At 72.6% G+C, this 56,233-nt stretch carries 51 protein-coding genes and 1 riboswitch (1 of these 52 cut by a window edge); of the genes, 20 read left to right on the plus strand and 31 right to left on the minus strand.

The features are described 5' to 3' along the window. Positions 1–183 precede the first annotated feature (183 nt). The 8 genes from ACF09J_RS02555 to ACF09J_RS02590 form a co-directional block, all read right to left on the minus strand. Positions 184–768: a TerD family protein gene (locus ACF09J_RS02555; protein WP_392303519.1), complete on the minus strand. Its 585-nt coding sequence runs from the start codon at positions 766–768 to the stop codon at positions 184–186. A 48-nt stretch (positions 769–816) separates the two neighbouring features. Then, a complete protein-coding gene (locus ACF09J_RS02560; protein WP_392303642.1) occupies positions 817–2,031 on the minus strand; it encodes a TerD family protein in 1,215 nt (404 codons plus the stop codon). 105 nt (positions 2,032–2,136) lie between these two features. Further along, complete coding sequence (locus ACF09J_RS02565) at positions 2,137–3,126, minus strand: zinc-dependent alcohol dehydrogenase family protein (RefSeq protein ID WP_392303520.1); 990 nt, start codon at positions 3,124–3,126, stop codon at positions 2,137–2,139. Further along, a complete protein-coding gene (locus tag ACF09J_RS02570; protein WP_392303521.1) occupies positions 3,123–3,989 on the minus strand; it encodes a carbohydrate ABC transporter permease in 867 nt (288 codons plus the stop codon). Before ACF09J_RS02570 ends, ACF09J_RS02565 begins: the two co-directional genes overlap by 4 nt. Next, a complete protein-coding gene (locus ACF09J_RS02575; RefSeq protein ID WP_392303522.1) occupies positions 3,989–4,933 on the minus strand; it encodes a carbohydrate ABC transporter permease in 945 nt (314 codons plus the stop codon). Before ACF09J_RS02575 ends, ACF09J_RS02570 begins: the two co-directional genes overlap by 1 nt. Then, positions 4,930–6,297, minus strand: a complete 1,368-nt coding sequence (locus tag ACF09J_RS02580; RefSeq protein ID WP_392303523.1) for an ABC transporter substrate-binding protein — start codon at positions 6,295–6,297, stop codon at positions 4,930–4,932. The genes ACF09J_RS02575 and ACF09J_RS02580 overlap by 4 nt, the downstream gene beginning before the upstream one ends. A 105-nt stretch (positions 6,298–6,402) precedes the next feature. Further along, on the minus strand, positions 6,403–7,173 hold the full coding sequence (locus tag ACF09J_RS02585) for a DeoR/GlpR family DNA-binding transcription regulator (RefSeq protein WP_392303524.1): 771 nt from the start codon (positions 7,171–7,173) through the stop codon (positions 6,403–6,405). Between the two features lie 269 nt (positions 7,174–7,442). Next, positions 7,443–8,252 (minus strand): NAD-dependent epimerase/dehydratase family protein, encoded by an 810-nt coding sequence (locus ACF09J_RS02590; RefSeq protein ID WP_392303525.1) that lies wholly within the window; start codon positions 8,250–8,252, stop codon positions 7,443–7,445. Positions 8,253–8,508: 256 nt separating this feature from the next. Between ACF09J_RS02590 and ACF09J_RS02595 the strand changes: the two genes are divergently transcribed. Further along, positions 8,509–9,672, plus strand: coding sequence for a hypothetical protein (locus ACF09J_RS02595; protein ID WP_392303526.1), 1,164 nt, complete (start codon positions 8,509–8,511; stop codon positions 9,670–9,672). Here the strand turns inward: ACF09J_RS02595 and ACF09J_RS02600 are convergent. Then, complete coding sequence (locus tag ACF09J_RS02600) at positions 9,609–10,841, minus strand: MFS transporter (RefSeq protein WP_392303527.1); 1,233 nt, start codon at positions 10,839–10,841, stop codon at positions 9,609–9,611. The genes ACF09J_RS02595 and ACF09J_RS02600 overlap by 64 nt on opposite strands. Positions 10,842–11,375: 534 nt before the next feature. Between ACF09J_RS02600 and ACF09J_RS02605 the strand changes: the two genes are divergently transcribed. The 12 genes from ACF09J_RS02605 to ACF09J_RS02660 all read left to right on the plus strand — a co-directional run bounded on the left by ACF09J_RS02605 (position 11,376) and on the right by ACF09J_RS02660 (position 24,612). Continuing rightward, complete coding sequence (locus tag ACF09J_RS02605; RefSeq protein ID WP_392303528.1) at positions 11,376–11,963, plus strand: TIGR03086 family metal-binding protein; 588 nt, start codon at positions 11,376–11,378, stop codon at positions 11,961–11,963. A gap of 239 nt (positions 11,964–12,202) precedes the next feature. Further along, complete coding sequence (locus ACF09J_RS02610) at positions 12,203–12,871, plus strand: GntR family transcriptional regulator (protein ID WP_392303529.1); 669 nt, start codon at positions 12,203–12,205, stop codon at positions 12,869–12,871. After that, positions 12,868–13,776, plus strand: coding sequence for a dihydrodipicolinate synthase family protein (locus ACF09J_RS02615; RefSeq protein WP_392303530.1), 909 nt, complete (start codon positions 12,868–12,870; stop codon positions 13,774–13,776). Before ACF09J_RS02610 ends, ACF09J_RS02615 begins: the two co-directional genes overlap by 4 nt. Further along, the gene (gene araD / locus ACF09J_RS02620) at positions 13,773–15,512 is read left to right on the plus strand and encodes an L-arabinonate dehydratase (RefSeq protein WP_392303531.1); all 1,740 of its coding nucleotides are present in this window, start codon (positions 13,773–13,775) and stop codon (positions 15,510–15,512) included. Before ACF09J_RS02615 ends, araD begins: the two co-directional genes overlap by 4 nt. A 131-nt stretch (positions 15,513–15,643) precedes the next feature. Further along, positions 15,644–16,576 (plus strand): carbohydrate ABC transporter permease, encoded by a 933-nt coding sequence (locus ACF09J_RS02625; protein ID WP_392303532.1) that lies wholly within the window; start codon positions 15,644–15,646, stop codon positions 16,574–16,576. Further along, a complete protein-coding gene (locus ACF09J_RS02630; protein WP_392303533.1) occupies positions 16,573–17,457 on the plus strand; it encodes a carbohydrate ABC transporter permease in 885 nt (294 codons plus the stop codon). The genes ACF09J_RS02625 and ACF09J_RS02630 overlap by 4 nt, the downstream gene beginning before the upstream one ends. Then, a complete protein-coding gene (locus ACF09J_RS02635) occupies positions 17,454–18,611 on the plus strand; it encodes a Gfo/Idh/MocA family protein (protein WP_392303534.1) in 1,158 nt (385 codons plus the stop codon). The genes ACF09J_RS02630 and ACF09J_RS02635 overlap by 4 nt, the downstream gene beginning before the upstream one ends. Continuing rightward, positions 18,608–19,447, plus strand: a complete 840-nt coding sequence (locus ACF09J_RS02640; protein WP_392303535.1) for a PmoA family protein — start codon at positions 18,608–18,610, stop codon at positions 19,445–19,447. The genes ACF09J_RS02635 and ACF09J_RS02640 overlap by 4 nt, the downstream gene beginning before the upstream one ends. 212 nt (positions 19,448–19,659) lie before the next feature. Continuing rightward, positions 19,660–21,000 carry an ABC transporter substrate-binding protein gene (locus tag ACF09J_RS02645; RefSeq protein WP_392303536.1) on the plus strand — a complete coding sequence of 447 codons (1,341 nt, stop codon included), beginning with the start codon at positions 19,660–19,662 and terminating at the stop codon, positions 20,998–21,000. A gap of 133 nt (positions 21,001–21,133) precedes the next feature. Further along, positions 21,134–22,450, plus strand: a complete 1,317-nt coding sequence (locus ACF09J_RS02650) for a polysaccharide lyase family 1 protein (RefSeq protein WP_392303537.1) — start codon at positions 21,134–21,136, stop codon at positions 22,448–22,450. A gap of 82 nt (positions 22,451–22,532) precedes the next feature. Then, on the plus strand, positions 22,533–23,684 hold the full coding sequence (locus ACF09J_RS02655) for a pectinesterase family protein (protein WP_392303538.1): 1,152 nt from the start codon (positions 22,533–22,535) through the stop codon (positions 23,682–23,684). 130 nt (positions 23,685–23,814) lie between these two features. Next, positions 23,815–24,612: an HAD family acid phosphatase gene (locus ACF09J_RS02660; protein WP_392303539.1), complete on the plus strand. Its 798-nt coding sequence runs from the start codon at positions 23,815–23,817 to the stop codon at positions 24,610–24,612. Positions 24,613–24,675: 63 nt separating this feature from the next. Here the strand turns inward: ACF09J_RS02660 and ACF09J_RS02665 are convergent, their stop codons facing one another. Beyond that, entirely contained in the window at positions 24,676–25,155 is a 480-nt protein-coding gene (locus tag ACF09J_RS02665) for a GNAT family N-acetyltransferase (RefSeq protein ID WP_392303540.1), read from the minus strand. Positions 25,156–25,158: 3 nt separating this feature from the next. After that, on the minus strand, positions 25,159–25,932 hold the full coding sequence (locus ACF09J_RS02670) for an IclR family transcriptional regulator (RefSeq protein ID WP_392303541.1): 774 nt from the start codon (positions 25,930–25,932) through the stop codon (positions 25,159–25,161). A 166-nt stretch (positions 25,933–26,098) separates the two neighbouring features. Between ACF09J_RS02670 and ACF09J_RS02675 the strand changes: the two genes are divergently transcribed. The 4 genes from ACF09J_RS02675 (at position 26,099) to ACF09J_RS02690 (ending at position 30,142) form a co-directional block, all read left to right on the plus strand. Beyond that, on the plus strand, positions 26,099–27,625 hold the full coding sequence (locus ACF09J_RS02675; protein WP_392303542.1) for an aldehyde dehydrogenase (NADP(+)): 1,527 nt from the start codon (positions 26,099–26,101) through the stop codon (positions 27,623–27,625). Positions 27,626–27,679: 54 nt separating this feature from the next. Next, complete coding sequence (locus ACF09J_RS02680) at positions 27,680–28,183, plus strand: GNAT family N-acetyltransferase (protein ID WP_392303543.1); 504 nt, start codon at positions 27,680–27,682, stop codon at positions 28,181–28,183. Positions 28,184–28,262: 79 nt separating this feature from the next. Then, on the plus strand, positions 28,263–28,985 hold the full coding sequence (locus tag ACF09J_RS02685; protein WP_392303544.1) for a DsbA family oxidoreductase: 723 nt from the start codon (positions 28,263–28,265) through the stop codon (positions 28,983–28,985). Between the two features lie 107 nt (positions 28,986–29,092). Continuing rightward, complete coding sequence (locus ACF09J_RS02690; RefSeq protein ID WP_392303545.1) at positions 29,093–30,142, plus strand: aminotransferase class V-fold PLP-dependent enzyme; 1,050 nt, start codon at positions 29,093–29,095, stop codon at positions 30,140–30,142. Between the two features lie 90 nt (positions 30,143–30,232). Here ACF09J_RS02690 and thpD read toward each other — a convergent pair whose 3' ends face one another. The 5 genes from thpD to ACF09J_RS02715 form a co-directional block, all read right to left on the minus strand. Further along, the gene (gene thpD / locus ACF09J_RS02695) at positions 30,233–31,120 is read right to left on the minus strand and encodes an ectoine hydroxylase (protein ID WP_392303643.1); all 888 of its coding nucleotides are present in this window, start codon (positions 31,118–31,120) and stop codon (positions 30,233–30,235) included. 8 nt (positions 31,121–31,128) lie between these two features. Next, positions 31,129–31,533: an ectoine synthase gene (locus ACF09J_RS02700; RefSeq protein WP_392303546.1), complete on the minus strand. Its 405-nt coding sequence runs from the start codon at positions 31,531–31,533 to the stop codon at positions 31,129–31,131. Positions 31,534–31,601: 68 nt separating this feature from the next. After that, positions 31,602–32,873: a diaminobutyrate--2-oxoglutarate transaminase gene (gene ectB, locus ACF09J_RS02705; protein WP_392303547.1), complete on the minus strand. Its 1,272-nt coding sequence runs from the start codon at positions 32,871–32,873 to the stop codon at positions 31,602–31,604. Positions 32,874–32,952: 79 nt separating this feature from the next. Beyond that, entirely contained in the window at positions 32,953–33,492 is a 540-nt protein-coding gene (ectA, locus tag ACF09J_RS02710; RefSeq protein WP_392303548.1) for a diaminobutyrate acetyltransferase, read from the minus strand. Between the two features lie 393 nt (positions 33,493–33,885). Further along, positions 33,886–34,989: a pyridoxal-phosphate-dependent aminotransferase family protein gene (locus ACF09J_RS02715; protein ID WP_392303549.1), complete on the minus strand. Its 1,104-nt coding sequence runs from the start codon at positions 34,987–34,989 to the stop codon at positions 33,886–33,888. 127 nt (positions 34,990–35,116) lie between these two features. Between ACF09J_RS02715 and ACF09J_RS02720 the strand changes: the two genes are divergently transcribed. After that, entirely contained in the window at positions 35,117–36,214 is a 1,098-nt protein-coding gene (locus ACF09J_RS02720; RefSeq protein ID WP_392303550.1) for an amidohydrolase family protein, read from the plus strand. Positions 36,215–36,462: 248 nt separating this feature from the next. After that, the gene (locus tag ACF09J_RS02725; protein ID WP_392303551.1) at positions 36,463–37,443 is read left to right on the plus strand and encodes an SCO1860 family LAETG-anchored protein; all 981 of its coding nucleotides are present in this window, start codon (positions 36,463–36,465) and stop codon (positions 37,441–37,443) included. A 63-nt stretch (positions 37,444–37,506) separates the two neighbouring features. Here ACF09J_RS02725 and cobC read toward each other — a convergent pair whose 3' ends face one another. The 6 genes from cobC to cobM are packed head-to-tail and all read right to left on the minus strand — an operon-like array spanning position 37,507 to position 43,809. After that, positions 37,507–38,580 carry an Rv2231c family pyridoxal phosphate-dependent protein CobC gene (cobC, locus tag ACF09J_RS02730; RefSeq protein ID WP_392303552.1) on the minus strand — a complete coding sequence of 358 codons (1,074 nt, stop codon included), beginning with the start codon at positions 38,578–38,580 and terminating at the stop codon, positions 37,507–37,509. Further along, positions 38,570–39,484 carry a sirohydrochlorin chelatase gene (locus tag ACF09J_RS02735; protein WP_392303644.1) on the minus strand — a complete coding sequence of 305 codons (915 nt, stop codon included), beginning with the start codon at positions 39,482–39,484 and terminating at the stop codon, positions 38,570–38,572. Before ACF09J_RS02735 ends, cobC begins: the two co-directional genes overlap by 11 nt. Beyond that, on the minus strand, positions 39,484–40,071 hold the full coding sequence (locus ACF09J_RS02740; RefSeq protein ID WP_392303553.1) for a precorrin-8X methylmutase: 588 nt from the start codon (positions 40,069–40,071) through the stop codon (positions 39,484–39,486). The genes ACF09J_RS02735 and ACF09J_RS02740 overlap by 1 nt, the downstream gene beginning before the upstream one ends. Then, positions 40,068–41,759 (minus strand): precorrin-3B C(17)-methyltransferase, encoded by a 1,692-nt coding sequence (gene cobJ / locus ACF09J_RS02745; protein WP_392303554.1) that lies wholly within the window; start codon positions 41,757–41,759, stop codon positions 40,068–40,070. The genes ACF09J_RS02740 and cobJ overlap by 4 nt, the downstream gene beginning before the upstream one ends. Continuing rightward, a complete protein-coding gene (cbiE, locus tag ACF09J_RS02750; RefSeq protein ID WP_392303555.1) occupies positions 41,756–42,994 on the minus strand; it encodes a precorrin-6y C5,15-methyltransferase (decarboxylating) subunit CbiE in 1,239 nt (412 codons plus the stop codon). The genes cobJ and cbiE overlap by 4 nt, the downstream gene beginning before the upstream one ends. After that, positions 42,991–43,809 (minus strand): precorrin-4 C(11)-methyltransferase, encoded by an 819-nt coding sequence (gene cobM / locus ACF09J_RS02755; RefSeq protein ID WP_392303556.1) that lies wholly within the window; start codon positions 43,807–43,809, stop codon positions 42,991–42,993. The genes cbiE and cobM overlap by 4 nt, the downstream gene beginning before the upstream one ends. A 95-nt stretch (positions 43,810–43,904) precedes the next feature. Between cobM and ACF09J_RS02760 the strand changes: the two genes are divergently transcribed. Next, positions 43,905–44,636: a ZIP family metal transporter gene (locus tag ACF09J_RS02760; RefSeq protein ID WP_392303557.1), complete on the plus strand. Its 732-nt coding sequence runs from the start codon at positions 43,905–43,907 to the stop codon at positions 44,634–44,636. Between the two features lie 26 nt (positions 44,637–44,662). Here ACF09J_RS02760 and cobI read toward each other — a convergent pair whose 3' ends face one another. The 9 genes from cobI to ACF09J_RS02805 all read right to left on the minus strand — a co-directional run. Then, on the minus strand, positions 44,663–45,412 hold the full coding sequence (gene cobI, locus ACF09J_RS02765) for a precorrin-2 C(20)-methyltransferase (protein WP_392303558.1): 750 nt from the start codon (positions 45,410–45,412) through the stop codon (positions 44,663–44,665). Next, positions 45,409–46,794, minus strand: a complete 1,386-nt coding sequence (locus ACF09J_RS02770; RefSeq protein WP_392303559.1) for a cobyrinate a,c-diamide synthase — start codon at positions 46,792–46,794, stop codon at positions 45,409–45,411. The genes cobI and ACF09J_RS02770 overlap by 4 nt, the downstream gene beginning before the upstream one ends. Next, positions 46,788–47,396, minus strand: a complete 609-nt coding sequence (gene cobO, locus ACF09J_RS02775; RefSeq protein ID WP_392303560.1) for a cob(I)yrinic acid a,c-diamide adenosyltransferase — start codon at positions 47,394–47,396, stop codon at positions 46,788–46,790. The genes ACF09J_RS02770 and cobO overlap by 7 nt, the downstream gene beginning before the upstream one ends. Continuing rightward, positions 47,396–49,402: a putative cobaltochelatase gene (locus tag ACF09J_RS02780; RefSeq protein WP_392303561.1), complete on the minus strand. Its 2,007-nt coding sequence runs from the start codon at positions 49,400–49,402 to the stop codon at positions 47,396–47,398. The genes cobO and ACF09J_RS02780 overlap by 1 nt, the downstream gene beginning before the upstream one ends. Then, entirely contained in the window at positions 49,399–53,052 is a 3,654-nt protein-coding gene (gene cobN, locus ACF09J_RS02785; RefSeq protein WP_392303562.1) for a cobaltochelatase subunit CobN, read from the minus strand. The genes ACF09J_RS02780 and cobN overlap by 4 nt, the downstream gene beginning before the upstream one ends. Next, positions 53,049–54,557 carry a cobyric acid synthase gene (locus ACF09J_RS02790; RefSeq protein ID WP_392303563.1) on the minus strand — a complete coding sequence of 503 codons (1,509 nt, stop codon included), beginning with the start codon at positions 54,555–54,557 and terminating at the stop codon, positions 53,049–53,051. Before ACF09J_RS02790 ends, cobN begins: the two co-directional genes overlap by 4 nt. Next, positions 54,554–55,495 carry a cobalamin biosynthesis protein gene (locus ACF09J_RS02795; RefSeq protein ID WP_392303564.1) on the minus strand — a complete coding sequence of 314 codons (942 nt, stop codon included), beginning with the start codon at positions 55,493–55,495 and terminating at the stop codon, positions 54,554–54,556. Before ACF09J_RS02795 ends, ACF09J_RS02790 begins: the two co-directional genes overlap by 4 nt. A 99-nt stretch (positions 55,496–55,594) precedes the next feature. Next, a riboswitch (cobalamin riboswitch) is annotated at positions 55,595–55,739 on the minus strand. 174 nt (positions 55,740–55,913) lie between these two features. Continuing rightward, positions 55,914–56,138, minus strand: a complete 225-nt coding sequence (locus tag ACF09J_RS02800) for a hypothetical protein (RefSeq protein WP_392303565.1) — start codon at positions 56,136–56,138, stop codon at positions 55,914–55,916. 32 nt (positions 56,139–56,170) lie between these two features. Then, positions 56,171–56,233 carry the 3' end of an anion permease gene (locus ACF09J_RS02805; RefSeq protein ID WP_392303566.1) on the minus strand. The gene runs 1,200 nt beyond the window's last position, so the window shows 63 of its 1,263 coding nt (coding positions 1,201–1,263); its start codon lies beyond the right edge, outside the window; its stop codon occupies positions 56,171–56,173.

Genomic DNA, 56,233 nt, shown 5'->3' on the forward strand with positions numbered 1-56,233 from the left:
CGCGCGGCCGAGTGGTACGTCAGCGCGGTTGCGGTCCCAGGCCGGGGCGGTGACCGTCCTCCGGGCGCGGGCGCGGGCGCGGGCGCGGGCGCGGGCGCGGGCGCGGTGGGTGCGGGGTGCTGGCCGGCCGTGGCCCGCGCTCGTGGTGCGGGGCCCGGCCGGTCGGTCACGTGGCGGGGTGCGTCATTTGCTGACGGCGAAGCGCATCAGGGCGTGCTCGTCGCCCTGCTTGATCTTGCCCGTCTCGTTGATCACCTCGAGCTTCCAGGAGCCGCCGACCCTCATGGCCTTGGCCACGGCGCAGCCGTTGTCCTGGGTGAGCAGGCTCGGCCAGATGTCGGCGACCTGCTGGGAGGTGCCCCCGGTCGCGTCGTAGACCTTGAAGCTGATGTTGCGCGCCTTCTGGAAGGAGCTGCCCTTCTTGAACGCGGCGGCGATGAACACGATCGAGGTGATGTTCTGCGGTATCCGCGCGAACTCCACCGTCACCGTCTCGTCGTCGCCGTCCCCGCGGCCGGTCTGGTTGTCGCCGCTGTGCTGCAGCGAGCCGTTGCCCATGGGGTCCAGCGAGTCCAGGCCCGCCAGGCGCACCGGGTCCGCGCCCTGCATCGCCACGGCGATCAGGTCGAGGTCCGTGCCCATCTTGCGGCGGAGCATGCCCATCACTCCGCCCGAGGTGCCCCCGGTGGGGTCCCAGGACACGCCGATGGACATGTGGGTCACCCCGTCCAGGTCCGCCGGGCCGTCTTCTTTCGTCAGCGTGATCATGTGTGGTTCATCCTCTGGTGAAGGTGACTGCGACAGGCGAATTCTGTCCTACAGCGCCTGGGCCGCGGGCTTCACCATGTTCCGTACGGTGCGCGCCTTGATGAAGTCGCCCATGGCCGTCATGTCCCACTCGCCGGTGAACTGACGGACGAGCTTGGCCATCATCACCCCGGTCTGCGGCTCGGCGTGGGTGAGATCGAAGCGGACCAGCTCCTCCTCGGTGGTGGCGTCCACCAGACGGCAGTAGGCCTTGGCGACCTCGGTGAACTTCTGGCCCGAGAAGGAGTTCACGGTGAACACCAGGCCGGTCACCTCCTGCGGCAGACGCCCGAGGTCGACCACGATCACCTCGTCGTCGCCCGCGCCCTCGCCGGTGAGGTTGTCGCCGGAGTGCTTCACGGCGCCGTTCAGGATGGTGAGCTTGCCGAAGTAGCAGCTGTCGATGTGGTTGCGCTGCGGGCCGTAGGCGATGACCGAGGCGTCCAGGTCGATGTCGGCGCCGCGGTACGCCGGCTCCCAGCCGAGGCCCATCTTGACCCGGGTGAGCAGCGGGCGGCCGCCCTTCACCAGGGACACGGTCTGGTTCTTCTGGAGGCTGACCCGGCCCTTGTCCAGGTTGACCTTCCCGGCGCCGGGGGCGGGGGCGGCGGCCGGCGGGGCCGGGGGAACCGGAGGGGCGACGGGGGACTGCGCGGCCGGCGCCGGGGGCGGCGGAGTGAGCGGCCGGGGCGGGACGGCCGGCTGCGGCGGGGCCACCGGGGCGGGGGCCGGTTCCTCCACCGTCACGCCGAAGTCGGTGGCGATGCCCGCGAGTCCGTCCGCGTACCCCTGGCCGACGGCCCGCGCCTTCCACTGGCCACCCCGCAGATAGATCTCCACGACCACCAGCGCCGTCTCGGCGCCGAGTTGCGGCGGGGTGAACGTGGCCAGCACCGAACCGCTGTCCGCGTCGCGGACGGTGGCCGTGGGCTCGATGCCCTGGAAGGTCTGCCCGGCGGCGTCCGGGCTGGCGGTGACCACGATCTTCTCGATGCCCGGCGGTACCGCGGCGGTGTCCACGGTGATCGCGTCGGGCGCGCTGCCGCCGCCCGAACGGTAGGTCACGCCCGGCCCGGACGGCTGGTTGTAGAAGATGAAGTCGTCGTCCGAGCGCACCTTGCCGTCGGCGGTGAGCAGCAGGCCCGATACGTCCAGCCGCACTGGAGCGGCGACGTCGACCGTCACACGCGCTGCGGCCAGAGGGATGTTCGAGCCGGGGGTCATAGCTGTCATGTCGGAGGTAACGAGCGAGGACGCTTTGCCGTTCCCTTACCCGGCGAACGGGTGAGGCGGTGCGGCGCCCTCGCCGGCCGATCCGAACGAAAGGCCCTAAGGGACCACCACGATCTTCCGGCCCACCCCGGAGGCGAACTGGTCCAGCGCCTCCGGGTACCGCTCCAGCGGGATCCGGTCACTGATGAAGACCTCCGGGTCCAGCACGCCGGCCGCGAACAGCTCGGCGGCGCGCTCGAAGCTGTGCAGCACCGCCATGGAGCCGGTGATGGTGATCTCCTGGTTGTAGATCCGGTACGGGTCGATCATCACCCGGGTCGCGTAGTCGGCCACGCCGAACTGGAGGAACGTGCCCGCCTTCGCCACCCGGTCCAGACCGTCCTGGATCGCCGCGGCGTTGCCGGTCGCGTCGATCACCACGTCCCAGCCCTGCGGCCGGTCGAGTTCGTCGGCGTTCGCCGCGGACGCCGACACGCCCAGCCGCCGGGCCGTCTCGAGGCGGGCCGGGTTGACGTCGACCACGTCCACACTGGCCGCGCCGGTTCGCTTGGCCAGTTCCAGCATCATCAGGCCCATGGTCCCGGAACCGTAGATCAGCACGTGCGAGCCCAGCCGCGTGCGCAGCACGTCGTAGCCGCGCACCGCGCACGACAGCGGCTCGATCAGGGCCGCGTCCTCGGTGCGGATGTGCTCGGGCAGCTTGACGCAGTTGGCGACCGGGGCCACGGCGTACCGGGCGGCGCCGCCCGCGGTGGTCACGCCGATCGCGGCCCACCGCTCGCACATGTTGTTGTGCCCGTCGCGGCAGTAGCGGCACTCGTAGCAGTACAGCGACGGGTCGACCGCCACCCGGTCGCCGACCGACACCTCCGTGACCTGCGTGCCGACCGCGGCCACTTCGCCGGCGAACTCGTGCCCGGGCACGATCGGCAGCTTGGGCGCGAACTCGCCCTGGAGGATGTGCAGATCGGTGCCGCACAGCCCGCAGGCCGCCACCTCGACGACGACCTCGCGGGGCCCCGGCGTCGGGTCGGGGACCTCGGTGACGACGGCGCGGCCCACGGACTCGATGACGGCGGCCTTCATTTGACGGCTCCCAACGACAGGCCCTGGACCAGTTTGTCCTGGGCGGCGAACCCCGCGGCGAGCACCGGCAGGGAGATGACGAGCGACGCGGCGCACACCTTCGCCAGGAACAGGCCCTGGCTGGTGATGAAGGTGGTGAGGAAGACGGGGGCGGTCTCGGCGACCACACCCGTCAGGACCCGCGCGAACATCAGCTCGTTCCAGCTGAAGATGAAGCAGATCAGGGCCGTCGCCGCGATGCCGGGCAGGGCGATCGGGGCGACCACGCGGCCCAGCACGGTCGGTAGCCGGGCGCCGTCGATCTGGGCGGCCTCGATGATCGCGACCGGGACCTCGGACAGGAAGGACTGCATCATCCAGACCGCGATCGGCAGGTTCATGGCCGTGTAGAGGATGACCAGCGCCCAGATGTTGTCGAGCAGGCCGGTGTTCTTCGCGAACAGGTAGATCGGCAGCAGGCCGGCCACCAGGGGCAGCATCTTGGTGGACAGGAAGAAGAACAGGACGTCGGTCCACTTCTTCACCCGCCGGATGGACAGCGCGTACGCGGCGGGCAGCGCGAGGAGGAGGGTCAGCAGGGTGGAGACCAGCGAGGCGGTCATGGAGTTGATCAGCGCGGGCCAGGGACTGGCCCCGCCGGTCAGCCCGAAGAACTGCCGGTAGCCGTCCAGCGTCAGCGCGGCGGCCACCGACGGCGGGTTGGTCGCCGCGTCGGCCTCGGAGTGGAAGGACGTCAGGACCATCCACAGCAGGGGCAGCACGAACACGAGTCCGGCCAGCCAGGCGAGGACGCCCAGGGCTGCCCCCCGCAACCGGCTGCGCGGTTTGCCGAGCCGCGGGGCGGTGGTGGCGACGGTGGCCATCAGCGGGACACCTCCTCACGGAACAGCGACGACACCACGCGCAGAGCGAAGGTCGCCAGGATGATCGAGCCGATCACGACGACGACGCCGGCCGCGGAGGCCAGGCCGTTCTCGTGCGCCTGGTAGAAGGTCTGGTAGATCGTGTACGGCAGGTTCGCGGTGCCCAGGCCGCCGGAGGTGATGGTGAACACCGCGTCGAAGTTCTGCACGATGTAGATCGAACCGAGCAGCACGCCGAGTTCGAGGTAGCGGCGCAGATGCGGCAGGGTGATGTGCACGAAGATCTGCCAGTTGCTCGCCCCGTCCATCCTGGCCGCCTCGAGCAGTTGTGCATCGCGGCTCTGCAGTCCGGCCAGCAGGATCAGCATCATGAACGGGGTCCACTGCCAGATCAGCGCGGCCTCGACCGCCATCAGCGGCATCTCGGAGATCCAGTCCGGCTGGACCGCCCCGTCCCCGCCGATGGCGTGCAGGATGCCGTTGAACAGCCCGTACTCCGGGTTGAACAGCAGGTGCTTCCACATCAGCGCGGCGGCGACCGGCACCAGCAGGAACGGCGCGATGAGCATGGTGCGCACGGCGGCCCGGCCGCGGAAGCGGCGGTCGAGGAGCAGCGCGAGGAGCAGGCCGAGCAGCAGGCTGACCAGCACCACGGTGACGGTCAGCAGGATGGTCGTCCACACCGAACCGCGCAGTTCGGCATCGCTCAGCACCTCGCCGTAGTTGGCGAATCCGGCGAAGTGGCGCCGGTCGGGGTACAGCGCGTTCCAGTCGAAGAACGAGATCACCAGCGTGGCCACGAAGGGCAGCTGGGTGACGACGATCATGAAGATCAGCGCCGGCAGCAGGGGCGCCCGGGTGGCCCAGGCGTGCAGGCGGTTGGGGCGCCCGGCCGCCGGCCGTCCGGAGACGGCGGCGGCGGGGGCCGGTGACGTCAACGTCATGATCCCTCGTACTTCGCGGCGACGGCCTCGGCGAGCTTCTGGCCCTTCTTCAGAGCGCTGTCCACCGACTGGCGTCCGGCGATGGCGGAGCTGATCTCCTGGGAGACCTTGGTGCCCAGGTCGGTGAACTCGGGGATGCCGACGAACTGGATGCCGGGCGCGGGCCGGGGCTGCACTCCCGGGTCCTCGGGCTTGGCGTTCGCGATGGCGTCCCGGGTGACGTCCGCGAACGCGGCGGCCTCCTTGCGGTACTGCGGGATGTCGTAGGTCGAGGCGCGCTTGCCGGCCGGGACGTTGGACCAGCCGGCCTTCTCGCCGGCGAGCTTCTCGTAGTCCTTGCCGGAGGCCCAGGAGATGAACTTCCAGGCGTTCTCGGAGTTCTTGGACGCCTTCTGGATGCCCCACGCCCAGGTGTAGAGCCAGCCCGAGCCGTCGGTCTTCTCGACCGGGGCCGGGGCGTAGCCGATCTTGCCCTTGACCGGGGAGCCGTCGGCCTCCAGGGAGCCGGCTCCGGCGGTGGCGTCGTACCACATGGCCGTCTTGCCCTGGGTCATGTTGTTCAGGCACTCCGCGTAGCCGGACTGGGCGGCACCGGCCTCACCGTGCTTGCGGACCAGGTCGACGTAGAACTGGGTGGCCTCCTTGAACTCCTTGGAGTCCAGGCGTGCCGTCCAGTCCTTGTCGAACCAGGTGCCGCCGAAGGTGTTCACCACCGTGGTCAGCGGCGCCATGACCTCGCCCCAGCCCGGCAGTCCGCGCAGGCAGATGCCCTTCATGCCGGGCCGGGAGCCGTCGATCTTGGCGGCCAGGTCGGCGACCTGCTTCCAGGTGGGCTTGTCCGGCATGGTCAGGCCCTCCTTCTCCAGGACGTCCTTGCGGTACATCAGGAAGGAGGACTCGCCGTAGAACGGCTCGCCGTACAGCTTGCCGTCCTGCGCGGTGAGCGCCCGGGTCATCGGGGGGAGGATGTCGGCCTGGTCGAAGGCGGTGTCCTTCTTGACGTAGGCGTCCAGGGCGTGCAGCCACCCGTTCTTGGCGTAGATCGGGATCTCGTAGTTGCTCAGGGTGGCGACGTCGTACTGACCGGCCTGGTTGGCGAAGTCCTGGCTGATCTTGTCACGGACGTCGTTCTCCGGCAGGACGGTGAAGTTCACCTTGATGCCGGTGTCCTTGGTGAAGTGGGCGGCGGTCAGCTTCTGCAGCTCCACCATCTGCGGGTTGTTCACCATCAGGACGTTGACGGAGTCGCCGCCGGCGGATCCGGACCCGCCGGCGCCCGAGCAGGCGGCGAGCGGAGCGATCAGCGCCCCTGCTGCCGCCACGGCGAAGAGGGTCCGTGGTGAGCGTCGGCTCTGGGTTGGCATGGGTACTCCAGGAGAGGTTGACAGCAATGGGGACTTGCGGGGAACGAGGGCGCCTCGCGGCGCGGGTGAAGGGCGAGGTTCTGGGGGTGCCGGGCGGCTCGGCGGTCAGACCCGGATGACCTGCGGCCCGAGCAGGGAGTAGCGGTGCGCCTCGGTCGCCGGGAGCAGAGTGCTCGTCACGATCGCCTCCAGCGCGCCGACTTCGGCGAACCGGCAGAAGCTGACCGCACCGAACTTGGTGTGGACGCCCGCGAGCACCACCCGGCGCGCGGCTCTGACCGCCTGCGCCTTCACCTCGCTGACCGCCGGGTCGGGCGTGGTCAGACCGTGTTCGCGGGAGATGCCGTTGGCGCCGATGAACGCCAGGTCGATGACGAAACCGGACAGCATCCTCGTCGTCCAGTGGTCCACGGTGGCGAGGGTGCCGGAGCGGACCCGGCCGCCGAGCAGCAGCACGGACATGGTGCCGGTCTCGGCGAGCGCGCCCGCGACCGGCAGGGAGGCGGTGACCACGGTCAGCGGCCGGTCCCGGGGCAGGGCCTCGGCGATGAGCTGCGGGGTGAAGCCCTCGTCGACGAAGACCGTTTCGGCGTCCCCGAGCAGTTCGGCGGCGGCGGTCGCCACCCGGCGCTTCTCGGGTACGTGGCTGGTGGCGCGGAAGGCCAGGGTGGTCTCGAAGCCGGCGCTCTCCACGGGGTAGGCGCCTCCGTGGGTGCGGCGCACCAGACCGTGGTCCTCCAGGGCGCGCAGGTCCCGTCGTACGGTCTCCTTGGCCACACCCAGGCCGGCGGCGAGCGCGGTGACGTCGACCGATCCGGTGGCGCGCGCCAACCGCACGATCTCGCGTTGCCGTTCCTCGGCCGTCCCGTGGCTCATGGGTCGACCACCCGCTTCCTGGTTTCGATGCCCGTTCGGGCCCGGTGCGGCCCTTGCCGGATGTTCTACAGCGGGTGCGCGGTTCTGACCAGGCTTGCTTTGGTTCTACTCCTGCCCGTTTACGCCCGTTCGGCTCGGGTGGTGCCCGCCTCGGACCTGCGCGGGGGCGACCCGGGGCGTGGGAACGGGCAGCGTGGATGCCCGAATACGAGGGCGGGCGGACCCGTTCGGTGCCCGCCCGCCCTCGACTGCGTCGATTTTCCGCCGCTTCAGTATGGCCAGATGGGCGGGTCCGTCACGAAGGGGCCGCCGATGTGGACATGGGCCTTGTTGTCCGGGTCGAGCTCGCCCTGCTCGGCGATCAGTTTCCCGGCGTACCGCTCTGAGTCGTCCTGCGGTTCGTAGCCGAGCGCCCGCGCGCTGGTCAGGTCCAGCCACAGGCGGGTGTTGGCGGAAGCGCCGTGGACGACGGTGTGGCCCACGTCCTCGGCGGTCAGGGCCGCGTGGAAGAGGCGGGCGCCGTCGGCGGGGCTCATCCACAGGGAGAGCATCCGCACATTGGTCGGTTCGGGGAAGCAGGAGCCGATGCGCACCGAGACGGTCTCCAGGCCGTGCCTGTCCCAGTAGAGCTGGGCGAGGTCCTCGCCGAAGGACTTGGACAGGCCGTAGAAGGTGTCCGGGCGGCGGGGGGTCCCGATCGGCAGGGGCGGCTCGCCGGGGCCGGGGGGCGGGGTGTAACCCACCACGTGGTTGGAGGAGGCGAAGACGATCCGCCGCACGCCCTCTTCGCGGGCCGCCTCGTACAGGTGGTACGTGCCCTCGATGTTGGCCTTGAGGACCTTCTCGAAAGGGGCTTCCAGGGAGATGCCCGCGAGGTGGATGATCGCGTCGACGCCCCGGACGGCCTCGCGCAGGGCGTCCTGGTCGGAGAGGTCCGCGACGATCGCGTCCGGCTCGTCCTCGATGGGCCGCATGTCCAGCAGGCGCAGCGTGTAGCCGTAGTCGGGCAGCAGGCCCCGCATCAGGGTGCCGAGCCCGCCGGCGGCGCCGGTGAGCAGAACGGTGCGGGGAGCGGGCATCCTCGGTCTCCTTGGGTGGGACGTTCCTGTGCCTGGACACGATTCACATGGATGGACACGCTATGAACAGTGTCCGTACCCCGTCAAGTGTGTCGTGCGTGCGTGAAATCCGCTCCCGTGTTGCCGGTTTGCGCGCTTGACCTGCCCGAATGGGGGCTCCTAACGTGATCGCGTTCATGAACATGGACATTGCTCAGAAACATGCACTCGCCCGGCTGATCGAGCGCGGCCGCGCGCTGCTCGACGAGGAGGAAGCGTGAAGACCTCGGCCTTCGTCTACCCCTGGGACGTCAACGGCGACCCCGAGGCGCCCGGCCGTCTGGCCGCCCTCGGAGTGGAGCAGGTGACGCTCGCCGCCGCCTACCACTCCACGCGCGCGCTGACCCCCCGCCATCCGCGCCACCGCGTGGTCACCGCCGAGCACGCCGCCGTGCTGTATCCGGTGGGCGACCGCTGGGAGGGCCGCTCGCCGCGCCCGTACCCGGCAGGCGACTGGGCGGCCGGCGACGCGTACGGCGAGGCCGCGGCGGCCCTGGCCGGGACCGGTCTCGAGGTGCACACCTGGGTCGTCCTCGCGCACAACTCCCGCCTGGGCGCGGAGCATCCGGACACCTCCGTCGTCAACGCCTACGGCGACCGCTACCCGTGGGCGCCGTGCATCGCCCAGCCCGCCACGCGCGCGTACCTGACCGAACTGGCCGCCGAGGCGGCCGTCCGCCCCGGCGCGCACGGTACCGAGCTGGAGTCCCTCGGCTGGTACGGGCTCGCCCATCTGCACGCCCACGACAAGACCGCAGGGGTGGGCCTCGGGGACGCCGGACAGTACCTGATGTCCTTGTGCTTCTGCCCGGCCTGCCGCACCGGTTACGGCGAACAGGGCCTGGATCCCGACGAGTTGGCGCAGGCCGTACGCTCCGCTCTGGAACCGGTGTGGCAGGGGGCGCCGTCCGGCGGCGGCTGGGCCGGTGTGGCCGGACTGCTCGGTGAGAGCAGGGCGGACGCCACCCGCGCATGGCGCGACCGGACCGCGCGCACCCTCCAGGAGGCGGCGGTCGCGGCGGTCCGCGCGGCGGCCCCCGACGGCTTCCAGGTCCTTCTGCACGCCGACCCCGTCTCCTACCACTGCGGCGCCAACGCCGGTGTCGACCCCGCCCACATCCTGTCCGTGGCGGACGGCGTGGTGGTCCCCTGCACGGGCGGCTCCGGGCTGCTGGCCCCGTTCGCCGAACAGGGCCGTCCGGACGCCGTCCTGGCCGCCAACTTCACGATCGTCTCCGGCATGGGCGGCAGCCCGGGCACCCTCGCCGAGGACGCGGGCCGTGCGCGGGACCTCGGGGCGTGCGAACTTCGGCTGTATCACGCCGGGTTGGCCTCGGACGGCGACCTGGCGGCGGTGCGGTCGGCGTTGCGGGGCCTGTGAAGCAGCATCAGTGAGGTGGCCAGCAGTCCCAGGGCCATGAGGGTCAGGAGCACCGGGAGGGAGGCGGCGCCGACCAGGGCGGCGCCCGCGGCCAGGCCGACCACGTTGGGCACGAAGAGCAGCGTGTTCGCGGTGGCGGACGTCCGGCCGAGCAGTTCCGCCGGAGTCTCGCGCTGTACGGCGGTGAACGCGGCGATCAGCACGCACGGCAGTCCGGCGCCGCTCGCCAGGCTGCTGACCAGGGCCAGTGGGTCGGACGGGATCGTGCGCAGGGCCACGCCGGCCGCCGTCAGGGCGATGCCGAAGGCCGCGAAGCGGCGGCTGCCCAGGCGGCGCAGGGCGGTGCCCGAGGCGAGGCCGATCGTCACCGAGCCGGCGCCCTGGACGGCGTACAGCACCCCGGTGTACGCGGGCGCGTGGCCGAGTCTGCCGACGACGGCGTAGATCAGCGCGCCGGTCACGCCGGTGAACAGCATCGTGGCGCCGCCGGCCAGCACCAGGAGCCGCAGCCGCGGGTGGGACCACAGATGGCGGGCGCCCTCGGCGGTCTGCGCGCGCCAGGAGCCCGCGGGCCGGCGGGGCTTGTCCTCGGGGACCCGCAGCATCGCGTACAGACCCGCGGCGAGCAGGAACGTGACCGCGTCCAGCAGGGCCACGCACCGGCCGCCGTACGCCGCGTACAGGCCGGCGCCCGCCAGCGGGGCCAGCAGCTTCATGCCCTCGTTGGCGGTCATCCGCAGCCCGTTGAAGTCGCCGAGCAGCTTGGCGTCGACGGCGGTCGCGACGAGCGCCGACTGCGCCGCGTCCTCCACGACGCCCGTGGCGCCGTAGAGGAACAGCACCCCGTACAGCACCCAGACGCGGCCGGGGGCGTCCACCGTGAGGAGGATCGGCAGCAGCGCCGCCAGCAGCAGGTTCGTGCCGATCAGCACCGGCCGCCGGCGGGTCCGGTCGGCGAGCGTGCCGAGCGCCGGGCCGACCAGGGTCGGCGCCCACATCGCCAGCAGGCACAGCGCGGCCAGCCCGTCCGAGCCGGTGAGGTCCTTGACCCACACACCCGAGGCCAGCCAGAGCGCCGACGTGCCGAAACCGGACACCACCACAGCGGCCAGACACACCCCCGCCGCACGGTCGCGCAGCACCCGCACCAGGGTCCATTCAGTCGTCATACGGCCCGATCGTCGCCCTAAGGTCCCGTCCCACGGATCCGGCAGATGCCGTAGAGCCCGGGCCCGCCCGGTCGCCAATCCTCGGGTGGGGGTCGGTCATGTCACGGGGTGACGGGCGGGCGGCTCGTGTCGGTGGGTGCCGGGTTACGGCCGGGCCGCACTCCGGCGGGAACCGGGGGCGTGCTGCCGGGGCACGGTCGGGTACCGGCGGTCCCGTTCCGGGACGGTTCGCGGCGCTGGGTTCGCTGCCGTGGGGGCGGGGCGGCCGAGCCTGTGCCTCGGCCGCCGGGCGCCGTGGTGTCGCGCGGGTGCCGAGCCCGGATCGGGCGGGAGTGTGCGGTCGTGCTGCCGGGCGTGGCTCGGTAACGGCGGTCATGTGCCAGGGACGGCCGTCGCGGATGGTCCGAGTCGGCGGGGGAGCCGGGTGTGCGGGCGCGCGTCCCGCCCGGCCGCCGGGCCTCCGTCTCGCGTGGCGATGAGTTCCGGGGGCGGCGGCGGTCCACCCCTGTACGTGAGAGCAGGACTGGAGGAACGATGAACGACACGATTCTCGATCTCGGGCCGCAGGCTCGTATCGTGGCGCGGCTGGCCGAGGGGGTGCGCGAGGAGCAGCTCGGCGCGGTGACACCGTGCCCGGACTGCGCGGTGCGCAACCTGCTGGGGCATCTGCTCGGCCTGGCCGCGGCCTTTCGCGACGCCGGCCGCAAGGACCTGGGCGTCACCACCGACACCGCCCCGGACGCCGCCGCGCCCGGCATCGGCCCCCGTTGGCGCGAGGAGCTGCCCAAGGCCCTCGACGAGCTCGCCGAGGTCTGGCGCGACCCGGCCGCCTGGACCGGCACGACCCGCGCCGGCGGCGTGGATCTGCCGGGCGAGGTCGCCGGGGCGGTGGCCGCCGACGAACTGGTGATCCACGGCTGGGACCTGGCCCGGGCCACCGGCCAGGACTACGCCCCCGATCCCGCCGCGCTCCGGGCGTCGTACGGCTTCCTGCGCGCGGCGGCCGACGACCCGAACCGGGGCGACGGTCCGTTCGGACCCGTCGTCCCCGTCCCCGAGGACGCTCCGCTGCTCGACCGCGCGGTGGGCCTGAGCGGCCGCGATCCCGGCTGGAGGCCCTGAGCGGGCGAGGGGCGGCAAGAGCGAGCCCGAACACGAGCAGCACTTCCCGGAGTTGCGGCGGCACACGGCCCGTGGCCGGCGTCCGGCGGATTTTCCTGTGCCGGAGGCATTGACGAAACCCCGAGCCCCTCTTACCTTCATCGCGTCGTACTTCGTACGTCATATATGAGACGCGATACGCGAGATCAGAAACTCGCGATCCGAGCCGTGATGTGATCGACGAGATCCGAGAGGCGCGCATGACCTCTGTGCCCACGCCGATCCCCTCCCGCACGCAGGTCGTGCTGGAGGGGATCAAACACCGCATCCTCACCGGGCGGCTGACGCCCGGTCAGGCCCTGGTCGAGACCGAACTCGCCGCTCACTTCGGGGTGTCCAAGACCCCGGTGCGCGAGGCGCTGAAGACCCTGGCCGGCACCGGACTGGTCGTGATGAACCAGTACAAGGGCGTCACGGTGCGCGAGGTGGACGCGGACATGGCACGCGAGGTCTACGACGTGCGGCTGCTCCTCGAACCGGAGGCACTGAGGCGCTCGGTGTGCCGCGGCGCCTCCCTGGACGCCGCCCGCGACGCGCTGAAGCGGGCCGACGAGGCCGCGGACACCGCCGAACGCTCCCTCGCCAACCGCGAGTTCCACCGCGCCCTCTACCTGCCCTGCGGCAACCCGCTGCTCGGCCGGTTGCTCGACGAGGTCCGCGACCAGGCCGCCCTCGTCTCCGCCGTCGCCTGGTCCGCCGACCCCTCCTGGGACCGGGAGGCCACCGAGCACCGGGACATCCTGCGGCTCGCCCTGGAGGGCGACGCCGACGGCGCGGCCCGCGCCCTCCACGCTCACATCGCGTCGTTCGTGCAACGAGCCTTCCCCTCAGCGGAGTCGAAGGCCCAGGGAGAGGATGGTCAGGCATGACAACGGCGTTCGAGACCCAGCGGGCGGCCCTGGCCGACGTGGTGGCGATCCCGGTGACCCCGTTCACCGAGGACGGCGGCGTCGACGGCGCCACCTACCGGGCCCTGCTGCGCCGTCTGCTCGACGGCGGCATCACGACCCTGACGCCCAACGGCAACACCGGCGAGTTCTACGCCCTCACCCCCGAGGAGCGGCAGCAGGTCACCGAGATGACCGTCGAGGAGGCCGGGGACCGGGCGAGCATCCTGGTCGGCGTCGGCCACGACGTGCCCACCGCGATCGCCTCCGCCCGGCAGGCCCGCGAACTGGGCGCGCAGATGGTCATGGTCCACCAGCCCGTGCACCCCTACGTCTCCCAGGCCGGCTGGGTCGACTACCACCGCGCGATCGCCGAGGCCGTGCCCGAGCTGGGCGTCGTCCCCTACATCCGCAACGCCCAGCTGCCCGGCGCCCGCCTGGCCGAACTCGCCGACGTCTGCCCGAACGTCATCGGCGTCAAGTACGCCGTCCCGGACGCCACCCGCTTCGGCGCCTTCGCCCGGGACGCCGGCCTGGACAGGTTCGTGTGGGTCGCCGGCCTCGCCGAGCCCTACGCCCCCTCCTACTTCTCCGCCGGCGCCACCGGCTTCACCTCCGGCCTGGTCAACGTCGCCCCGGCCGTCTCCGTCAGCATGCTCCGGGCGCTCAGGGACGGCGACTACCCGGCCGCGATGAAGGTCTGGGAGCGGATCCGCCGCTTCGAGGAGCTGCGCGCGGCCAACGGGTCGGCGAACAACGTCACCGTCGTCAAGGAGGCCCTCGCCGCGCTCGGCCTGTGCCGCCGGGACGTGCGCCCGCCGAGCAAGCCGCTGCCGGAGAGCGAACGCGCCGAGGTCGCCGCCATCGCCGCGGGGTGGGGGATATGAGCACCCGGCCGGACGAGAGGCGCCCGGAGGACCTGCGCAGCCACCAGTGGTACGGCACCGACGGCCTGCGCTCCTTCAGCCACCGCGCCCGCACCCGCCAGCTCGGCTACCTGCCCGAGGAGCACCTGGGCAAGCCGGTCGTCGCGATCCTCAACACCTGGTCCGACATCAACCCCTGCCACGTCCACCTGCGCGACCGCGCCCAGGCGGTCAAGCGCGGGGTGTGGCAGGCGGGCGGCTTCCCGCTGGAGTTCCCGGTCTCCACGCTCAGCGAGACCTTCCAGAAGCCGACCCCGATGCTCTACCGCAACATGCTCGCCATGGAGACCGAGGAGCTGCTGCGCTCCTACCCGGTCGACGGCGCGGTCCTGATGGGCGGCTGCGACAAGTCCACCCCCGCCCTCCTGATGGGCGCCGCGAGCGTCGACCTGCCCACCGTCTTCGTGCCCGCAGGGCCCATGCTGCCCGGCCACTGGCGCAGCGAAGTCCTCGGCTCGGGCACCGACATGTGGAAGTACTGGGACGACAAGCGTGCCGGGCTGATCGGCGACTGCGAGATGGCCGAGCTGGAGAGCGGTCTGGCCCGCTCGCCCGGCCACTGCATGACCATGGGCACGGCCTCCACGCTGACCGCCGCCGCCGAGGCCCTCGGCGTGACCGTCCCCGGCGCCTCCAGCATCCCGGCCGTGGACTCCGGGCACGACCGGATGGCGGCGAGAGCGGGCCTCACGATCGTCGAACTGGTCCGCAAGGACCGGAGACTGAGCGAGATCCTGACCCGCGAGGCGTTCGAGGACGCGGTCACCACCGTCCTCGGGCTCGGCGGCTCCACCAACGCCGTGATCCACCTGATCGCCATGGCGGGCCGCGCGGGCGTCCGGCTCACCCTCGACGACTTCGACCGCATCGCCCGCACCGTGCCCGTCCTCGCCGACGTCCGCCCCGGCGGACAGAAGTACCTCATGGAGGACTTCCACTTCGCCGGCGGCCTGCCCGGCTTCCTCTCCCGCATCCCGGACCTGCTCCACCTGGACCGGCCGACGGTGTCGTACGACACCCTGCGCGAACAGATCGACGGCGCGCGGGTGCACGACGACGACGTGATCCGGCCCCGGGACAACCCGGTCGCGGACGAGGGCGGCGTGGCGGTGCTGCGCGGCAACCTCTGCCCGGACGGCGCCGTCATCAAGCACATCGCCGCCGAACCGCACCTGCTCGAGCACACCGGGCCCGCCGTCGTCTTCGACGACTACCGGACCATGCAGCGCACCATCAACGATCCCTCGCTCGGCATCACCGCCGACAGCGTGCTCGTGCTGCGCGGCTCCGGCCCCAAGGGCGGACCCGGAATGCCCGAGTACGGCATGCTGCCGATCCCCGACCACCTGCTCAAGCAGGGCGTACGGGACATGGTCCGGATCTCCGACGCCCGCATGAGCGGCACGAGTTACGGCGCCTGCGTGCTGCACGTCGCCCCCGAGAGCCATGTCGGCGGACCACTGGCGCTGGTGCGCACGGGCGACCTGATCACCCTCGACGTCGAGGCCCGCAGCCTGCGGCTCCACGTGGACGACGAGGAGCTGGAGCGCCGCAGGGCCGAGTGGACACCGCCGCCCGCACGGTACGAGCGCGGCTACGGCGCCCTGTACTCCGAACAGATCACCCAGGCCGACACCGGCTGCGACTTCGAGTTCCTGGCCCGGCCCGGAAAGGTGCCGGACCCGTACGCCGGGTAGCCGGCAACGCCCGGGAGCGGGAGACAACTGCTCCACCCCCCTGCCCACTTGGCCGAAGCGCTTCACCCACGTGTACGTAGCAAGCGCTTCCTATGGTCGCTGAACTGCCCCACTGCGAACGGAGAACAGTCATGGCCCAAGCCGCAGCCGTGGCGAAACCGCCCGCGCCACCCCGGCGGCGCCGTGCCTCCGCCACGCCGCGCAGGCTTCCGTACCTGCTGATCGCCCCGGCCGCCCTGCTCATGCTGGGCTTCATCGCCTACCCGGTGCTCAGCGTCTTCTACTACAGCCTGCAGAACTACAACCCCACCAAGCCGTGGCGGAACGGATACGCGGGCTTCGACAACTTCGTCCACGCCTTCACCCAGGACCCGCAGTTCTGGGACACGCTGATCTTCAGCGCCAAGTGGGTGGTCGTCGAGGTCGGGCTGCAACTGCTCTTCGGACTCGCCCTCGCCCTGATCGTCAACCAGACCTTCGTGGGCCGCGGGCTCGGCCGGGCCCTGGTGTTCTCCCCGTGGGCCGTCTCCGGCGTGCTCACCTCCGCGATCTGGGTGCTGCTCTACAACTCCCAGACGGGCATCACCCGTTACCTCGCCGACATGGGCATCGGCTCCTACGGCACGAGTTGGCTGTCCGACACCTCGACGGTGTTCCCGGCGGCGGTGGTCGCCGACCTCTGGCGCGGGGTGCCCTTCTTCGCCATCCTCATCCTCGCCGACCTCCAGTCCGTCTCCAGGGACCTGTACGAGGCCGCCGAGGTCGACGGGGCGAGCCGGCTCAAGCAGTTCTGGCACATCACCCTGCCCCATCTGAAGGACGCCATCGTCCTGTCCACGCTGCTGCGCGCGGTGTGGGAGTTCAACAACGTCGACCTGCTCTACACCCTCACCGGCGGCGGACCGGCGGGCGAGACCACCACCCTGCCGCTCTACATCGCCAACACCAGCGTCGACGCCCACAACTTCGGCTACGCGTCCGCCCTGACCACGGTGGCGTTCGTCATTCTGCTCTTCTGCTCGATCGTCTATCTGCGGCTGAGCAAGTTCGGAGGTGAGAAGTGATCACCGAGATCGCGCCCGCGCCCGAGCGCGCGGTGTCCGAACCGGCCCGGCCGCGCGGCAGGCGCCGTGCCTGGGACGAGGTCCCGCGCCGGCACATCTATCTGCCGCTGGCCGTGTACCTGCTCTTCACGCTGATCCCCTTCTACTGGATCCTGCTGTTCGCGCTGCGCCCGGCCGGCTCCACCTCGCTCGTGCCCTGGCCGATGACCTTCGACCACTTCGAGAAGGTGTGGACCGAGCGGAGCTTCGGTCTCTACTTCCAGAACAGCGTGCTGGTCGGCGTCGCGACCCTGGTCCTCACCACGGTCGTCGCCCTGGCCGGCGGCTACGCGCTCGCCCGCTTCGACTTCCGGCTCAAGCGCGGCTTCATGCTCGCCCTGCTCTGCTCGCAGTTCGTGCCCGGTGCGCTGCTGCTCGTACCGCTCTTCCAGATCTTCGCCAAGCTGTCGATGATCAACTCGCTGGGCAGCGTCATCATCGCCGAGACGGTCTTCCAGCTCCCGTTGTCGATGATCCTGATCAGCGGCTTCATCAAGAACGTGCCTCCGTCCCTGGAGGAGGCCGCCTGGGTGGACGGCTGCAACCGCTTCTCGGCCTTCCGGATCGTCGTCCTGCCGCTGCTGAGGCCCGGGCTGATCGCTGTCGGCTCCTTCGCCTTCGTGCACGCCTGGAACCACTTCCTGTTCGCGCTGATGTTCCTCTCCGACCAGAGCAAGCAGACCATCCCGGTCGGCCTCAACACCCTGATGAGCGCGGACAGCGTCGACCTGGGCGCGCTGGCCGCGGGCGGCATCGTCGCCGCCGTGCCCGTGGTGATCGTGTTCGCCTTCATCCAGAAGTGGCTGATCACCGGCTTCAGCGCGGGGGCGGTGAAGGGATGACGGCCACCACCCCGCCCCTGCCGGTCGTGCTCGCCGGGGCCCGCGGTCACGGCCGCTGGCACCTGGACAACATCCGCCGGCTCCAGGACCGGGGCCTCGTACGGCTCGTGGGGATCTGTGAACTGACCCCGCTGAGCGAGGACGAGATCCCCGACGGGCTCGGCACACCGGCGCAGTCCGCCGACTTCGGCGCCCTGCTGGACGCCACCGGCGCCCGGATCGCGGTGATCTGCACGCCCATCCCGACCCACACCGACCTGGCGCTCACCGCCGCCGGGCGGGGCGTCCACCTCCTGCTGGAGAAGCCGCCCGCGCCCTCGTACGCGGAGTTCCGCCGCATGGCCGACGGGGTCGCCGAGGCCGGGGTCGCCTGCCAGATCGGCTTCCAGGCGCTGGGTTCGCACGCGATGCCCGCGATCCGGGAACTGGTCGCCGAGGGCCTGATCGGGACGGTCACCGGGGTCGGCGCGGCAGGCGCCTGGGCGCGCGACGAGGCCTACTACCGGCGGGCGCCCTGGGCGGGCAGGCGCCGCCTGAACGGCGTCGACGTGGTCGACGGGGTGCTCACCAACCCCCTCGCCCACGCCGTGTCCACCTCGCTCGCCCTGCTCGGCGCCACCCGCGCCGAGGACGTCACTGGCATCGAGACCGAGCTGTGGCGGGCCAACGCCATCGAGGCCGACGACACCTCCTGCGTCCGCGTCACCACCGCGCACGGCCGGGCCGCCGTCGCGGCCACCCTGTGCGCCGAGCGTCCCGACGACCCGTACGTCATGGTGCACGGCAGCAGCGGCCGGATCACCTTCTGGTACAAGCAGGACCGGGTGCTGCTGCAACGGGCGGGCCACGGTCCCGAGGAGTTCGAGTACGGCCGCACCGACCTGCTGGAGAACCTGGTCGACCACCTGACCGGCGGGGCGGAACTGCTGGTCCCGCCCGCGTCCACGGGCGCCTTCATGCGGGTCGTCGAGGCGGTCCGCACCGCCCCCGACCCCGCCGAGCTGCGGGCCCGTTCCTGGCGGCGCGCGGCCGGCGAGGACCGCCGGGTCGTGCCCGGCGTCGACGGGCTCGTCGCGGCCGTCGCCGACACCCTCTCCCTGTACTCCGAACTGGACGTCGACTGGACGTCGCCGAAGGAGGTGAGCGTGGGATGACGGACTCCCCGGTCCTGCGCGTGGCGGGCCGCCCGGTCGCGCGCTGCGTCACCCGGCCCGAGCTGCCCGACCGGCTCTCCCCGCGCCCGTATCTGCACCCCGTCACCACCCTGGCCGGCACGGCGGTCACCGAACTGGGCCCCGCCGACCACCTCCACCACCTCGGCGTCGGTGTCGCCGTTCCCGACGTCGAGGGGCACAACTTCTGGGGCGGGCGCACCTTCGTGCGCGACCTTGGCCCGACCGAGCTGGACAACCACGGCGCCCAGCGGCACACCGGCTTCCCGCTGCGCGAGGCCGACCGGTTCACGGAGGAGCTGCGCTGGGTGGCCGCGGGCCGTGAACTGCTGCGCGAGCACCGCACCGTCACGGCCACCGGACTCACCGCCACCGCCTGGGCCCTGGACTTCGCCTTCGCCCTCACCAACGTCACCCCGCAGGAGCTGTCGATCGGCAGCCCCGCCACCAACGGGCGCCCGGGCGCGGCCTACGGCGGCTTCTTCTGGCGGGCCCGCAAGGAGGAGCGGCCCCCGCTCGTCCTCACCTCCGACGGGGAGGGCGAGGCGGACGCCCACGGCACCCGCGCCGACTGGGTGGCGCTGGTCGGCAGCACCTGGACGCTGGTGTTCGCCGGCGCCACCGACGCCACCCGCGAGGACGCCTGGTTCGTGCGGGCCGCGGAGTACCCGGGGGTGGGCTCGTCGCTGGCGGCGGAGCGGCGGCTCGTGATCGAGCCGGGCGGGACCGTCCTGCGCCGGGTCGTCACCGTCGTCGCCGACGGACGGCTCGGCCGGGACGAGGCCGGGGAGCTGGCCCGCCGGGCGGTCCCGTCATGAGGTTCCCCATGAGGACGTCCATCAGGACATCCAGCAGGACGCCCATGAGGGCACCACTCGCCCCCACCGTGCTGTGACCACCCGTAGCCGTCAGTCGGGAGCCGCCGTGGCACGCCCTTCGAGTAAGCGCTTACCGGAGAGTTCCCCCACGTCCCGAGACCCAAGCACCGTGCTCCACCTCCGAGTTGGATCCAGAAGAAGAGAGCCGATCAATGAAGATCAACATCCGTAGAAGCAGGCGCGCCGCCGTCGCCGTCGTCCTGGGTTCCGCGCTCGCGCTGACCGCCACCGCGTGCGGTGACGACGGCAGCGGTTCCGGGAAGGGCAAGGGGGCCGAGGGCTCCGGCAAGGGCGAGATCACCTTCTGGGACAACAACGGCGGTGTCCGCACCGACGTCTGGAAGCAGATCATCGCGGACTTCGAGAAGAAGTACCCGGACATCAAGGTCAACTACGTCGGCATCCCGGCCGCGAGCGCCCAGTCCAAGTTCGACACCGCCATCCAGGGCGGCGGTCTGCCGGACGTCGGCGGTGTGGGCACCGCGATGCTCGCCGAGATCGCCGCCCAGGGCGCGCTGGAGCCGCTGGACGGCCGGCTGGCCAAGAGCGAGCTGAACGGCAAGCTCAGCGAGAACGTGCTTGGCGTCAGCAAGGCGGCGGGCGGCGGCGACACCCTGTACCACGTGCCGACCTCGGTGAACAACGGCACGCTGTGGTACCGCACCGACCTGTTCAAGAAGGCGGGCCTGGACGCGCCCACCACCTGGGGCAAGTTCTACGAGGCCGCGGACAAGCTCACGAACAAGGGCAAGAACGAGTTCGGCTTCACCTTCCGCGGCGGCGAGGGCTCCATCGCGCCGGCCCTGGACGCGGTGTACGGGCAGAGCGGCATCACCTCGTTCTGGGACGGCGACAAGACCACCGTCAACGATCCGAAGAACGTGGCGGCGCTGGAGAAGTACGTCGCGCTGTACAAGAAGGACACCCCGTCCGCCGACGTCAACAACGACTTCACCAAGATGGTCGCCCAGTGGGACAGCGGCACCATCGGCATGCTGAGCCACAACCTGGGCTCGTACCAGGACCACCTGAAGGCCCTCGGCAAGGACAAGTTCCGCGGCGTCCCGAACCCCACGCTGGACGACGGCACCCGCGTGCAGGTGTCCAACCCGGTGGACGGTCTGGGCCTGTTCAAGGCGAGCAAGAACAAGGCGGCCGCCTGGAAGTTCATCGAGTTCGCCGCCTCGGCCGCGGAGAACTCCAAGTTCAACGAGTCCGCCGGGCAGGTGCCCACCAACGTCGACGCCGCCAAGGACGACTGGATCCAGCAGGCCGAGCCGACGAAGCTGGCGGCCGAGGCGCTGAACGGGACCGACACGAAGATCGTGCAGCTGCCGTACTACCTGCCCGACTGGAACACCATCTCCAAGGCCGACAACGAGCCGAACTTCCAGAAGGTGCTGCTCGGCAAGATGACCGCCAAGCAGTTCCTGGACACGCTGGCCGACCAGCTCGACAAGGCGCAGGCCGAGTGGAAGCAGAACCAGGGCTGACGCCGGTCGGCGCAACGAAGGCGGACGGTCCGGGGGCCCGAGGTCGCATCCGGACCGCGGACCGTCCGTGGCTGGGCGCGCGGTTCCCCGCGCCCCTTCTCGCCCAACCCCCCGTGGAAAGAGGATTCGTACAGTGCGTACTTCGAAGTGTCATGCACGCGTCATCACGGCAACCGTGTGCGCGGCGCTGGTGCTCGCCGTCACCGGCACCACGTCCGCCGCCGCGGCCCCCGGCACCGACGACCCCGCCCGCCAGGTGCTCGGCGCCAAGGACGGCTGGGGCTCGTACGGCACCGGCACCACCGGTGGCGCCAAGGCCGACGCCGCTCACACCTACACCGTCACCACCTGGGACGGCTTCAAGGCCGCGCTCGCCGCGGGCGGCAGTGCGCCGAAGATCATCAAGGTCAAGGGCATGGTCGACGCCGACGGCCCGAGCTGCTCCGCCTTCGAGGTGCCCGGCTACGACTTCGGCGCCTACCTGGAGACCTACGCCCCGGAGACCTGGGGGCGCGACCGGAACCTCGACGGCGAGTCCGACGACAGCCCCGAGGGGCTGCGCCGCGCCTCCGCCGCCCTGCAGGACAAGTACATCAAGGCGAACATCCCCGCCAACACCACCATCATCGGCGTCGGCAAGGGCGCCGGGTTCAAGGGCGCCAGCCTCCAGATCAAGAACGTGGACAACGTCATCGTCCGCAACCTCACCCTGGAGAGCCCGCTGGACTGCTTCCCGCAGTGGGACCCCACCGACACCGCCGACGGCAACTGGAACTCCGAGTACGACAGCGCGGTGGTCACCGGCTCCACCCATGTGTGGATGGACCACAACACGTTCACCGACGGGGAGCACCCCAACAGCAGCCTGCCGTACTACTACGGCCGGATCTTCGAGCAGCACGACGGTGAGCTGGACATCGTCAAGGGCGCCGACTACGTGACGGTCTCCTGGAACGTCTTCGAGGACCACGACAAGACCATCCTCATCGGCAACAGCGACAGCGCGTCCACCGCCGCGATCGACCGGGGCCACCTGAAGGTGACCCTGCACCACAACCTGTTCAGGAACCTCGTCGAGCGGGCCCCGCGCGTCCGCTTCGGGCAGGTCGACTCCTACAACAACCACTACGTGGCCGAGGCCGGCTACGGCTACAGCCTCGGCATCGGCATGGAGTCCCAACTCGTCGCCGAGCACAACGCGTTCACGCTGGCGCGCGGGATCGGCGCGGGCCGGATCCTGAAGAAGTGGAAGGACTCGCCGGTCACCGAGTCCCACAACTACGTCAACGGCAGGCTCACCGACCTGATCGCCGTGCACAACGTCCAGGTGCCCGACGAGACCCTCCAGCGCGGCGGGGACTGGACCCCGGCCCTGCGCACCCGGATCGACAACCCGAAGGCGCTGCCCGGGATCGTCGACCACCAGGCTGGCGCCGGCCGTCTGCGCTGACGCCCCCCGGCGGGCCGGGGCGCACCCTCCGCCCCGGCCCGCCACCGCAGTCGACCCGACCGCCCAGCGAAGGAGCACCCGTATGCCCTCGCCCCACCTCCGTCCGTCCCTGCCGTCGCCGCCCGGAAAGGGGCTGACCAGAAGGGGACTCCTGCTCACCGGTGCCGCCGCCGGCGTCGCGCTCGGCGCGGCCGCCCCGCCCGCATGGGCCGCCGCCCGGCCGCACCCGTTCGGCCGCCACGGCTCACCGGCCGCCCGCCGCACCCCGCGCACCCTCTACGTCGACCCGCACGGACGTGGCGACTTCACCCGGGTGCAGGCCGCGGTGGACGCGGCCGCCGGCGGCGGCTGGACCCTGGTCCTCGGGCCGGGCACCTACCGGGAGACCGTCTCCGTGGACACCACCCGCACGGACATGACCTGGATCGGCGCCACGGGCGACGCCCGCGACGTGGTGATCGTGTACGACAACGCGGCCGGCACGCCCAGGCCCGACGGCAGCACCTACGGCACCAGCGGATCGGCCACCACGACCGTCCAGGCGGACGGCTTCACCGCCCACCGGATCACGTTCGCCAACGACTGGCTGCGCGCGGACCACCCCGGCGTCACCGGCACCCAGGCCGTCGCCCTCAAGGCGCAGGGCGACCGCTCGGCGTTCTGGCGCTGCCGCTTCCTCGGCCACCAGGACACCCTGTACGCCGACACCAGGTCCCTGTCCGCCTTCGCCCGCCAGTACTACGCCCACTGCCACGTCGAGGGCGACGTCGACTTCGTCTTCGGCCGGGCGACCGCGGTGTTCGAGCACTGCCGCTTCCGGGCGCTGGACCGCACCGACCTGGCGGCGCCACCGTACGGCTTCGTCTTCGCGCCCTCCACCGCGGGCGCCAACCCGCGCGGCTACCTGGTCACGCACGGCCGTGTCACCAGCCGGGCACCGGACGGCGGCTACAAGCTCGCCCGCCCCTGGGTCCCCAGCTCGGACACGACCGCCCGGCCGATGCTGACCGTCCGTGACACCTGGCTCGGCGCAGGCGTGGACGAGGCTGTGCCATACACCAATATGTCGGACATGTACCCCTGGCAGGACCAGCGTTTCGCCGAGTACCGCAACTCCGGGCCCGGCGCGCGGATCACCGTCCCGGCCAACCGCCCCCAGCTCACCCGGGCCGAGGCCCGGACGGCGACCCGGGAGGCGTACCTCGGCGACTGGACTCCGTGGCGGGAGCGCTGACGGTGCGTGACCGGACGAGGTGAACGGCGGGTGGCGCAGGCGAATTGTCGGTCACGTCAGATATCGATAGGGCAAAAGGTGCCCCGCACGGTCTCGCGCTTCCGAGGGTGACGCGCGTAGAAAACGACTCATGCACAAGCCACTGCGTATCGCGGCCCTCGCCGCCACCTGCGCCCTCACCGGTGCCGTGATCTACGGCGCCGGTGCGGCCACGGCCGGCCAGTCGACCGCCAACTCCACCCGCGAGCCCTACAACATCGGGCTCCTCACCCAGGACATCGACACCTACTACGGCACCAAGCTCGACAGCAACGGTGTCTACCAGGCGTCCCCGGACAGCCAGTACGCCAAGGACCTCGCGGCCGTCGACGCCGAGGCCAGGAAGTGGATCGACAAGGCGGCGGACAAGGCGGGCCACAAGGGCCAGAAGAAGCCGGCCGTCGTCTTCGACATCGACGACACGCTGCTGCTCAGCCTGGACTACGAGAAGAAGAACAGCTACGGCTACAACAGCGCGACCTGGGCGGCCTACGTCAACCGGGCCGACCGTCCGGCCGTCTTCGGCAGCCCCGAACTCGTGCAGTACGCCGCGAAGAAGGGCGTCACCGTCTTCTACAACTCCGGGCTCAGCGAGGCACAGCGCTCCGCCGCCGTGGAGAACCTGAAGAAGGTGGGCGCCGACGTCAACCTCGACGCCGCGCACATGTTCCTCAAGGACGCGGCCAACCCGCCGTCCTACCTGAAGGACTGCGCCACCCCGGGCTCCTGGACCTGCACGACCGTCCAGTACAAGTCCGGCACCCGCAAGCACATCGAGGACCTCGGGTACGACATCGTCGCCAACCTCGGCGACCAGTACTCCGACCTCGACGGCGGCCACGCCGACCACACCTTCAAGCTGCCGAACCCGACCTACTTCGTCAGCTAGTCAAGGCCCGTGCCCCGCCCGCTCCACGAGGCCGGGCGGGGCACGCCCTGTGCGCGCCCGCCGTCATCCGGCGTCGGCCCGCAGCGTCAGCACCACCTCGTCGATCTCCTCGCCGCGCGCCTCGGCGAACCCCCGGGCCCGCGCGGACTCCCGGAAGCCGCACTTGGCGAGCACCCGCAGCGAACCGGCGTTGTCCGCCGCCGCCCGCGCGTACAGCGGGCGTTCGGGGACCTCGGCCAGCAGGGCGCGCAGCGCGGCCGTGGCGACACCCCGGCCCCAGTAGGCGCGGTCCACCCAGTAGGTGACCTCACGCTCGCCCGGTTCGCCGTAGACGGCGGCGCTGCCGACCACGTCACCGTCGAGCAGGACGGCGCGCAGCACCACGGACGAGGCGCGCATCCGGCGCCAGTGCGCCGCGAAGGCCTCGTGGTCGGCCGGGTCCTTCGGGGTGAAGGCGGCCATCCGCAGCGCCTCCGGGTCGTTCATCTGCCGGTAGAACACCGGCAGATCGCTGTCGTGGACCGCGCGGAGCACGACCTCCATGTCTCACAGCCTCCGGGTGGCGAGCGTCAGTCGGTCGCGGGCGTCGAAGAGTGCATCCTTCACCATCTGCTCGTGCGCCGGCGTCAGGCGCGCCACCGGGACCGAACAGCTGACCGCGTCCCGGGCCGGGGTCCGGTACGGGATCGCCACGCCGAAGCAGCGCAGACCCAGGGTGTTCTCCTCGCGGTCGACGGCGTACCCCTGCTCACGGATCCGGCGCAGCTCCTCGATCAGCCGCTCGCGGTCGGTGATGGTGTGCTCGGTCAGCGCGGGCAGCGTCTCCGGGAGCATCTTGCGCACCTGCTCGTCGGTGTACGTGCTCAGCAGCGCCTTGCCCAGCGAGGTGGAGTGCGCGGGCAGGCGGCGGCCGACCCGGGTGAACGGGCGCAGATAGTGCTGCGACTGGCGGGTGGCCAGGTAGACGACGTTCGTACCGTCCAGACGGGCGAGGTGGATCGTCTCGGTGGTGTCGTCGGACAGCCGGTCCAGCGTGGGACGGGCCGCCGCTACCACCTCGTCGCCGTCGATGTAGGAGGTGCCGACGAGCAGCGCCCGCACACCGATGCCGTAGCGCGTGCCGGTGGCGTCGGTCTCCACCCAGCCCAGCTCGACGAGTGTGCGCAACAGCATGTACAGGCTGGACTTGGGATAGCCGACGGCCTCCTGGACCGCGGCCAGCGAGTGCATACCGGGGCTGCCGGCGAAGAACTCGAGCAACTCCACGGTCCGTACCGCGGACTTGACCTGCGCACCGCCGCCTGCGTCGCCTGCCGACATCGCCCTGGACCCCTTCGTTCGACGAGAAGCTGGAGATATAGTCTCCGGCAGAGTATTCACCATCAGAGACAGCGTTCAGCATATCGAACGCGCTGGTGGTGACCCCCATGCGGCCGACCGTAGGGACCGGCCGGATACTGCGGCAAGACATGTGGAGGGATCCGCGGTGGCAGCACCAGTCTGGAGTGTCGACCCCCGTACCGGGAAGCAGCGGGAACAGGTCGCGGTGGAGGCCACGGCGCAGGAGGTGGACGCCGCCGTGCGGGACGCGCACGAGGCGCGCGCGGCGCTCGCCGACCGCGCCGTCCGCGCGGCCTTCCTGCGCTCCGCCGCCGACCGGCTCGAAGGAGCCCGGGACCGGCTCGTCGAGGCCGCCGATGCCGAGACCGCGCTCGGACCGGTCCGGCTCACCGGCGAACTCGCCCGCACCTGCTACCAGTTGCGGGCCTTCGCGGGCATCGTCGACGAGGGCGCCTTCCTCGATGTGATCATCAACCACCCCGACGCCGACGCGGCCCCGCCCATCCCGGACCTGCGCCGCTACAAGGTGCCGCTCGGGGTCGTCGCCGTCTACTCCGCCTCCAACTTCCCCTTCGCCTTCTCGGTCGCCGGCGGCGACACCGCGAGCGCGCTCGCCGCGGGCTGCCCCGTCGTCGTCAAGGCCCACCCCGACCACCCGGCCCTGTCCGAACTGGTCGCCAGGGTGCTGCGCGGGGCAGCCGCGCACCACGGCGTCCCCGAGACCGTCATCGGTCTCGTCCACGGCTTCGAGGCGGGAGTCGAGCTCGTCCGGCACCCGCTGGTCGCGGCCGCCGGATTCACCGGTTCCGTACGCGGCGGCCGGGCCCTGTTCGACGCGGCGGCCGCGCGGCCCGCGCCGATTCCGTTCCACGGCGAACTGGGGTCGCTCAACCCCGTTCTCGTCACCGAGGCGGCGGCCGCCGAACGGGCCGAGACCATCGGGTCCGGGCTCGCCGGTTCGATGACGATGGGCGTCGGGCAGTTCTGCGTGAAGCCCGGACTGGTCCTCGTGCCGTCCGGAGCCGCGGGCGACGGACTGGTCAAGTCGCTCACCGACGCCGTCAGCGACACCGACCCGGGCGTCCTGCTCGATCACCGGATGCGCGACAACTTCCTCGCCGGCGTCGCCGAGCGCTGCGCACTGCCCGGAGTCGAGTCGCCGGTGACCGCGGGCGCGGGCGGCGAGCACTCGGTCAGCGCGGGCTTCCTGACCGTCCCGGCCGAGAAGCTCACCGCGCAGGGGGAGCACGACCTGCTCCTCGAGGAGTGCTTCGGACCGGTCACCGTGGTGGCCCGCTACGACGACGAGGCCGAGGCCGAGGCCGTCCTGTCGCGGCTGCCCGGCAACCTCAGCGCGACCGTGCACCTGTCCACCGAGGAGGCGGCCGGCCAGGGACGCGGCGCCGAACTGCTCGCCCGGCTGACCCCGCTCGCCGGACGCGTGCTCGTCAACGGCTGGCCGACCGGCGTCGCCGTGGCCGCAGCCCAGCACCACGGCGGCCCCTACCCCGCGACGACCTCGACGTCCACCTCCGTGGGCGGTACGGCGATCGAGCGGTGGATGCGTCCGGTGGCGTACCAGAACGCCCCGGAGGCGCTGCTGCCGCCCGAACTGCGCGACGACAACCCGCTCGGGCTGCCCCGCCGCTTCAACGGCCGCCTGGAGCGCTGACCCCGCACCGCACCGCACGGAACCGGATCGCCGGGCCTCCGCGTCCTTGCTCGCATGATCGACGACACTGCGCGCGGACGCCTGGTGATCCGTACGGCCGTGCCCTGCGAGGCGGAGGCCGTCGCCGCTCTGATGGTGCGCGCGCGGTCCACGTACTACCCGGACGGCATCCCGGACGCCGACGCCGACTGGACCGCCCGGTGGCGCGAGGCCATCGCGCGCCCCGACGGCCATGTGCTGTGCGCCGTCGGCCAGGGCCGCATCGTCGGCATCGCCTCCTTCCGCACCCCGCCCGAAGGCCCCGCGGACACGGTCGCGCTGCTCCAGTTCCACGTCGAACCCGGCCACTGGCGCTCGGGCATCGGCACGGCGCTGCACGCGGCCTGCGCCGAGCAGTGGCGCGCCGACGGCAGGCGGACGGCCGTCCTGGAGGTGCACACCGGCAACGAGCGGGCGCGGCGCTTCTACGCCCGGCAGGGCTGGACCCCGGATCCTCGGCGGCCGGCCGCCGCGGACGGGCACCATCCGGGGCTGCGCTACACGGTGACCGGGGAATGAAACCCGCTGCTTGAACGTTCACGGACCCGGCGGAGGGCGTCCACCTCCGCGTCCGTACGAGCGGGAGAGAGCCGAGAGCATGCGCGTCGAGATCTGGTCGGACATCGCCTGTCCCTGGTGCTACGTCGGGAAGGCGCGCTTCGAGAAGGCGCTCGCGGCCTTCCCGCACCGGGAGCAGGTAGAGGTGGTGCACCGGTCGTTCGAGCTGGATCCGGGGCGGGCCAAGGACGACGTGCAGCCGGTGCTCGCCATGCTCACCAAGAAGTACGGGATGAGCCAGGCGCAGGCGCACGACGGCGAGGACAACCTGGGGCGGCAGGCCGCCGCCGAGGGCCTCGACTACCGCACCCGGGGCCGGGACCACGGCAGCACCTTCGACATGCACCGCCTGCTGCATCTCGCCAAGGAGCACGGCAGGCAGAGCGAGCTGCTGGACGCCCTGTACCGGGCGAACTTCGCCGAGGAGCGGTCCGTCTTCACCGAGGGGGACGAGCGGCTGGTGGAGCTGGCCGTCGCCGCCGGACTCGACGCCGAGGCCGCCCGGAAGGTGCTCGCCGACCCCGACGCCTACGCAGCCGAGGTCCGCGCCGACGAGCGGGAGGCCGCGCAACTCGGAGCCTCCGGAGTCCCGTTCTTCGTGCTCGACCGGAAGTACGGCGTCTCCGGCGCCCAGCCCGCCGAGGTCTTCACCCAGGCCCTTACCCAGGCATGGGGCGAGCGCTCCCCGCTGACCCTCCTCCAGGGCGGCGACACGGACGGGGACGCCTGCGGCCCCGACGGATGCGCGGTGCCGCGAGACTGAGCGGCGAGGAAGAACCGCAGGTCGCGGCGGATCCATAAGGGATCCTTCGGAGACCTGCGCAGAAACGCGCGATGGACGGGGGCCGCGACGGGCCGCACAGTGGACCCATGGAAACCTTCGAGACCCTCGTCCGCGCCGAGTTCGCCCCGAAGACCACCTATCTGAACAGCGCGTCCCTCGGTCTCCTGCCCGCACGCACGGTGGAGGCCATGGGCACCGCCGTGGCGGCGGCCGCCGCCGGGCAGCCGACCGACATGTTCGCCGACGTCGAGGCCGCCCGCGCCTCCTTCGCCCGGCTGATGAAGGTGCCGGAGCGCCGCGTGGCGGCCGGGGCCTCCGTCGCCGTCTACACCGGGCTGATCGCCGCCGCACTGCCCGAGGGCGCCGAAGTCCTCACCGCGGAGGGCGACTTCAGCTCCGTGGTGAACCCCTTCCACGTCCGCCGGGACCTGAAGGTGCGCAGCGTGCCGCTGGAACGGATCGCCGAGGCGGTCCGGCCGGGCACGGCCCTGGTCGCGGTGAGCGCCGCGCAGTCGGCCGACGGCCGCGTCGCCGACCTGCCCGCCATCCGCGCGGCCGCGCGCGAGCACGGCGCGCGCGTTTACGTCGACGCCTCGCAGGCCGCCGGCTGGCTGGACCTCGACGCGAACGACTACGACTACGTCAGCGCCGTCGCCTTCAAGTGGCTGCTGTGCCCGCGGGGCGTGGCCTTCCTGGCCGTGCCCGACGACCTCGGCGGCCTGAACCCGCTGTTCGCGGGCTGGGTGGCGGGGGAGCGGCCCTGGGACAGCTGCTACGGCCCCGTCGAGGAACTCGCCCATTCCGCGCGGCGGTTCGACGAGAGTCCCGCCCTCCTCAGCTACACGGGCGCCCGCCGCTCGCTCGAACTCGTCGAGGAACTCGGCGTGTCCGCCGTACGCGCCCACGATCTCGCGCTCGCCGACCGCTTCCGCGCCGGGCTGCGCTCCCTCGGCCACGAACCGGTCCTCGCGCCGGACTCCCCGATCGTCGCCGTGCCCGGACTGGGCGGGCGCCAGGCCGGGCTGAGCGCCAAGGGCATCGAGGTCTCCCAGCGCGCGGGCAGTCTGCGGGCCGCCTTCCACCTCTACAACACGCCCGCCGACGTCGACCGGCTGCTGGACGCGCTGGCCGGCTGAAGCCGCCGCCCGGACACGGACACGGGCCGGGGCCTCCCGTCCCACACAAGGAGGCCCCGGCCCGCACCAGCCGTCTCCGGCCGGTTCGTCTCACCGCACGGGCGTGAAGTCCCGCGCGCCGATGAACTCCGGACGCCGCACCGGCGCCGCGAACGGGTCGACCGCCGTGTTCTCCACGCTGTTGAACACGATGAACACGTTGCTGCGCGGGAACGGCGTGATGTTGTCGCCGGAGCCGTGCATGCAGTTGCAGTCGAACCAGGTCGCCGAACCGGCCTTGCCGGTGAACAGCTTGATGCCGTACTGCCCGGCCAGGGCGGTCAGCGCCTCGTCGGACGGCGTGCCCGCGTCCTGCATCTGCAGCGACTTCTTGTAGTTGTCCTCCGGCGTGGCCCCCGCGCAGCCGAGGAACGTCCGGTGCGACCCCGGCATGATCATGAGGCCGCCGTTGGTGTCGTAGTTCTCGGTCAGCGCGATCGAGACGGACACCGTCCGCATGTTCGGCAGGCCGTCCTCGGCGTGCCAGGTCTCGAAGTCCGAGTGCCAGTAGAAGCCGCTGGCCCCGAAGCCCGGCTTGACGTTGATCCGCGACTGGTGGACGTAGACGTCCGAGCCGAGGATCTGCCGGGCCCGCCCGACGACGCGCTCGTCGCGCACCAGGCCGGCGAACACCTCGCTGATCCGGTGCACCTCGAAGACCGAGCGGATCTCCTTGGACTTCGGCTCCACGACGGCGCGTTCGTCGGCCAGGATCCCCGGATCGCTCACCAGCCGGTCGAGCTCCCGCCGGTAGACGGCGACCTCGTCCTCGGTGATCAGCTGGTCGATGGCGAGGAAGCCGTCGCGCTCGAACGACTGGAGGCCGGCGGAGTCGATCGGTCCGGGCGTGTCCGGGGAGCCCCAGACGACCGGGTCCTGCCGGGGAGTGGTCACCTCGGTGGCACCACGGGTCGGGTAGAGGTCGGTGACGTCGCTCATGGTGGTGCTCACACCTCCTCGGGCTCGGTGAGCAGGGGATAGACGCCGTTCTCGTCGTGGTCCTCCCGGCCCGTGACGGGCGGGTTGAACACGCAGATGCAGCGGAAGTCCTCCTTGACGCGGAGCGTGTGCCGCTCGTGGCCGTCGAGGAGGTACATGGTCCCGGGCGTGATCGTGTACGTCTTCCCGGTCTCGCGGTCGGTCAGCTCCGCCTCGCCCTCGACACAGACGACGGCCTCGATGTGGTTGGCGTACCACATCGACGTCTCCGTGCCCGCGTACAGGACCGTCTCGTGCACGGAGAAGCCGACCTTCTCCTTGGCGAGGACGATGCGCTTGCTCTCCCAGGTACCGGACGCGGCCTTCACATGCCGGTCGGTGCCTTCGATGTCCTTGAACGAACGGACGATCACGGTGCTGCGTGCCTCCTTGCGTGGTTGTTTCCGGTTCTCTGTGGCTCTGTGGCTCTGTGGCTCTGTGGTCAGGCGGTCTCGCGGACCGCGCGGGCGAGGGTGCTCATGCCCTCGTCCAGCTCGTCGGCGGTGATGGTCAGCGCCGGCAGCAGTTTGACGACCTCGCTCTGCGGGCCCGACGTCTCGACCAGCAGCCCGAGGTCGAAGGCGCGCCGCGCGATGCGCCCGGCCCGCTCCGGGTCGTGGAACTCCATGCCCCACACCAGACCCCGGCCCCGGTACTCCTTGACGTCCGTGAGGTTCTCCTCGGTGATCGAGATCAGCCACTGCTCCAGCCGCTCACCGCGGGCGCGGGTCTGCTTCTCCATCGCCGAGCCGTCCGTCCAGTAGGCCTCCAGCGCGGCCGTGGCCGTGACGAACGCCGGGTTGTTGCCGCGGAAGGTGCCGTTGTGCTCGCCCGGTTCCCACACGTCCAGCTCCGGCCGGAACAGGCAGAGCGACATCGGCAGGCCGTAGCCGCTGATGGACTTGGAGACGGTGACGATGTCGGGGACGATCCCGGCCTCCTCGAAGGAGAAGAAGGCCCCGGTGCGCCCGCACCCCATCTGGATGTCGTCGACGATCAGCAGCATGTCCTGCCGCTCGCACAGCTCCTTGAGCGCACGCAGCCACTCGGGCCTGGCGACGTTGATGCCGCCCTCGCCCTGCACCGTCTCGACGATCACGGCGGCCGGCTTGTTCAGACCGGAGCCCTGGTCCTCCAGCAGCCGTTCGAACCACAGGAAGTCCGGGACCTTGCCGTCGAAGTAGTTGTCGAACGGCATGGGCGTGCCGTGCACGAGCGGGATGCCGGCGCCGGCCCGCTTGAAGGCGTTCCCGGTGACGGCCAGGGACCCCAGCGACATGCCGTGGAAGGCGTTCGTGAACGACACGATCGCCTCGCGGCCCTTGACCTTGCGGGCCAGCTTCAGCGCCGACTCCACGGCGTTGGTGCCGGTCGGGCCCGGGAACATCACCTTGTACGGCAGGTCACGGGGGCGCAGGACCAGGTTCTGGAAGGTCTGGAGGAACGTGCGCTTGGCGGTGGTCGACATGTCGAGCCCGTGCGTGACCCCGTCGCGCTCCAGGTAGTCGATCAACGCCCGTTTCAGCACCGGGTTGTTGTGGCCGTAGTTGAGCGAGCCCGCGCCCGCGAAGAAGTCGAGGTACTCGTGGCCGTCCTCGTCGTACATGCGGCTGCCGCGCGCCTGGTCGAAGACGGTCGGCCAGCCACGGCAGTAGCTGCGCACCTCGGACTCCAGGGTCTCGAAGACGCTCAGGTCGGGCTGGGTGATGGTCACGACGAATCGCTCCTCGGTGGGGGGAGTGAAGGGGAGGCGGAGAGATGGCTGGGACCGAAGGCCGGTACGGGCGCCGCGGTCAGAAGGAGAGCGGACCGATCCGGTGGAGGACCTCCGGGTCGTGCGGCCCGTCCGGGAACTGCTCGGCCCCGAACAGGACCTCACGCTCGACCGTGGCGCCGTGCCGGGCGGCGTAGGAGGTGAAGAGCCGCTCGGAGGCGGTGTTGCCCGGGCTGATCGTGGTCTCCAGGGAGGTGAGCCCGCGCTCGGCCGCGACCCGGGCGGTGAGCGCGTCGAGCAGCCGGGCGGCCAGGCCCTGGCCCCGGTGGCCGGCGTCGACGGCCACCTGCCACACGAGCAGGGTGTGCGGACGGTCGGGCCGCACGTACCCGGTCACGAAACCGACCGGCTCCCCGTCGGCGCCGCGTGCCACCGCGGACGTCGCGGCGAAGTCGCGGCACCAGAGGAGATAGCTGTACGAGGAGTTCACATCCAGCGTCCCGGATTCCTTCGCCAGTCGCCAGAGAGCGGCGCCGTCGGCGGGGGATGGACGCTCGATGCGAGGCGCCTCCGGCAATTCTGTGCGGGGGGAATGCAGGTCTGCTTGGGCGGCAGTCATGTGGAATGAACTTACCGAGCAGAATTCAAAAATGCATCGCCCAAGAGCCTTACGTGAACCGGGCGCATGTGTTATCGCGCGGGCGTGGGGTTGCGCGAGGGGGCGACCGTATGGGCGGGTTTGCCCCTTAATTACCGGGCAAAAGGGTCGCGCCTGTGGGGTCCGTCACAGTCGCATAACGCTCCCGGCAGCCTCCGAATTGTGTCGCCGAGCGTTCGGAAAATCTCTGCGTTTAGGCCCGGAGAAACGGGGCAGGAGAGATTGGGTAGGTGCCCAGAATTTAATTACTGAATTCTTTCGCCGATAAGCCCCGAGAGAGATAGCCCCGAGAGATCCGTGAGCCCTGTCCGTCCGATTCCGGAGAATGCGGGCCCGCCGCCCGCGCGCCCGCGCCTATCGCTGCCAGGCATCCGACGCCGCCTGCCGGGCGGCCTCGGCGTCCCCGGTCGCGCCGTGGACGCTCAGAGCGGCGGCCAGAGCCGTCAGGACGGCCTCGACCACGTCCCTGCCGGCGTGAGGCCCGTAGTGGTTGACGCGGATCATCTCCTTGGCGAGCGGGCCGCCGCCCGCGGCCAGCGGGAGGGCGGGGTCGGCCTCCAGGGCGCGGGCGACCAGCTCGGAGGCGTCGACGGCCGCCGGGGCCCGCAGGGTGGTGGCGACCGGAGCCGCCTCCGACGCCTGGTGCACGTACGGCTCCAGGCCCGCGCCGAGGGCCCGCGCACCCGCGCGGGTCGCCGCGGCGGCGCGCTGGTGGCGGTCCATCACCGTGTCCAGGCCGGCCGTCTCGATGCGCTCGAGACACGCCTCCAGGGCCAGCATCTCCAACTGCGCGGGCGCGTGCGGCAGCGCCTTGCGGCCGCCGTCGAGCCAGCGCTCCTTCCAGTCGAGGAGGGACAGGTAGGAGCGGCGCGGTGCGTGCGGGTTCGCCGCCATCCGGGCCCAGGCGCGCTCGCTGACCGACACCGCGGACACCCCGGCCGGGCCGCCCATCGCCTTCTGCGCGCCGATCACGCAGAGGTCCACACCCCACGCGTCCGGCAGCACCGGCTCCGCGCCCACCGAGGCCACGGCGTCCAGGTAGAACAGGGCGCCCTGCTCCGCCACGGCCTCGCCGATCTCCGCGACCGGGTTGGTGTTGCCGGTCGCCGCCTCCGCGTGCACCAGCGACACGAAGTCGATCTCCGGGTGCTCGGCGAGCGCCTCTCTGACCTGGGCCGCCGTGACCGCCGTGTGGTACGGCACGGACAGGTCGTACACCGTCGCGCCGCAGTCGCGCAGCCAGTTGCCGAACGTCTGCCCGTACGGTCCGGTGATCACGTTCAGCGCGGTCGTGCCGGGACCGGCCGTCCCCTTGATCGCGCCCTCCAGCGGCAGCAGCGCCTCGCCCTGCATGATCACGACATCCTGCTCGGTGCCCAGCAGCCGCGCCACCCGGTCCTCGATGGAGGCGAAGCGGTCGGCGCTCAGCGGAGCGAGGTCCAGGAACGGGTGGGTCACGGCGGTGCTCTTTTCGTACGGGCAAGGACGGACGCATCGAGGGTAGTCGGCGGGTCTGCCCCGCTTTCACCCGGCGACCTCGGACCGGGTGGTCCGCCGCGGGCGCGGGCTGATTAGGGTGCGGTGCATGAGCGATGACGCGGTGCTGCACGTGAAGGGTCGGGTGCTCGTCGGCCCGGACGAGGACCAGGTCAGGGACGAGCTGTGGGTGGTCGGCGGCCGGATCTCCTACGACCGTCCCGCCGGCGCCACCGATGTCAGGACCGTCGAGGGCTGGGTGCTGCCCGGCCTGGTCGACGCGCACTGCCACGTCGGCCTCGACGAGCACGGGCCGGTGCCCGACGACGTCTCGGAGAAGCAGGCGCTCACCGACCGCGACGCCGGCACCCTCCTCCTGCGGGACGCGGGCTCGCCCTCCGACACGCGCTGGATCGACGAGCGCGAGGACCTGCCGAAGATCATCCGCGCGGGCCGCCACATCGCCCGCACCCGCCGCTACATCCGCAACTACGCCTGGGAGATCGAGCCGGAGGACCTGGTCGCGTACGTCGTCCAGGAGGCCGGGCGCGGCGACGGCTGGGTCAAGCTGGTCGGCGACTGGATCGACCGCGACCTCGGCGACCTGTCGGCCTGCTGGCCGCGCGACGCGGTCGAGGCGGCGATAACGGAGGCCCACCGACTCGGCGCGCGCGTGACGGCCCACTGCTTCGCGGAGGACTCCCTGCGCGACCTGGTCGAGGCGGGCATCGACTGCATCGAGCACGCCACGGGCCTGACCGAGGACCTGATCCCGCTGTTCGCCGAACGCGGCGTCGCGATCGTCCCCACCCTCGTCAACATCGCCACCTTCCCCCGCCTCGCCGACGGCGGCGAGACCAAGTTCCCGCGCTGGTCTGCCCACATGCGCCGGCTGCACGAACGCCGCTACGACACCGTCCGGGCCGCCTACGACGCCGGCATCCCGGTCTACGTCGGCACCGACGCCGGCGGCTCCCTGCCCCACGGCCTGGCGGCGGCCGAGGTGGCCGAACTGGTCACGGCCGGCATCCCGCCGCTCGAAGCCCTCTCGGCGACGACCTGGGCCGCCCGGACCTGGCTGGGCCGCCCCGGCCTGTACGAGGGCGCCGCCGCCGACCTCGTGGTCTACGACGAGGACCCGCGAGCGGACGTACGGGTGCTGGCGGCACCGCGGCGGGTGGTCGTCAACGGCCGGGTGGCCGTCTGAGGGCCCGGCCCCGGGTGAGGCCGTCGAGGTGGGGGTGCGCGCTCCGGCGCGGGCGCTCGTGCGGTGACCTGTGCGCTCGCACGGAGGAGGGGCACGCGAGGGACGCGTGGGAACGTTCGTGCCGGAAGAATCGAATGAATGGCCGGAAACCCCACGAAGGGGTGAAGTAACGCAGGATTGCTGACCATTCACTCTCAGTGCGTAATCCTTTCGGGGTCCCAAGCATTCCTTTCTGGGGGTCCCACACCTTGAACGGCAACAACTTCCGCATGTCCGCCCGTCGTTGCGCCACCATCGCCGCGGCCACCGTGCTGGCCGCCGGGCCGGCGACGCTGGTCGGCGCGGGATCCGCGCACGCGACCGGCGGGCAGGAGGGCCACGCGAGCGCCTCCGTCCTGCGCACCGGGCTGGACGTGTCCCTGCTCAACAAGACGGTGAACGTCCCACTCGCGGTCTCCCTCAACGAGGTCGAGGCGCCGCGGAGCGCGCGGCAGACCGCACTGACCGCGCGGCTCGACGGCGTGGACGGCGGGAAGCCCTTCAGCGTGATCCGCGCGGACGTGGCGAAGACCGACGCGACCGTATCCGCGGACAAGGCGGAGGGCGTCGTCGAACTGGCCCACGCCCGCGTCCACGTCCCCGGCCTGCCCCTGCTGTCCCTGATCGAGGTCGACCAGGTCACGTCCAGGGCGACCTGCGAGACCGGCGAGGCTCCCGTCGCGAGCAGCAACGTCCTGGGCTCCGTGAAGGTGCTCGGCAAGAAGGTGACGCTGAGCGCCGGCGGCACGACCGACGTCCGCGTTCCCGGCGTCGGCGACGTCCGCCTCGACCTGTCGAAGCGGGAGACCACCTCCAGCACGGCCGCGGCGACGGCCCTGGAGCTCAAGGTCTCCGTCAATCCGCTCAAGCTGAACGTGGCCGAGGTGGAGGGCACGGTCACCCTCGCCAAGGCGACGTGCGAGTCCCCGACGGCACCGGAGAAGGCCGCCCCGCCCGCCGGCCAGGGCGGCGACGACAAGCCCCAGGGCGCCGAGGACAAGCCCGGGAGCGACGACGTGAAGCCCCAGGACGCCGCCGACGTGAAGCCGCAGACCGTCTCCGAGAAGAAGACCGTCGACCTGGCGGAGACGGGCGGCAGCTCCCTCACGCCGTACCTGGCGGCCGGCTCCGCCGTCCTGCTGGCGGCCGGGGGAGGCGCGCTGGCCGTGGCACGACGGCGCCGCGGCTGACGGCCGGGCCCACGCGGGCCGGCCGGCGAGTCCCCGACCGGCGGGACTTTCCGGCGCGGTGAGTCAGGGAACGGTGGGCGGCGTCAGCGCCGAGCCCAGGGCGCGCACGAAGCCGTCCACCGTCTCCCTGTCCCGCACCGCCAGCCGCAGCCAGTCCCCGCCGAGCCCGGGGAACGTGTCCCCGCGCCGCACCGCGTATCCCAGGGCGCGCAGCCGCCGCCGTACGTCCGCCGCCCCCGGCACGTGCACCAGCGTGAAAGGGCCCTCGGCCGGTCGCACCACCCGCACCCCGTGCCCCGCGAAGGAGTCCAGGGCCGCCACCAGGTGGGCCCGGTCCGCCGCGATGCGGCGGGCCGCCTCCTCCGCCTGAGCCAGCGCCCGCGGCTCCACGCACGCGACCGCCGCCGCGAGCGCCGGAGTGGACACCGGCCACAGCGGCTGGGCCCGCTCCAGCTCGGCGATCACCTCGGGCGACGACAGCACATAGCCGATCCGCAGCCCCGCGAGGCCCCACGTCTTGGTCAGACTGCGCAGCACCACAAGGCCGGGCACGTCCGTCCGCCCCGCCAGCGCCTCCCGTTCGCCCGGCACGGCGTCCATGAAAGCCTCGTCGACCACCAGCACCCGTCCCGGACGCGCCAGTCGGGTGATCACCGAGGCCGGGTGCAGCACCGACGTCGGGTTCGTCGGGTTGCCGACCACCACCAGGTCCGCGTCCCCGGGCACGGCCGCCGGATCGAGCCGGAAGCCGTCCTCCGCCCGCAGCAGCACCCGGTCCACCGTGTGCCCCGCGTCCCGCAGCGCCGCCTCCGGCTCGGTGAACTGCGGGTGCACGACGACCGGCCGCCGCACCTTCAGCGCCCGCGCCAGCAGCACGAACGCCTCCGCCGCTCCCGCCGTCAGCAGCACCCGCTCCACCGGCAGCCCGTGCCGCGCCGCCACCGCCGCCCGCGCGGCCCGCCCGTCCGGGTAGGCGGCGAGACCGGTCAGCGAGGCTGCGATCCGCTCCCGCAGCCACACCGGCGGGGTGTCCGCCCGCACGTTCACGGCCAGATCGACCAGTGCCGCCCCGCCGTCGCGGACCTCGGCGTCCCCGTGGTGCCGCAGATCGTGCCCGGCCGTGTCCTCAGTGCGCATGGGAGTGAGCGTGCCCTCCATGGTGGTGCCCGTGTCCGTGCCCGTCGTCGTCCGGGTGGAAGTGCGGCTGCTGCGGCAGCCCCACCTTGTCCTCGAAACCGGGCAGCGCGATCCGGTACACGCATGAGTCGCAGTTCATCCGCAGATCGCCCCTCACCGCCTCCTCGTACCGTTCCATCACCAGGTCCAGCAGTTCCGGCTCAGGCCCGATCACGTCCGCCGAGCGCACCTCGGTCTCCGGGCGCGCCGCCGCCCAGTCCGCCGTCTGCCGCCGCACCCGGTCCGGCAGGATGCCGGTGAACAGGAAGTACGGCAGTACGACGATCCGCCGCGCACCAAGCCTCGCGCACCGGTCGAGCCCGCTCGGCACGTCCGGCGCCGCGAGCGACACGAACGCCGTCTCCACGCCCGCGTATCCGCGTCCCTCCCACAGCAGCCGCGCCGCCTTGTGCACCTCGGCGTTGGCGTCCGGGTCGGTCGAGCCGCGCCCGACCAGAAGCACCGTCACCTCGGAGCGGTCCCAGGACGGATCGACCGCCTCGTCCAGCCGCCGCTCCAGCACGCTCAGCAGTGAGGGGTGCGGTCCCAGCGGCCGCCCGTAGGTGTACGAGATCCCCGGGTGCCGTTCCTTCTCACGGGCCAGCGCCGCGGGGATGTCCCCCTTGGCGTGCCCGGCGGACACCAGCATCAGCGGTACGGCGGCGAACCGGCGCACGCCCCGCTCCACCAGTTCGCCGACGGCCTCGCCCAGCGGCGGCGGGGACAGCTCGATGAAGCCGCCCGCGACCGGGAGTTCGGGGTGGCGTCGCCCCAACTGCCGTACGAAGTCGCGGAAGGCCTCGGCTCCGGCGTCGTCCCGGGTGCCGTGACCGGCGACGAGCAGGGCGGGCGGCGGCGGGGTGATCACAGGTTCTCCTCGAGCGAAGTGGGGTGGTAGAGCAGGGCGTTGAGCGCGGCCGCGGCGACCGCCGAACCGCCCTTCTCGGACACGTTGCTCACGGCGGACAGCCCGCTCTCGCGCAACGCGGCCTTGGACTCGGCCGCCCCGACGAAACCGACGGGCAGACCGATGACGAGCGCGGGGGAGGCGTCCAGCTTCAGCAGCTCCTCCAGGGCGGTCGGCGCGCAGCCGATCACCCACAGGGCGCCGGGGCCGACGTCCTCGTACGCCAGCCGGACCGCGTGCGCCGAGCGGGTCATCCCGGGTCCTGACCTGGCGTCCCTGAGTCGGCAGACGCTCTCCCGCCGGGTGATCCCGGCGGCCACCATCTCCACGTCCGCGACCACCGGAGCCCCCGCGTGCAGCGCGGCGTGCGCCGTCACCAGCTCCTGTTCGGCCATGACGAGGTCGGAGGCGTACTCCAGGTCGGCGGAGGAGTGGACGACCCGTTCCACCACCGCCCGCGTCAGCGGCGCGAGGTGGGAGGTGTCCAGACGGGCGCGCAGCCGCCGGAACGATTCCTGCTCGATCGGGTGGACGACGCGGTTCACCGGGCCTCCTCCTGCCAGCGGTAGCCCCTCGGCGTCACCATGCGTCCCGCGATCTCCCGGGTCGCCGTGTTGCCCACGGTCACCACCGTCATCATGTCGACCGTCGCCGGGTCGAGCGCGGCCAGCGTCGTCACCCGGCGGGACTCGTCCGGCCGTGACGCGTTGCGTACGACACCGACCGGCGTCGCCGGCTCCCGGTGCTCCGCCAGGACCGCCAGCGCCTTCGGCAACTGCCAGTCCCTGCCCCGGGAGCGGGGGTTGTAGAACGTCACCACGAGATCCGCCTCGGCCGCCGCCCGCACCCGCCGCTCGATGACCTCCCACGGCGTGTGCAGGTCGGAGAGGCTGATCGAGACGTGGTCATGGCCCAGGGGAGCGCCGAGAAGGGCGCTCGCGGCGAGGGCGGCGGTGACCCCGGGGACCCCGACCACGTCGATGTCGTCGGACGCCTCGGCGAGCGCGGGGGAGGCCATGGCGTACACCCCGGCGTCGCCGCTGCCGATCAGGGCGACGGCGTGCCCGCGGCGGGCCTCGGCGACCGCCGTGCGCGCCCGCTCCTCCTCCGCGCCCAGCCCCGACTGGAGGACGCGGGTGCCGGGCCGCAGCAGGTCGCGGATCTGGTCGACGTACTGGTCGAGCCCCACGAGCACGGAGGCGCGCCGCAACTCCGCCCGCGCGCGCGGCGTGAGCAGGTCCCGGGCGCCGGGACCCAGCCCGACGACCGCGAGCCGCCCGCGCCCCGGCCGCCGTACGACCGCGCAGGTGGCCATCGCGGGCGTCCCGTCGGCGCGCTCCGACTTCCGTTTGGGCACGAGGAGTTCACCGCCGCGCACGAGTGCGGCGGCCTCCGCGACGGACGGGGTGCCGACGGCGGCGAGCGGCGCCCGCGACGGGTTGGGCACGTCGACCGCCGCCAACTCCTCGGCGCGGTACGTCACCAGGGGCACCCCGAACCGCCGGGCCGCCTCGACGACGCCGGGCTCCTCCGCCTTGGCGTCGACCGTGGCCAGTTCGGCGAGCGAGAGCGCGGACAGCCCCTCCTTCGCGAGCACGCCCTCGACCAGGCCCACCACCTCCTCGACGGGCGCGCCCCTGGACGCGCCGACGCCCACGACCAGCGTCGGCGGCCGCAGGACCACCTCCTGCTCGGCGGGTGCGGCGGCACGGTCGGTGACCCGGATCGTGTACGCGCCCTCGACGGCGACCGGCAGCGGAGGCAGCGGCCAGCGCACCTCCGCCTCCAGCACGACCGGCTCCCCGTCGAGCAGCGCCCGCGAGACCCCGGCGACATCGCCCTCCACCGGCAGCCCGAGCGTGTCGAGGCCGGGCAGCCCCACGGCGTCCGTCGCGGTCGTCACGACCGGCTCCGCGCCCAGCACCTCGCCCACCGCGCGGGCCAGTTCGTTCGCCCCGCCCGCGTGCCCGCCCACCAGGGACACCGCGAACCGGCCGCCCTCGTCGACGCACACCACCCCCGGATCGGAGGCCTTCTCGCCCAGCAGGGGCGCGATCAGCCGTACGACGGCCCCCGTCGCCAGGAAGCACACCAACTGCCCGCACTCGGCGAAGGCGGCCCGTACGGCGTCCCCGACGGGCCCGTCGTACACCCGGGTACGGTCCGGCCAGGCCGCGGCCAGCCGGTCCCGGGCGGCCGCGCCCGCCGCCGTGGCGGAAATGAGGCCGATCACTCAGCGACTCCTTCTTGTCGCACCGGGGGCCGCGTGCCCCACAGCAGGAAAACAGGGTTGGTGGCGGCGAGCCGGGTCACGTCGCCCGGCAGCGGCGCCAGCCGCGAGGACTGGAGCAGCACGCCGTCGCACACGAGCCCGGCGGCGGTCAGCGCCTCGCGCACGGCCGGCACCCGGTCCAGCGCCGCCACGGCGACCACGACGGTCCGCCGGGCCCGCAGCGCGCACGCGGTCACGACCGCGGGCAGCGCGAGCCCGCCGCCGCCGACGAACACCGCGTCGGGGTCGGCGAGGGAGGCCAGCGCCTCCGGTGCGGTCCCGTGCACCACCGACACGTCCACGGCGTGCGCCGCCGCGTTGGCGCGGATCCGCTCCACACCGTCGGCCGTCCTCTCGACGGCGGTGACGGCTGCGCCCAGCCGGGCGCACTCCACGGCGACCGAACCGGAGCCCGCGCCCACATCCCAGACCAGGTCGCCGAGGCGCGGCCCGAGCCGGGCCAGCGCCAGGGCGCGCACCTCGAACTTGGTGATCATCGAGTCGCGGTGGGCGAACTCGCTCTCCTCCAGGGCCCACCGCGACGGGCCGGCCGGCGGACCCGCGACCGTGCGCGGGGGTCCGGGCGCGTGCGCCCCGTCCAGGCACAGCACCACGTTCACCGCCGTGCCCCAGTCGCGGGCGGCGGCCTCGGCCGGAGTGAGCCGTTCCACGCGCTCCCCCGCCGGATCACCCAGCGCGGAGGCGACGACCAGCACCCGCTCGCCGCAGGTGCCGGCCAGCGCGGCGCCCAGTTCGGCGGGCCCGGCCCCCGGCCCGGTCAGCACGGCGGCCTTCGGACGCGCCCGGCAGACGTTCACGGCCGTCCGCAGGTCCCGCCCGTGCGCGCTGACCACCACCGCGTCGTCCCAGGGCAGCCCGATCCGCGCGAAGGCGGCGGCCACGGAGGAGACACCGGGGCGGACGTCCAGCAGCTCCGGTCCGAACCGCTCGGCGAGCGCCCGTACGATCCCGAAGAAACCCGGGTCCCCGGAGGCCAGCACGAGCACCGGCCGCTCCTTGCCGACGTACTCGCCGATGGTGTCGAGCGCGGGCGCCAGCGGGCCCAGGACGACCCGTTCGGCGCCCTCCGGCAGCCGTACGGCGTCCAGATGCCGCCGCGCGCCCACGACGAGCCCGGCGTCCGCGGGCAGCCGGGTGCCGTACGCCCCGGTGCCCGTGCCGACGACCGTGATCACGTGCTCGCACCCCGCGCGCGCAGGGCCCTGCGGGCCTCGGGGTCGGCCCTGCGGTGACCGTGGAAGTGGCCGGGGTGGTAGAGGTGCGAGCGGGTGCCGTGGGCGGCGAGGGCCGGTCCGACCAGGAACAGCGTGTGCTTCCAGAGCTTGTGCTCCTTGACCGTCTCCTCCAGCGTGCCGACCGTGCACGTGACGATCAGCTCCTCCGGCCAGGTCGCCTGGTACGCCACCACCACCGGCGTGGACGTCGGGTAGCCGCCCTCCAGCAGCTCCCGCACGAGCTGGCCGCTGCGGGCCGCCGACAGGAACACCGCCATGGTGGTGCCGTGCCGGGCGAACTCGCGCACCTCCTCACCGGGCGGCATCGGCGTTTTCCCGCCACCGAGCCGGGTCAGCACGACCGACTGGGCGACCTCCGGGATCGTCAGCTCGCGCCGCGCCAGCGCGGCCACGGCGGAGAAGGACGAGACACCCGGCACGACCTCGGTCCCTATGCCGATGTCCGCGCACCGGTCGAGCTGCTCCTGCGTGCCGCCCCACAGCGCCGGGTCGCCGGAGTGGACGCGGGCCACTTTCAGCCCCTCGGCGTGCGCCCGCTCGTACACGGCGACGACGTCCTCCAGGGACAGGGCCGCCGAGTCCAGGATCTGCGCGTCCTCCCGCGCGTGCTGGAGCACCTCGGCCTGCACCAGGCTGGCCGCCCAGATCACCACGTCGGCCTCGGCGATCGCGCGGGCGGCGCGGAACGTCAGCAGGTCGGCGGCGCCGGGGCCGGCACCGACGAAGGTCACCTTGCCGGTCGGGGCAACGGCCATGGATTCGGGTCCTCTCGTGCGAAATGTCCTGGTGTGGGCGGATGTAGGGGTGGCCGGATGTGCGCGATCGGGCCCTGATCGGATAGCAAGGGCACATGGCGGTCCTCGTCGCGCTCGGCGCGTTCCTGATGACGCTGGCCGGCGGCTGGACGGCACAGCGGGTGACCGACCGCCGCCATCTGGTCCTGGGACTGGCCGGCGGCCTGATGCTGGGCGTGGTCGGCCTCGACCTGCTGCCCGAGGCGCTGCACGCGGCCGGCCGGGAGGTTTTCGGCGTACCGGCGGCCCTGCTGCTGTTCGTGGCCGGCTTCCTCGTGGCCCACTTGGTGGAACGCCTGCTGGCCGCCCGGCAGGCCGCGCACGGCGGCGACGAGCGGCACAACCACCGCGCCCCCGAGGTGGGCCTGACGGCCGCGGCGGCCATGGTCGGTCACAGCGCCATGGACGGCGTGGCCATAGGGGCCGCCTTCCAGGTGAACCACGGCATGGGTGTCGCGGTGGCGCTCGCCGTCATCGCCCACGACTTCGCCGACGGCTTCAACACGTTCACCATCACCAGCCTGTACGGCAACGCGCGCCGCAAGGCCGTGGCCATGCTCGTCGCGGACGCCCTGGCCCCCATGGCGGGCGCCGCGGCGACCACGTTCGTCACCATCCCGGAGTGGTTCCTCGGCGGCTATCTCGGCCTCTTCGGCGGGGCCCTGCTCTACCTCGCCGCGGCCGAGATCCTCCCCGAGGCCCACCACGAGCACCCCGCACGCTCGACCCTGCTGTGCACGGTCGCGGGGGTGGCCTTCATCTGGGTGGTGGTCGGCCTGGCGGCGTGACCGGCCCGCCCGCGCCCGGGTACGGCTCACAGCTTGCCGCCCCGGCCGCCCTCGCGCCGCGCGGGCGCGATGAGCGTCGACAGGTACGGCAGCGGCGCCCCGTCGAGCCCCGAGGCCGGCCGGATCGACTCCTCCGGCAGCCCCAGCGCCGACCCCCACACCGCGTCGCCGATCCGCCCGCTCTCCCGCAGCGCCTCGGCCACCTCGCGCGCCTGCCGCCCGAACTTGTACGCCACCACGGTCCCGGGCCCGCTCAGCGCCTCCTTGAGCACGCCGGCCCCCGCGGTGACCGGAACCAGGGTCAGCGGTTCGGTGCCCTCGGTCAGCACGGCCCCCGAACGCGCCGCCAGATCCTGCATCGCGGTGATCCCGGGCACCGTCTCCACCACCGTCCCCGGCACCAGCGCCGCGACGGTCTGCGCCAGATACGTGAAGGTCGAATAGACGTTGGGATCGCCGATGGTGGCGAAGGCGACCGTGCCACGGGTTCCGAGCAGCCCGGCGACCCGCTGCCCGGCCGCGTCCCACGCGGCCTCCCGACGCGCCCGGTCCGAGCGCTCGTTCAGCGCGAACACCACCCGGACGACCTTCTCGGCGGGCACGTAGTGCAGCACGGTCGCCTCGGCACGGCCCCGCTCCCCGCCGTCCGCTCCGTCGGACGCGCCCATGACGGGCACCACGACGACGTCCGCGGCACGCAGGGCGTTGACGCCCTTGACGGTCACCAGCTCCGGATCGCCGGGGCCCACCCCGACTCCGATCAGCCTGCTGCTCATGACGTCCGGCACCTCTCGACGAACCGACGGGCGACACCGGGCGCGGCGGCCCAGTGCGTGTGCAGATAACTCGCGTGCACGTTCCGCCGTACGAAGCCCTCGACCCGCCGCTCGGGGACGCGCACACCCCAGGCGGGGGCCGCCGTTCCCGTGCCCGAGCCGGGCTCGACGGCGGTCCGGTGGAACTCGTGTCCCCGCATCCGCTCCCCGGCCCCGGCGAGCACGCTGTCGCTCACGGCCACGGCGTCCCGGTAGCCGAGCGTGAGCCGTCCGGTCATCCGCGCCGAGGCGTCCAGCACCCCGCACATGGGCCGCCCGTCCAGCTCCCGGCACAGATACAGCAGCCCGGCACACTCGGCGGCGACCGGAGCACCACCAAGCGCCAGCTCGGCGACGGCTCCGCGCAACGGCTCGTTGGCGGACAGCTCCGCCGCGTACACCTCGGGGAACCCGCCCCCGACGACCAGCCCGCGGGTCCCCTCGGGCAGCCGCTCGTCCCGCAGCGGGTCGAAGGGCACGACCTCGGCGCCGGCGGCACGCAACAACTCGGCGTGCTCGGCGTAGGAGAAGGTGAAGGCGGATCCACCGGCGACGGCGACCCTCGGCCTCTCCCGGGAGGATCCCCCGCCGGCGGAGAGCAGGACCTCGGCCGCGTCCCACGCCGCGCACGACAGCGCCCCCGCACCGCGCGCCAGCGCGACCAGCGCCTCCAGATCGCACCCGTCGGAGACCTGCGCCGCCATCGCCTCCACCGCGTCCACGGCCGCCGCCCGCCGTTCGGCGACCGGGACCAGGCCGAGATGACGGGACGGCACGTCCACCTGCCCGACCCGGCGCAGTACCCCCAGCACGGGCACCCCGACCGAGTCCAGCGCCTCGCGCAGCAGCGCCTCGTGCCGCTCGGAGGCCACCTTGTTGAGGATCACGCCTCCGATCCGCACCTCGGGATCCCACGTCACGAACCCGTGCACCAGCGCCGCCACCGACCGGGACTGCGACGAGGCGTCGACGACCAGCACCACCGGCGCCCGCAGCAGCTTCGCCACCTGTGCGGTGGACGCCAGTTCGCCCTCCCCGGCGGCCCCGTCGTACAGCCCCATCACGCCCTCGACGACGGCGACGTCGCACCCGCGCGCCCCGTGCAGGAACAGCGGCCCGATCAGCTCCGGCCCGCACAGGTACGCGTCCAGGTTCCGCCCCACGCGCCCGGTGGCGAGCGCGTGATACCCCGGATCGATGTAGTCCGGACCGACCTTGTGCGGGGACACGGAAAGCCCCCGCCGGGTCAGCGCGGCCATCAACCCCGTGGCGACGGTGGTCTTGCCGCTGCCCGACGAGGGCGCGGCGACGACCAGCCGGGGCACGGACAGCGACGTCACCACTCGATGCCCCTCTGCCCCTTCTGCCCGGCGTCCATCGGATGCCTGACCTTGGACATGTCGGTGACGAGATCGGCGAAGTCCACCAGCGCCGCGGGCGCGTTCCGCCCAGTGATCACCACATGCTGGGTCCCGGGCCGGTTCCGCAGCACGTCGACGACCTCGGCGGTGTCGACCCAGCCCCAGTGCATCGGATACGCGAACTCGTCGAGCACGTACAGCCGGTACGTCTCGGCGGCCAGGTCCCGCTTGACCTGCTCCCAGCCCTCCCGCGCCTTCTGCTCGTTGGTCGCGTTGTCACCCTGTGCGTCCCGCTGCACCCAGGACCAGCCCTCGCCCATCTTGTGCCACGCGACGGACCCGCCCTCGCCCGAGTCGCCGAGCACCCGCAGCGCGCGCTCCTCGCCGACCCGCCACTTCGCCGACTTGACGAACTGGAACACCCCGATCGGCCAGCCCTGGTTCCAGGCGCGCAGTGCGAGCCCGAAGGCGGCGGTCGACTTGCCCTTGCCGACGCCGGTGTGCACGACGACCAGCGGCCGGTTGCGGCGCTGACGGGTCGTCAGTCCGTCCTCCGGTACGACGCTCGGCTGCCCCTGCGGCATTACGCGGCCCTCCTCGAAGTCCCCTGCACGTCCCGGACGAGACCGGCGATGCTGTCCGCCCGCAGCTCGTCCAACGTCACGGCCGTACCGCCCAGTTCACCCGCGAGCTGCCCGGCGAGGCCGAGCCGCACCGGCCCCGACTCGCAGTCCACGACCACGGACGCGGTCCCCTCGGCCGCGAACAGCCGCGCCGCGCGCCCGGCGAGCGCCACCGGCTCAGGCCCACCCGTGGCCCGCCCGTCGGTCACCAGCACGACCAGCGCCCGCCGCGCCGGATCACGCAGCCGCTCGATCCGCAGCACCTCGTGCGCCTTGAGCAGCCCGGCCGCCAGCGGAGTGCGTCCACCCGTCGGCAGTGACTCCAGCCGGGCCGCGGCGGCGTCGACGGACGACGTCGGCGGCAGCGCGACCTGTGCGTCGTTGCCGCGGAAGGTCACCAGGCCCACCTTGTCCCGCCGCTGATAGGCGTCGAGGAGCAGGGACAGCACGGCGCCCTTCACGGCACTCATGCGCTGCCGGGCGGCCATGGACCCGGAGGCGTCGACCACGAACAGGACGAGGTTGCCCTCGCGCCCCTCGCGGGTCGCCTGCCGCAGATCGTCCCGGCGGACCACCAGCCCCGGCCCGGACCGTCCCCGTGCGCGCTGGTGCGGTGCGGCGGCCCGCACGGTGGCCGCCAGGTGCAGCTTGGTCAGGGAGCCTTGGGGCCGCCGCGCCCCGGTCGTGCGCCCGTGCTCGGTCCGCGCCCGCGAACGCCGACCGGCGGCGCCCTCGCCGAGGCCGGGCACGCTCAGCACCTTGGTGCGGAACGGCTCGGAGGCCCGCACGGCGGACTGCTCACCGGCGCCGGCACCGGAGGGCTGCGGCTCACCGCTGTCGCCGGCCTCGGGCTGCGCGGCGGTGTCACCGCCCTGCGGGCCGCCGTCGTCGGGGGCTGGCTGCCCGCCGCCACCGCCGGGCCCGTCGGGGCCGGGGTCGGGATCGTCGTCCTGAGGGCCCGCGGACTCCTGAAGGGTCTCGTCGAGCTTGTCCTCGTCAAGGCCCGGCGCGTCGAAGGGGTTGCGCCGCCGCCGGTGGGGGAGTGCCAGCAACGCGGCCTGCCGCACGTCCTCGGCGAGCACGTCGGTCCGCCCGGCCCAGGCCGCCAGCGCGGTGGCGGTCCGGGCCATGACGATGTCGGCACGCATACCGTCCACCTCGAAGGCGGCACAGGTCGCCGCGATCTGCCGCAGCGCGCCGTCGCCCAGCCGGACCTGCGGCAGCAGCTCCCGCGCCGCCACGATCCGCTGCCGTACGGCACTCTCCTCGTCGGCCCACCGCGCGGCGAAACCGTCCGGATCGTCGTCGTGGGCGAGCCTGCGCCGCACGACCTCCACCCGCTGGTCGGGCTCCCGCGAGGCCGCGACCTCGACGGTCAGGCCGAAGCGGTCGAGGAGTTGGGGCCGCAGTTCGCCCTCCTCGGGGTTCATGGTCCCGACGAGCAGGAAACGGGCGGCGTGCCGTACGGAGACGCCCTCGCGCTCGACGTACGAGGCGCCCATGGCGGCGGCGTCCAGCAGGAGGTCCACGAGGTGGTCGTGCAGGAGGTTGACCTCGTCGACGTACAGGATCCCGCGGTGCGCGTCGGCGAGCAGGCCCGGCTCGAACGCCTTCACACCCTCGGCGAGCGCCCGCTCGATGTCGAGCGCGCCCACGAGCCGGTCCTCCGAGGCCCCGACGGGGAGTTCGACCATCCGGGCGGGCCGCGTCGTGCCGGATCCCGGCTCGTGCGGCCCGTCCGGGCAGGCGGGATCGGGCGATCCGGGGTCACACGAGAAACGGCACCCGGGGACGACGTCCACCTCGGGCAGGAGCGCGGACAGGGCGCGTACGGCGGTGCTCTTGGCGGTGCCTTTCTCGCCGCGTACGAGCACGCCGCCCACCTGCGGCGACACCGCGTTCAGCAGCAGCGCGAGCCGCAGGTCGTCCTGTCCGACGACAGCCGTGAACGGAAACGGGGTGGTCACTTGTCCTCGCCCTCCAAGTCGCCCTCCAGCTCCAGGTAGGTGGCCCGGAGCCGCTCCAGCGTGTCCGCGTCCGGCTCCGCCCACAGCCCGCGGTCGGCGGCCTCCAGCAGCCGCTCGGTGATGCCCCGCAGCGCCCACGGGTTGGACTTCTTCATGAAGTCCCGGTTCTCGGCGTCGAAGACGTACTCGGCGCTGAGCTTCTCGTACATCCAGTCGTCGACCACGCCCGCCGTGGCGTCGTACCCGAACAGGTAGTCCACGGTCGCCGCCATCTCGAAGGCGCCCTTGTAGCCGTGCCGCCGCATGGCCGCCATCCAGCGCGGGTTGACCACACGGGCGCGGAAGACCCGATGCGTCTCCTCGCCCAGAGTCCGCGTCTTCACCTGGTCCGGTACGGCACTGTCGCCGACGTACGCCTCCGGGCTCGCCCCCGTCAGGTGCCGCACCATGGCGACCATGCCGCCGTGGTACTGGAAGTAGTCGTCGGCGTCGACCAGGTCGTGCTCACGAGTGTCGACGTTCTTCGCCGCCACCGCGATCCGCCGGAACGCCGTCTCCATGTCCCCGCGCGCCGCCCGCCCGTCTAGCCCGCGCCCGTAGGCGTAGCCGCCCCACACCGCGTACACCTCGGCCAGGTCGGCGTCACTGCGCCAGTTCCGCGCGTCGATCAGGGGCAGCAGACCCGCGCCGTACGCGCCCGGCTTGGAGCCGAAGACGCGGGCCGTGGCGCGGCGCCGGTCGCCGTGCTCGGCGGTGTCCTCGTCGGCGTGGGCCTTCACGAAGTTCCGCCCGGCGGGCTCGTCCAGCTCGGCCACCGCCCGTACCGCGTCGTCGATCAGCCCGACCACGTGCGGGAACGCGTCCCGGAAGAAGCCCGAGATGCGGACCGTGACGTCGATACGCGGCCGGCCCAGCTCCTCCAGGGAGACCACCTCGAAGCCGGTCACCCGGCGCGAGGCGTCGTCCCAGACCGGGCGGCAGCCCAGCAGCGCCAGGATCTCGGCGATGTCGTCGCCCTGGGTGCGCATCGCGGAGGTGCCCCAGACCGTCAGGCCGACCGACTTCGGGTACGCGCCCGTGTCCTGGAGGTAGCGGGCCACCAGCGAGTCCGCGAGCGACTGGCCGACCTCCCAACTCAACCTGGACGGGATCGCCTTGGGGTCGACCGAGTAGAAGTTGCGTCCGGTCGGCAGCACGTTGACCAGGCCCCGGGTCGGCGAGCCGGACGGGCCCGCCGGGACGTAACCGCCGTCCAGCGCCCGCAGGATGTGCCCGATCTCGTCCGTCGTACGGGCCAGCCGCGGCACGACCTCGGTGCAGGCGAACTCCAGCACGGCCGTCGCGTCCGGGAGTTCGGTGCCCAGCACCTCCCGTACGAGAGCCGGACCCGCGTCGGCCGCCCAGCCGCGCTCCTCCATGCCCTCGGCGATCCGCCGGCAGAGCTGCTCCAGCAGGTCGATGGCGTCCGCCGCCGTGCGCGACGGGCCGTCCACCAGGTCCGTCAGCTCCACCGGCACCTTCACCGGAGCGCCCGGCTCGGCCAGCAACTCCTTCTCCACCAGGCCGAAGTGTTCGGCGAGACACGCCCGCAGCCCCGGCAGCGCGTTCGCCTGCCCGCCCCACACCTGGGAGGCGCGCAGCACGGCGAGTACCAGGTTCACCCGGGGCTCGCCGACCGGTCCGCCGCCGAGGATGTGCAGGCCGTCCCTGATCTGCACGTCCTTGATCTCGCACAGATAGCCGTCGATGTGCATGACGAACTCGTCGAACGCCTCGTCGTCCGGCTGCTCGTCCACACGCAGGTCGTGGTGGAGCTCGGCGGCCTTGACCAGGGTCCAGATCTGGGCGCGCACGGCGGGCGCCTTCACCGGGTCCAGGTCGGAGACCAGCGCGTACTCGTCGAGGAGCTGCTCCAGCTTGGCCAGGTCGCCGTAGGTGTCCGCGCGCGCCATCGGTGGGACGAGGTGGTCGACGACCGTGGCGTGCCCGCGCCGCTTGGCCTGGGTGCCCTCGCCGGGGTCGTTGACGATGAAGGGGTAGATCAGCGGCAGATCACCGAGGACCGCGTCCGGGGCGCACCTCCCGCTCAGCCCCAGGCCCTTGCCCGGCAGCCACTCCATCGTGCCGTGCTTGCCCATGTGCACGATCGCGTCGGCGCCGAAAGAGTTCTCCAGCCAGCGGTAGGCCGCCAGATAGTGGTGGGACGGCGGCATGTCCGGGTCGTGGTAGATCGCGATCGGATTCTCGCCGAAGCCGCGCGGCGGCTGGATCATCACCACGACGTTCCCGAACCGCAGGGAGGCGAGGACGATGTCGTCGCCGTCGACATACAGGCCGCCCGGCGGTTCGCCCCAGGCCTCCAGCATGGCGTTCCGCAGCTCCGGGTCCAGGGTGTCGAACCACGCCCGGTAGTCCGCGAGCGGCACACGCGCGGGCGCGGCGGCCAGCTGGTCCTCGGTCAGCCACTCGACGTCGTGGCCGCCGGCCTCGATCAGCCGGTGGATCAACTCGTCGCCGCCCGCAGGGTATTGGGTGAGGGAGTACCCGGCGTCCCGGAGCGCGTCGAGCACCCGCACCGCCGAGGCGGGGGTGTCGAGACCGACGGCGTTGCCGACCCGGGAGTGCTTGGTCGGGTAGGCGGTGAAGACCAGCCCGAGTTTCTTCTCGGCGTTCGGCTTGTGCCGGAGCCGCGCGTGCCGTACGGCGATCCCGGCGACGCGGGCGGCGCGCTCGGGGTCGGCCGCGTACACCGGCACGTCGTCCGGGCCCTGCTCCTTGAAGGAGAACGGCACGGTGATCAGCCGCCCGTCGAACTCCGGGATGGCGACCTGCATGGCCGCGTCCATGGGGGACAGCGCGGCGTCGGACTCGTCCCACGCGGCGCCCGAGGAGGTCAGGCAGAGCCCTTGCAGTACGGGGATGTCGAGGTCCGCGAGCGCCCCGATGTCCCAGGCCTCCTCGTCACCACCGGCGGAGGCCCGGGAGGCGTGCGTGCCGCCGGCCGCGAGGACGGTGGCGACCAGGGCGTCGGCGCGTCCGAGGATCTCGTACAGCCCGGCGTCCGCGCCGCGCAGCGAACCGCAGTAGACGGGAAGGGCGTTGGCTCCGTGCGCCTCGATCGCGTCGCACAGGGTGTCCACGAACGCGCTGTTGCCACTCAGTTCGTGGGCGCGGTAGAAGAGCACGCCGACGGTCGGGCGGCCGTCGACGAGGGCGCGTTCGCCGTGCACGCCGTACTCGGGCATCCTGTGCGGCTGTTCGAAGCCCTCGCCGGTCAGCAGCACCGTGTCGGAGAGGAACCGGGCGAGTTCCGCCAGGTTGTCGGGCCCGCCCTCGACGAGGTACTTCAGCGCCTCCGCCACGACCCCGGCGGGCACCGACGACTCGGCCATCAGCTCCGCGTCCGGCACGGCCTCTCCGCCCAGCAGCACGGTCGGCACGCCGGACGCCTTCAGCGCGGCGAGCCCGTCCTCCCAGGCCCGCTTGCCGCCGAGCAGCCGTACGACGGCGATGTCCGCGCCGTCGAGCAGCCCCGCGAGCTCCTGGCCGGCGTCCACGCGGGTCGGGTTGCCGATCCGGTAGGAGGCGTCCGAGGCTCGGGCGGCGAGCAGATCGGTGTCGGCGGTCGACAACAACAACACTGTGCTCATGCGGGCGCTCCCGGTGGAATGAAAGGCAGTCCTTGCGGCGCGCCCGACTCGATGAGCCGCCGGAGCGCGTCGGTGTCCGCGTGCTGTTCGATCAGGTCGCCGAGCCGGTCGAGCTGCTCCTCGCGCAGCGCGGCGAACGAGGTGTCGGGCGCCGGCACGAAACGGCGGCCGGCGGCGGCCGCCACCTCGCGCAGGAAGGCCCGCCGGAAGCCGTCCGACTCCAGCGAGCCGTGCCAGTGCGTGCCCCACACGGCGCCGACCCGGCAGCCGTCCAAGAAGGGACTCCCGCCGGTGACTTCGGCGACCCCGTGGTGGATCTCGTAGCCCTCGACCCGCTCGCCGAGGGCCTCGCCCTGCGGCCGGGTCAGGGTCTTCTCGCGGGCGAACCGGACGCGTACGGGCAGCAGTCCGAGGCCGTCCACGCGCCCGGCCCGCGACTCGACGTCGTCCTCGATGTGCTCGCCGAGGATCTGGAAGCCGCCGCAGACGCCGAGCACCGGCCGCCCCTCGGCGGCCCGCCCCGCCAGGGCGCGCGAGAGGCCGCGCTCCCGCAGCCACTCCAGCGCCCTGACCGTGCCGCGGGTGCCGGGCACGACGACGAGGTCGGCGTCGGTCAGTTCCTCGGGCCGGTCCACGAACCGCACGACGACGCCGGGTTCGGCGGCGAGCGCGTCGACGTCGGTGAAGTTGGACATCAGCGGCACCGCGCAGACGGCGACCCGCAGCACGTCCTCGCCGACCGGCGCCGCCACGGCGGACTCCCGCACGGCGCCCCGCAGCGAGACACGGAGTCCGTCCTCCTCGTCGATGCCGAGCCCGTGCCGGAACGGCAGCACGCCGTACGTGCGCCGTCCGGTGAGCCCGTGCAGCATGTCGAGCCCGGGTTCGAGCAGCGAGACGTCGCCGCGGAACTTGTTGACGAGGAACCCGGCGACGAGTTCCTGGTCCTCGGGCGACAGCAGGGCGAGCGTGCCGAAGAAGGAGGCGAAGACGCCGCCGCGGTCGATGTCGCCGACGACGAGCACGGGCAGCCGCGCGCCGCGCGCGATCCCCATGTTGACGATGTCGGTCCGGCGCAGGTTGATCTCCGCGGGGCTGCCCGCCCCCTCGCAGATCACCGCGTCGTACGTGCTCCGCAGCTCGGCCAGGCAGTCGAGGACGGTGCCGAGGAGCCTCTGCTGCCGCCCGCCGTGGTAGCCGCGGGCGCTCATCTCGCCCACCGGTCTGCCCAGCAGGACGACCTGGCTGCTCTGTTCGCCGCCCGGCTTGAGCAGCACCGGGTTCATCAGCGCGGTCGGCTCGATCCGGCACGCCTGGGCCTGCATGGCCTGTGCCCGCCCGATCTCGGCGCCCTCCCGGGTGACGAAGGAGTTGAGGGACATGTTCTGCGCCTTGAACGGGGCGACCTTCACGCCCTGGCGCACCAGCCACCGGCAGATCCCGGCCGTGACGACGCTCTTCCCCGCGTCGGAGGTGGTACCGGCGACGAGCAGTCCGCCCCTCATGACGTCCGTCCTCTCTTCAGCAGCCGTGCGCCCGCGCACACGCCGAGCGCGAGCCAGCCCACGCGGCGGGAGAGCCGTACCGCACGCTCGATGTCCTCCGGCCGGACGGCGCGTCCGGCGCCGTTGAGCACCGGACGGTGCTCCACGCGCCCGGCGTACGAGAGCGTGCCGCCAAGCCGCACCCCGAGCGCCCCCGCGAACGCGGCCTCGACCGGACCGGCGTTGGGGCTCGGGTGCTTGCCGGCGTCGGCGCGCCAGGCCCGTACGGCACCGCGCGGGTCGTCGCCCGCCACGGCCGCCAGGGCGGCGGTCAGCCGCGCCCCCGGCCATCCGGCGAGGTCGTCGAGACGGGCCGAGGCCCAGCCGTAGCGGCGGTAGCGGGGGGACTTGTGCCCGACCATGGCGTCCAGGGTGTTGACCGCGCGGAAGCCGACGAGCCCCGGCACACCGGCGGCGGCGCCCCACACCAGCGCGCCCACCACCGCGTCGGAGGTGTTCTCGGCGACGGACTCGACGACGGCCCGGGCGATCCCGTCGGCGTCCAGCGCCTGCGGATCACGCCCGCACAGATGCGGCAGCCGCTCCCGGGCGCCGTCGACGTCGCCGGCCTCCAGCGCGCGCCCGATCTCCCGCGCCTCACGGGCGAGGGAGGTCCCGCCGACGACGGCCCAGGTGGCGGCGGCGGTCAGCGCGACGGACGCGGCAGGCGAGGACCGTACGGCGGACGCTGCCAGCGCGGCCGAGGACACGGCACCCCCCACGCACACGGCGGTGTGCAGGGCGCCCCGGCCGCGGTGGTCCCGCCACAGCGCGCGTTCCACGGCGCCCGCGGCCCGTCCGAACGCGGCGACGGGGTGCCCGCGGCGCGGATCGCCGAGGAGCAGGTCACCGAGGAGGCCGGCGGCGGCGCCGTACGCGAAGACGCGATCGGCACCCATCGGGTCAGCCGGTCGTGCGGTCGGTCAGTGAGTCGCTGATGAACCTCGGTCGGCAGCCGCGCATGGCGATATGTCCTCACTCAGGGTGTCCACGCCCTGGTTCGACGAGACCGGCGGTGAGAGTTCCTGACTCCCGGGGACGTTCTTCCCCGGTCACAGTGGCGGGACCGTGCCGGATTCGCACCGGACTTCCTCTCCTGCCGCCGTACTTGGCCCCGGAAGTCCACCACGCACCGCGAACACCCGTCAACCTGCCGTTGACCTGCGCAGGCTTACTGAGATGAGGCCCACACCGCGGGACGCGCGGGACGGCAAAAGCCCGCCCTTCCCGGGCGCCGTCGCGGGGACGGTCCGGGAAGGACGGGTGAGGGGAGGGGACGGGCCCGGTATCGGACCCGGTTGCCGGGTCCCGGTCGGGTCAGGCCACGATCAGGTAGATCCCGTAGGCCACGGCGGCGGCGCACGCGGCGAAGCAGGCGTAGGCGCCGGTGACCGCGAGGGCCCCGCCGCCGTCGCCCTGGGCCACGGCCCGCTCGCGGCGGGAGAGTCCGGCGATGCCGAGGGTGAACAGGGTCACGAGGCCCACCGTGACGGCGAGGCTGACGCCGAAGACGGAGCCGAGGGCCGCCCAGTCGATATTCATGCTGCTTCTCTTCCTTCTGCCGGGACGCCGGCTCAGACGGCGGCGGCCGGCGGCGTCGCCACGGGCGCGGGGTCGGCGGCGGGCGCGGAGGCCGG

It is taken from the genome of Streptomyces sp. NPDC014889 (assembly GCF_043081205.1).
Taxonomy (GTDB): domain Bacteria; phylum Actinomycetota; class Actinomycetes; order Streptomycetales; family Streptomycetaceae; genus Streptomyces.

Excerpts from the sequence above, each read along its gene's own strand:
- ACF09J_RS02555 (WP_392303519.1), bottom strand. The coding sequence starts at position 768 with ATGATCACGCTGACGAAAGAAGACGGCCCGGCGGACCTGGACGGGGTG.
- ACF09J_RS02560 (WP_392303642.1), bottom strand. The coding sequence starts at position 2,031 with ATGACCCCCGGCTCGAACATCCCTCTGGCCGCAGCGCGTGTGACGGTC.
- ACF09J_RS02565 (WP_392303520.1), bottom strand. The coding sequence starts at position 3,126 with ATGAAGGCCGCCGTCATCGAGTCCGTGGGCCGCGCCGTCGTCACCGAG.
- ACF09J_RS02570 (WP_392303521.1), bottom strand. The coding sequence starts at position 3,989 with ATGGCCACCGTCGCCACCACCGCCCCGCGGCTCGGCAAACCGCGCAGC.
- ACF09J_RS02575 (WP_392303522.1), bottom strand. The coding sequence starts at position 4,933 with ATGACGTTGACGTCACCGGCCCCCGCCGCCGCCGTCTCCGGACGGCCG.
- ACF09J_RS02580 (WP_392303523.1), bottom strand. The coding sequence starts at position 6,297 with ATGCCAACCCAGAGCCGACGCTCACCACGGACCCTCTTCGCCGTGGCG.
- ACF09J_RS02585 (WP_392303524.1), bottom strand. The coding sequence starts at position 7,173 with ATGAGCCACGGGACGGCCGAGGAACGGCAACGCGAGATCGTGCGGTTG.
- ACF09J_RS02590 (WP_392303525.1), bottom strand. The coding sequence starts at position 8,252 with ATGCCCGCTCCCCGCACCGTTCTGCTCACCGGCGCCGCCGGCGGGCTC.
- ACF09J_RS02600 (WP_392303527.1), bottom strand. The coding sequence starts at position 10,841 with ATGACGACTGAATGGACCCTGGTGCGGGTGCTGCGCGACCGTGCGGCG.
- ACF09J_RS02605 (WP_392303528.1), top strand. The coding sequence starts at position 11,376 with ATGAACGACACGATTCTCGATCTCGGGCCGCAGGCTCGTATCGTGGCG.
- ACF09J_RS02610 (WP_392303529.1), top strand. The coding sequence starts at position 12,203 with ATGACCTCTGTGCCCACGCCGATCCCCTCCCGCACGCAGGTCGTGCTG.
- ACF09J_RS02615 (WP_392303530.1), top strand. The coding sequence starts at position 12,868 with ATGACAACGGCGTTCGAGACCCAGCGGGCGGCCCTGGCCGACGTGGTG.
- araD (WP_392303531.1), top strand. The coding sequence starts at position 13,773 with ATGAGCACCCGGCCGGACGAGAGGCGCCCGGAGGACCTGCGCAGCCAC.
- ACF09J_RS02625 (WP_392303532.1), top strand. The coding sequence starts at position 15,644 with ATGGCCCAAGCCGCAGCCGTGGCGAAACCGCCCGCGCCACCCCGGCGG.
- ACF09J_RS02635 (WP_392303534.1), top strand. The coding sequence starts at position 17,454 with ATGACGGCCACCACCCCGCCCCTGCCGGTCGTGCTCGCCGGGGCCCGC.
- ACF09J_RS02640 (WP_392303535.1), top strand. The coding sequence starts at position 18,608 with ATGACGGACTCCCCGGTCCTGCGCGTGGCGGGCCGCCCGGTCGCGCGC.
- ACF09J_RS02645 (WP_392303536.1), top strand. The coding sequence starts at position 19,660 with ATGAAGATCAACATCCGTAGAAGCAGGCGCGCCGCCGTCGCCGTCGTC.
- ACF09J_RS02655 (WP_392303538.1), top strand. The coding sequence starts at position 22,533 with ATGCCCTCGCCCCACCTCCGTCCGTCCCTGCCGTCGCCGCCCGGAAAG.
- ACF09J_RS02660 (WP_392303539.1), top strand. The coding sequence starts at position 23,815 with ATGCACAAGCCACTGCGTATCGCGGCCCTCGCCGCCACCTGCGCCCTC.
- ACF09J_RS02665 (WP_392303540.1), bottom strand. The coding sequence starts at position 25,155 with ATGGAGGTCGTGCTCCGCGCGGTCCACGACAGCGATCTGCCGGTGTTC.
- ACF09J_RS02670 (WP_392303541.1), bottom strand. The coding sequence starts at position 25,932 with ATGTCGGCAGGCGACGCAGGCGGCGGTGCGCAGGTCAAGTCCGCGGTA.
- ACF09J_RS02680 (WP_392303543.1), top strand. The coding sequence starts at position 27,680 with ATGATCGACGACACTGCGCGCGGACGCCTGGTGATCCGTACGGCCGTG.
- ACF09J_RS02685 (WP_392303544.1), top strand. The coding sequence starts at position 28,263 with ATGCGCGTCGAGATCTGGTCGGACATCGCCTGTCCCTGGTGCTACGTC.
- ACF09J_RS02690 (WP_392303545.1), top strand. The coding sequence starts at position 29,093 with ATGGAAACCTTCGAGACCCTCGTCCGCGCCGAGTTCGCCCCGAAGACC.
- thpD (WP_392303643.1), bottom strand. The coding sequence starts at position 31,120 with ATGAGCGACGTCACCGACCTCTACCCGACCCGTGGTGCCACCGAGGTG.
- ectA (WP_392303548.1), bottom strand. The coding sequence starts at position 33,492 with ATGACTGCCGCCCAAGCAGACCTGCATTCCCCCCGCACAGAATTGCCG.
- ACF09J_RS02720 (WP_392303550.1), top strand. The coding sequence starts at position 35,117 with ATGAGCGATGACGCGGTGCTGCACGTGAAGGGTCGGGTGCTCGTCGGC.
- cobC (WP_392303552.1), bottom strand. The coding sequence starts at position 38,580 with ATGCGCACTGAGGACACGGCCGGGCACGATCTGCGGCACCACGGGGAC.
- cobM (WP_392303556.1), bottom strand. The coding sequence starts at position 43,809 with ATGGCCGTTGCCCCGACCGGCAAGGTGACCTTCGTCGGTGCCGGCCCC.
- ACF09J_RS02760 (WP_392303557.1), top strand. The coding sequence starts at position 43,905 with ATGGCGGTCCTCGTCGCGCTCGGCGCGTTCCTGATGACGCTGGCCGGC.
- cobI (WP_392303558.1), bottom strand. The coding sequence starts at position 45,412 with ATGAGCAGCAGGCTGATCGGAGTCGGGGTGGGCCCCGGCGATCCGGAG.
- cobO (WP_392303560.1), bottom strand. The coding sequence starts at position 47,396 with ATGCCGCAGGGGCAGCCGAGCGTCGTACCGGAGGACGGACTGACGACC.
- cobN (WP_392303562.1), bottom strand. The coding sequence starts at position 53,052 with ATGAGCACAGTGTTGTTGTTGTCGACCGCCGACACCGATCTGCTCGCC.
- ACF09J_RS02790 (WP_392303563.1), bottom strand. The coding sequence starts at position 54,557 with ATGAGGGGCGGACTGCTCGTCGCCGGTACCACCTCCGACGCGGGGAAG.
- ACF09J_RS02795 (WP_392303564.1), bottom strand. The coding sequence starts at position 55,495 with ATGGGTGCCGATCGCGTCTTCGCGTACGGCGCCGCCGCCGGCCTCCTC.
- ACF09J_RS02800 (WP_392303565.1), bottom strand. The coding sequence starts at position 56,138 with ATGAATATCGACTGGGCGGCCCTCGGCTCCGTCTTCGGCGTCAGCCTC.